Consider the following 55,535-nt stretch of genomic DNA (forward strand, 5'->3'; position numbering starts at 1 on the left):
TAAAGGGTGGAGTCTTCTCAGAAAACTAGATAAAACCCGGTCAGCACACCAAAAAACAAAAATCCCCGACCTCGAAAACTCGAAGCCGGGGAAAGAGCGGAGGATGGGGGATTTGAACCCCCGAGGGCGTGAACCCAACACGCGTTCCAGGCGTGCGCCATAGGCCGCTAGGCGAATCCTCCAACAAAACACCCAAAAGGGCGAACGGATAAAACTATACAGGGAACCCAACACTAAGGCAATTCTGCCCCAACGAAAGTGCCCAATGCCACTAGGCACCCCAAGGCCCCGACACCAAGTTCACAACCACCACAAAATCAGGTAGACTGGTACGTGCCTCTTACGTGGCGTTATCTTGGAAAACTCCCCCAGGACCGGAAGGTAGCAAGGGTATTCGAGCTATGACGGGTGCGTAAGAGGTTTTTTATATCCAAAAACATTCGCAGCAGAAACACACCGTCATAGTGCGCTCACGCGCCCGCTTCGCGGCTTCAACCTCAGATTTATTTCCTCGCGCGCTCGGAATCTGAGGCTTCAGCGGTTGCGTAAGAGGTTTTATCGTTAAACTTCGGATGCATTACACAGTGCATCAGGCTGACAGGATTTCCCAGCTTTACAGGGACCCTGTCAGCTACGCTCGTTCCTCGTTTGCTGACATCCCTAGGCGCTTAGAAATCCTGTAGCCAGGATGCACCTGCATCTCGTTTCCCTTGGGGCGGGAGGGGCAAGTGTTTCTGGGTTTCTAGTGTTTTTTGGCAAAATGATGTTTTCCGTTTCAGCGTCGAAGGTGGATTCTAGGTTCTTCTAGACTTCGGGAGCGTTTTCTTCAAGAGACTCATCTGAGATAACCTGCCCACCATTTCTCACAGGCGAGAATTTAGGTATAAACCATCCCACGCCGGTAACGAAACCAAGCCCCAAGTGTGCATCCGTGAACTAAAATAGTGTAGAACCCCGCATCGTCAACCAGAAGGTCACCCGTGAGCACAGCACTCTACCGCCGTTACCGCCCCGAGACCTTCGCCGAAGTCATCGGGCAAGAACACGTCACCGAACCGCTCATTACCGCACTCACCAACAACCGCGTCAATCACGCCTACCTCTTCTCAGGCCCGCGCGGATGCGGCAAAACCACCTCCGCACGAATCCTGGCACGCTGCCTCAACTGTGCCCAAGGACCAACCCCCACCCCCTGCGGCGTATGCGACTCCTGCCGCGAACTCTCCCGCGACGGCGGCGGCTCCCTTGACGTCATCGAAATGGATGCGGCATCCCACGGCGGCGTAGACCATGCCCGCGACCTGCGTGAACGTGCAACCCTCGCACCCGTGCGCGACCGCTACAAAATCTTCATCATCGACGAAGCACATATGGTCACCCGCGAAGGATTCAACGCCCTGCTCAAAATCGTCGAAGAACCGCCCGAGCACATCAAATTCATCTTCGCCACCACAGAGCCAAATAAGGTTCTCGGAACCATCCGCTCACGCACCCACCACTACCCGTTCCGGCTGGTACCGCCAGAAGTTCTTCTGCCCTACCTCGAAAAACTCTGCAGCGAAGAGAACGTGCCCGTCGAATCCGGGGTGCTTCAACTCGTCATCCGTGCCGGCGGCGGCTCCGTGCGCGACTCGCTCTCCATTCTTGACCAGCTTATCGCCGGTGCCAACACCGAATCCGGCATCAGCTACGACCGCGCGGTCGCCCTGCTCGGGTACACGCACGCCCAACTTCTCGACAACGTGATTGATGCGTTTTCCGCCCAGGATGCGCCCTCCCTCTTCGAGGCGGTCTCGCGGGTGGTGGCGACCGGGCAAGACCCCCGCCGTTTCGTCGAAGACCTGCTCGAACGCCTACGTGATTTGATTGTGGTGCAGGCGGTACCGCAGAATGCCGCGCAGATTCTGCAAGGCGTTCCCGCCGATCAGATAGAACGCCTCAAAGCGCAGGCGCAAGCCTTCGCCACGGCCCAGCTGACCGGCGCGGCGAGCACCGTTAATGAAGTGCTTAATTCTATGACCGGTGCCACCAACCCGCAGCTGCAGCTTGAACTGCTATGTGCGCGGCTGCTAGTTCCTGCGGGCAGCCCGGGCGGTGCTGGCGGCGATCTCACCGCCCTGGCCTCTCGGCTGGATGCGCTCGAACGTCGTCTTGCCGCCGGTGGTGCGGGTGCGCCTCAACGCGGGGGACGCTCGGGAAATCCCGCAGTGAGTCAGAGTACGCCTTCCGCCGCGCAGAATAACGTATCGCCCAGCGCTAGCGGTTCCACCGAACGTCAAGCTCCCACGCAGCACGCCGCTCCCCCATTAGCTGCAAGCGTCGGAGCATCAAAGAAGGCGGCTGGTGCCGAGGCTACGAACGCATCGGCGCAGCATCGCGGCCCCGTTTTAGGGCAGAACACGAATCAGCAGGTGCCTAAGTCTGAAACGGAAGGCGAGCAAAAAGGGACGCCCCAGAATCAACAGTCTCAGGGTTCCGCGCCTCAGGACTCCGCGCCATTGGCCCCTGCCGCAGGGAGTACAGGATCTTCCGAAGGTGCGCCTTCGGAGCCCACACCATCCCGTTCGGTTCCCTCAGAACCATCGGCCGCGCAGGAACCTCCCGTCAAGCGCGTTACCGTCGCGGATGCAGAAGACCCGCTTGCCTCGGTGCGTGCCAACTGGCGTGCCGTGATTGCTCGGGTGAGTGCGCCGGGCGCATCCGAAAAACTATTACAGGTTGAACCCGTGCGTCTGATTAGCGGCGAACTGTATGTGCGGGCAGATATGCCTACGCTCAAGGCGGTCGCTTCTTTTGTGCCGGAGTTGAGCGCGCGCGTAAGCGATTTTCTGCGCAAGCAGGTGCGTGTGCGTGCCGAGGTCGCGCGTCCCCAACCCCAGCCAGATACACGCCCTGCCCAGGCACCCGCCGCGAACCAGGAGTCTTCTGCTCCCGCGCCTATTGCTGACGGCCCGCGTGGCGGCGTGGATGCGTGGAACCGTCACGGGCAGCCCGTCCCGTCTGGGCAAGAAGCGACATCGCAGGGTACAACCAACGTGGATGCGCCCATCACGGCCTGGGAGGTCGCGCCTATCCCGCAAGATTCTGAAGATTCCCCCGCCGAGCTACGCCCAAACGATGCGGCTGAGGGCCAGCCCGCCGCAGCATCACAGCCCGGTTCTTCCCCGCAAGATACAGCGCCTCAAGATTCCCCGTCTCAGCCCAGCGCATCCTCGGAGGCGCAAGCGAACTTGCCTCCCGAAACCGAGCCTGTACCCCCTGAAATACCCGAAGATAGCGGGAATACGAGGGTTCCCGAGGGCGGTTTTGGCGAGCGCGATTCCTTCGCGGCTTCGGGCAGCGGGATTCCGCAGCAGGATTCTCCGAGTCCGCACGAACAGGGTGAGGATAGCGGTAATAAAGATCCTCAGGATGCCGGCAACCATGATGAACCGGTGGACGATTCCGCGCCGGATCCGGGCGAGACGCAGGGTGAGAGCTCTTCCCCCTCAGTTTCCCTTGAGTCTGTAGGTACCGCCGAAAACGCCGAGTTCAGCAATATTCCGGCGCCAAGCGCATCCGCACCGCTGGCTGCGGGGAATAAGCCGGCTCGGGAGGCTGCCGCATCCGCCCCGGTCTCGCCTTTACCACCCCTGGCTCAGCGACCGGATTCAGCGGCAACAAAACCCGAAGAGCCGCCCGCCGAACCCGAGCAGGAGACTGCCCCGGCACGCGGACAACGCGCGCAGCAGGAGCAGAGCGATGAAGAAGATGTCGTTTCTGATGACGACGAAAGAATTGAGAACAGCGTTCATATCGGTTTACGCGCCATCGAAAAGATTATTGGCGGCAAAGTAATCGACGAACGTCCGCTCCATCAGATTTAGCGCGGCACAACGCGCTCACAGCACACACAGACGAGGAGAAGCATGTACGAGGGCGCAGTCCAAAATCTCATCGATGAACTTGGTCGCCTGCCGGGGGTGGGTCCCAAGTCGGCGCAGCGCATCGCCTTCTATATTCTCAACTCTGATGCCTCAGACATGGCACGCCTGACCAACGCGATTTCGAAGGTCAAATCGAGTGTGAGCTTTTGCGAAATATGCGGCAACGTTTCGGAGACGAAGCAGTGCGTTATCTGCCGTGATGATCGGCGTGACCCGGGCCTGATTTGCGTGGTTGAGGAATCCAAGGATGTGGTGGCGATTGAGCGCACCCGTTCCTTCACTGGGCGTTACCATGTGCTGGGCGGGGCTATTAACCCGTTGGCGGGGCTTGGCCCCGAGCAGCTGCGTATTCGTGAGCTGGTTTCGCGCCTGGCAGATGAGCGTATTCAAGAGATTATTCTAGCGATGGACCCTAACCTTGAGGGCGAAGCGACCGCAACCTACCTTTCGCGAATGCTGGTTCCGCTGGGCATTCGCCTCTCACGGCTGGCATCCGGTCTGCCCGTTGGCGGCGACCTGGAATATGCAGACGAGATTACGCTCGGGCGCGCGCTTGAGGGGCGCCGCGTGATCAGCGAAGGCGCAAGTATCGCCCAGGCGAATGCCGCCGAAGATTTTGAGCAGGTGGTTGACGAAGAGCAGGCGGAACGTGAGCGCGCTGATGCTGAGCCTAAGGCGCCGCGTAAACGCTGGAGCGGGAGCATGTTCGACGACCTTGATGATTCCCAGGGTGAGCCCGAGGACGCTTCCTCTAACGATCCGCACGACACAGAGAACGATAATTCTCGTGCGGATAATTCCCCCTCACCTGGCACGCAGACTACCGTTGATGAGGCGCTTATCGAGCAGGCACTCGATGATTCTGCCCAGGCAGACGCCCCAGGTTCCGAAGACTCGTCAGATTCCCCGAAAGAAGCCCAGCCCGAGTCCTATAAATCGGCGGCTCAGGCTGAGCAGATTCCGGTGGATATTACGCGCGCTGATGCCTACCGCACCCACGCGCACCGGTCGGAGGATTATGAGGCGCGCATCCGCAAAATCCAGGAGGGGCCCTTACGCACGCCCACCCCGGAGGTTCCGCCTCTGCCCGGTGCCAAATACGTTAACCCGTGGAGCTAATAAGCCCTGCCGTTCTATAAAAGTGGGATGTGCACCGCTCGGTTCCGCTGAGTCATCCGTAACAGTTCTTCATATTTCACGTTCTAATACACATACGTGCACAATTCCCACCGCGCGCCGCACCCGCCTACTATGTAAAGAGCCGGTAAACTAGCCGGTGGCATACTCAATACTGACCTGGAGAATTCAATGAGCCTGATCGTCCAAAAGTTCGGCGGTTCTTCCGTCGCGGATGCCGAGGGTATCAAACGCGTCGCCCAGCGCATCGTGGACACCCAAAAAGCGGGCAATGATGTGGTCGTGGTTGTCTCCGCGATGGGCGACACCACCGATGAACTACTCGACCTTGCCGCTGAAGTAACCGCTACCGTTACCCCCTCGCGCGAGCTCGACATGCTCCTGACTGCGGGCGAGCGCATCTCGACGGCTATTCTGTCGATGGCGGTCAACGATCTAGGCGCGAAGGCGCAGTCTTTCACGGGTTCCCAGGCGGGCATGATTACCGACGGCGTACATGGTTCAGCGCGGCTTGTGGAAGTCAATCCAGACCGTATTCGCCGGTCTGTTGAGGCCGGAAACATCGCGATTGTAGCGGGGTTCCAGGGTGTTAACCGCCAGAGCGGTGACATTACGACTCTCGGTCGCGGCGGTTCAGATACTACGGCGGTCGCTCTTGCGGCGGCGCTTCATGCGGATGTGTGCGAGATTTATTCGGATGTGGACGGCGTGTTCACAGCCGATCCGCGCATCGTATCAACCGCGCATAAACTCAATACTGTCACAAGTGAAGAAATGCTTGAGATGGCGGCAAATGGCGCAAAGATTCTGCATCTGCGCAGCGTGGAGTACGCCCGCCGTTTCAATCTGAAACTGCATGTGCGTTCGTCATTCTCGAATCTTGAAGGCACTCTTGTTATCCCGGAAAATTCCGCGGAACTAACCCCCACCCATGTGAAGGAGATTCCCTTGGAACAGCCCCTGATTTCTGGCGTTGCGCACGACCGTGGACAGGCAAAAATTACCGTGGTGGGCGTGCCCGATATCCCCGGATCTGCCGCTAAGGTTTTCGGTCTGCTCAATGAGGCCAAGATTAACATCGATATGATCGTGCAGAACGTCTCGACCGACCGCCCGAACGTGACCGATATTTCCTTTACGCTCAACCAGGCGCAGGGTCCGCAGGCGTTGCAGGTACTTGAGAAGACCCAGGCCGAGATTGGTTTTGAAGAGGTTATTTATAACGAGGCGGTGGGTAAGCTTTCGCTTGTGGGCGCGGGCATGAAGACCAACCCGGGTGTCTCGTTTACCTTCTTTGAGGCGCTGAGCAATGCGGGCGTGAACGTCGAGATGATTTCGACCTCCGAGATTCGCATCTCGGTTATCACCGAGCTCTCAAAGCTTGATGAGGCGGTTCGCGCGGTACACACCGCCTTCGAGCTCGATGCCGAAGGCGAGGCCACCGTATACGGCGGAACAGGCCGCTAAACTTCTTATCTTCCAAGAAGGGTTAGGGGTGTCGGAAGGACATTTTTGTCTTTCCGACGCCCCTACTTCTTAAACTCATCTACCTTCTTTATGTGAAATATCGATTTATGCGCTTCACTTATTTCAGATATTTGATACGCTGGTATTTGTAACGCTAGCGCACCATTGCAGCTGGTTCCCGTCGAAACTCTTATTCTTCATGGTCACCGACTGTCTGCGCACGAAAGGAAAGCTTATGTCTGTAACTATTCCCAATCTGCGTGATGAAACTATTTCTCAGGCTCGTGCCGAGGCACAGCACCTCCTTGCCCAAGCGAAGGAAACCACGATTTCACTCAACGTTTCCGGAGCGGAAAGTGGACAAATCGGGGATGCGCTCAATCAGGTCATCTCTCAGGTTTTGCATGCTTTGGCTCAAGGACAGCACATCGACATTCAGACCATCCCGCACGATCTGACGACCACAATGGCCGCACAGCGCATCGGCATTTCTCGCCCTACGCTCATGAAGGCAATCCGCTCGGGAGAGCTGCCAGCTCACAAGGTTGGATCCCATTTCCGCGTTCGTACCGAAGATGCCGATAGGTTCCGCAAGAAACTACTGGAAAAAAAGGTTGCCGAAAGCAAACAAGCGCTCCAAGACCTCTGGGCGTTCGAAGAAGAAAATAACCTTGTAGATGTACTCGGGGGCCCTGCGTGGTAACACGTGATTATTCCGTCCTGCTCGATACCAATATCCTGATGAGCAAGACCCTGCGGGACTGGATCTTAATGCTCGCAAAAGAGTCCAAATATCAACTCTTCACGCCATATATCTCATGGGGAATTCTTGATGAGTTTGGGTACAGAGTGCGCCGCAATGAGCCAACGCTTGATGACGGAGTAATATCCACATGGCGAAAGCAGATTCTCAAAGTAACCGGTCAGCCACTCGAAGGTTTTCCTGTAGGCTCTGTCGAGGGGTACCCCGACCAAGATGATCTTCATGTACATGCCGCAGCCCAGTACTGCGGTATGCATATTCTCGTCACTGACGACGTAAAGCTCCTTGCCTATGCGAGCACCACAGAATCAGAGCTAACACAAAACTATGAGACCTTCAGCGCCGACGATTTTCTCATGCACCTCACAGAACTCTCGTCCCTTTCCCTCTTCGCTCAGGTGTACGTTAAACATGTAAAGTACGCCCTTAGTCGCGGCTATAAAGATATCGATGTATGTAAGGCGCTAGACCGCACAAAAGATAGACGAGGGAATATTCAGAGACCTCTCGCTCCTACGTTTGCCCGATTCCTACGAACAAATATTATTAACCGCCCAGATGTCGCCTCTGCTATCGACCGAATTCTTACGGAAAGCGCCGATGTTCCGTTCCCTCCGTCCCCATGATCTTGCGCTCCCTTATGTCCCACGCAGCAGATAGTTTAGTCTAGAAGGATGACTCCCAAAGTGCTACAGGTACTTGACGGCTCGCTCTGGCGTGCTTATGCGAAGGAGCATGAGCGCCGGGCGGGTCGTTTTGCTGACCCGTTTGTGCGGCGGCGCGAGCGCGGTCAGGCGCATCCGGTCGAGGATTTTCTGTTTACGTACTACACGCTCAAACCCGGTCAGTTCAAGCGCTGGCATCCTGGAGCTGGCGTCATTCTGCTGGATGCCGCCGAACGCGCCAACTGGAAATTCTACCGCGCTGCAACCGAGGACGAGCTCCTTTCAGCTGGGCTCTCCCCCGACGATGCACGCACCCATGCCGAACGTGGCGACGCGGTTCTCGTGGATATACCCCAATTCGTGGACAAACGCGGCACCGCCCTCACGTTCACCCGCGAAATTCTGTCAAATACAGCCGATAAAAAAGCGTTTTTTGGGTGCTTTGGTATGCACGAATGGGCTATGGCGTATAAATCAGTTCAGAACAATATTCGTCACGACTACCTGGATTTGCGCTTGGGTGCTGAAGGTACCGACCGGGTGGTTGAGTCGCACCGCATCCGCTGCTCGCATTTCGATGCGTTCCGGTTTTTCATGCCTCAGGCGGCACCCATGAACGAGCTACAGCCCACCCGTGAATCGCAGCGCACACTAGAACAGCCCGCTTGCCTGCACGCCAATATGGACGTCTACAAGTGGGCATATAAGCTGATTCCACTCATCGATTCGGCGCTCGTGATGGACTGTTTTGAGCTTGCCTGGGATGCGCGCGAACTCGATATGCGCGCCGCACCGTACGACCTTCTCGATTGGGGCTATGAGCCTATTAAGGTAGAGACTCCCGAAGGTAAAGCCGAGTATGTGCGGCATCAGCGCGAGCTTTCGGAGCGTTCGGTAACGCTGCGCCGTCGCGTCTTGAGTCAGATTGAGGGCGCTCTCGATCGCGCCGCTGTGGCTTAAACTAATTTCTCCCCCGCCGGAAAACGAGGGAGAAATACTTGTGGTTGAGTTTATCTATCGCGATAGCCTGTCTTTTTCATCCCGAGGAGCATCTTCGAGCTTTTCTGAAGTGCCACACTCCTCAAGCCCGTATGTATTCGGTGAATATTTTCAGCGATCGTTATTTACTTAGTGGTGATTGTCCTGCACGGCTTGTGCGGTGACTCAGCGCGGTGCATCACCGCCCACCCCGGAAATGATGGCTCATTCCGCTCGGTGGAACGGAGTGAATTAACATAGCCGCGCGCTATGCCTTTTCAAGCCACGGTGGTTACGCGGTTGATGCAGCTCAGGGTTTGCCCGTTTTGTTTTCTGCCAGTGGTGATGACAGGAGTGCGATGAGGCGCCGCTTGAAAACTGGCGCGACATCATACACGTTCTTAGAGAATTTGTAATCATATATTCTCTGTGAACATAATCACTTTAAACAAAATGTGAGCAAAATGAATCGTTGATGTCACTTTTATGGAGCAAAAGTTTACAACGGAAATATACTATACAGCATGCGAGATTGGTTTTTATAATTTACATGTAAATAGTTTATGTGAAATCAACAACTTTAAGATTAGTTTACCACTCAAGCATACTTTAAACATTGACACGACGCTTGAAAACTAGCTGAGGCGCGCATCCTGATATGCATAATCTCCAAAATTATTCTTTAATCCGCAGTTTTGAAACATCACCTGCTAAAGACTTCAAAATTCCGATGTTCGCTCACAGAGAACGATTTTTGAGAAGAATTATTACGCTTTCCTACAAGGAGTTTTGATTCCACACTTTCTTCTTGGTAAGGCATAGCTCACCATGGGTATCTTCATATTTATGCGCGCTTAGTTTCACGTTCCCGTACCCGCCGCTCTTTCACTGATACTGCGGTCAAAATTCGCTCGCCGATCGGGCGTCAAGAAGCGTGCTTGCGGTAACATTAAGACGGCTCAATCAGAACTCATGCACCCAAGGAGTGCCCGCACATGGCCCGTATTGTTGTTGATGTTATGCTCAAGCCCGAAATTCTTGACCCGCAGGGTAAAGCTATCGCTCACGAGCTGCCCCGTATCGGCCTGAATTCCTTCACCGACGTTCGCCAAGGCAAACGTTTTGAGTTGACCGTCGAAGGCGAAGCTACCGAAGAACATCTTGCGCAGGCACGCCAAGCGGCAGAAGAGCTACTCTCAAATCCCGTCATCGAAGACGTTGTGAACGTCTCGGTTCTGGAGGACTAAGAGCATGGCAGAATCACTCGCAGCACACGAAGTTCCCCTTGTTGGCGACTTCAGCGTCTCGGCACCCAACCCCGACTTTGCTGATGCGCGCATCGGCGTTATTACTTTCCCCGGCACCCTCGATGACCGCGATGCGGCGCGTGCCGTACGGTTAGCGGGCGGAACCGTCGTCGAACTTTGGCATGACGACGAAGATCTCAAAAACGTTGATGCCGTCATCATTCCCGGCGGGTTCTCCTACGGCGACTACCTGCGTGCAGGCGCTATCGCCGCAAAAGCACCCGTCATGCATTCGGTCATCGCAGCGGCAAATGCAGCGGGAACATCGGGCTCTGCTCCCCTGCCGGTGCTGGGTATCTGCAATGGTTTTCAGATTCTCACCGAGTCGCATCTGCTCCCCGGATCCATGATTAAGAACGATCACCGCAAGTTCATTTGCCGTGACCAAACCCTGCGCATCGAAAATAACGCTACCTCGTGGACCGGATCTTACGAACCTGGGCAAGAGATTGTTGTTCCGCTTAAAAACCAGGACGGTCAATACGTGGCGGACGCCAAAACTTTAGAGGCGCTCGAAGCCGAGAATCGCGTGGTGTTCCGATACGTGGGTTTCAACCCGAACGGTTCACGCCACGATATTGCCGGTATCAGCAACGAACGCGGAAACGTCGTCGGTCTGATGCCCCACCCAGAACACGCGGTTGAGCCCGGTTTTGGTCCCTCATCCTCCGGGTTCGGTGATGTTTCACTACGAGGCGGTGCCGACGGCTTGGGCGTCTTCACCTCCGCTCTTTCCAACCTGATCAACGCCCGCTAGACGCACGACGACAAGGATAGACACAAGCGATGAGCGAGAAGCAGTTTAACCTCGATACCGTCGAGCATGCGGCGGAAACCCCCGATACTGAACTCCCCTGGGCAGAGCTGGGGTTAAAGGAAAACGAGTTCGAAGACATCAAGAAGATTCTGGGCCGCCGCCCGACCGCGGCCGAGCTGGCCATGTACTCGGTCATGTGGTCCGAGCATTGCTCCTACAAATCCTCGAAAGTGCACCTGAAGCAATTCGGTGCCAAGGTTACCGATGAGATGAAAAAAGACCTGATGGTCGGCATCGGCGAGAACGCTGGCGTAACCGATATCGGCGACGGGTGGGCGGTAACCTTCAAGATCGAGTCACACAACCACCCCTCCTATGTTGAGCCTTATCAGGGTGCGGCAACCGGAGTGGGCGGTATTGTGCGTGACATTATTTCGATGGGTGCACGCCCGATCGCGGTTATGGATCCGCTGCGTTTCGGCGCTATCGACCACCCGGATACCGCCCGCGTGGTCGGCGGTGTGGTTGCGGGCATCGGCGGCTACGGCAACTCTCTGGGGCTGCCCAATATTGGCGGCGAGACCGAATTTGACGCCTGCTACCAGGCAAACCCCCTTGTCAATGCCCTGGCAGTCGGTATTATGCGCCACGAAGATATTCGCCTGGCAAACGCATCCGGTGTGGGCAATCAGGTAGTGCTCTTCGGGGCACGCACCGGCGGCGACGGTATTGGCGGCGCATCCGTACTGGCTTCAGAGTCCTTTGACGACACCAAGCCCTCCAAGCGACCCGCAGTGCAGGTAGGCGACCCCTTCGCCGAGAAGGTTCTGATCGAATGCTGCCTGGAACTCTTCAAGGGTTCCGTGGTCGAAGGCATTCAGGATCTCGGCGCTGCCGGTATCTCCTGTGCAACCAGTGAGCTCGCCTCCAACGGCGAGGGCGGCATGCATGTAGACCTTACCAAAGTACTCTTGCGAGACCCCACCTTAACCCCCGGCGAAATTCTGATGTCGGAATCGCAGGAACGCATGATGGCGGTCGTTTCGCCCGAGAACGTCGAGCGTTTTGAGGCGATTATGAAGAAGTGGGGCGTGGAGTACTCCTTCTTGGGCGAGGTGACCGATACCGGTCGCCTAACCATTGAATGGGACGGCCAGGTGATCGTTGATGTAGACCCGCGTACCGTGGCGCACGACGGCCCCACCTATGAGCGCCCCTATGCGCGCCCGACTGGTCAGGATGCACTCCAGGCAGACCATTTCACCGGCTCCACTGCCGACGATGCGCGTCCGCGCGGCGAACAGCTGGGCGAGGCTATCAAGGCTTTCATGGCATCTCCGAATATGTGCTCCAAGTCCTGGATCACCAATCAATACGACCGCTACGTGCAGGGCAACACAGCCCTCTCTATGCCGGACGATTCGGGCGTGGTGCGTGTGGACGAGAACACCAACCTGGGGGTCGCGCTGGCGACTGACGCATCACCACGTTTTACCTACCTTGACCCGTATGAGGGCGCGCGGGCATCCCTGGCGGAGGCCTACCGCAACGTGGCAACCGTGGGTGCCCGCCCGGTCGCGGTTTCGGACTGCTTGAATTTCGGTTCCCCCGAAGATCCGGACGTCATGTGGCAGTTTGCGGAAGCCGTGCGCGGTCTTGCCGACGGCTGCATGGAGCTGGGTGTTCCGGTCACCGGCGGCAATGTTTCGCTGTACAACCAGACCGGCGGTAAGGCCATTAATCCGACCCCCGTGGTCGCGATGATGGGCGTAATGGACGACGTTACCCGGCGCACCCCCTCGGGTTGGGCGCCGGAACACGATGGTCAGGCTATCTACCTGCTGGGTACTACGCGTGACGAGCTAGACGGTTCAGAATGGGCGCGTTTCAAGGGGCACTTGGGTGGTCTGCCCCCGAAGGTTGATCTGGCGGTTGAACGTCAGCTTGGCGATATGCTCGTAAATATGTCGCGTGACGGCATGATCGATGCGGCACACGACGTTGCCGCCGGTGGCCTTGCCGCAGCACTCGCGGAAGCCTGCCTGCGTTTCAACACCGGGGCGCGCATCGGGCTGGGCGAAGTTGCCGAACGCGACGGGCTCGACCTGTTCACCCTGCTGTTCTCGGAATCCTTAGGTCGCGTGGTGGTTTCCGTCCCGCGTTCTGAGGAGGTGCGTTTCAAGGATATGTGCACCGCCCGGCAGTTCCCGTTCGCGCGCATCGGCGTAGTGGATGCGCTCTCGAACGCGCTGGACTTCCAAAACGAGGTTTCCATCAACCTTGATGAGCTGCGTGCCGCTCACGAAGGCACTATGACAGCTCACTTTGGTGAGGTGGCGCAAGGCTAGATCCCCCTATCGGCATAGCCTGCCCTATACAAAGGCTCTTGATGTGAATAAAGCGGAGTTTCCAACGCTTTTCTTCACATCAAGAGCCTTTTTCTGCCTCAAGGCACTCCCCACCTGCGCTTTCACACGCTAGACTGGAGGATGGGTTACATAAACCGTTCACACCGATAACACATTCGCCCCGCCGAACCGCATCCAAAAAAATGCACAGACACAACAGAAAGATCACCATGACCGCAGCACCATCCGTGCAGGTCTTTACGCCAGACATACCTAAAGCGGGCAGAATAACGCTCGCGGCATTTGCTCTCTTTGTTATCGGTTGGCTTATCTATATCGAGTTCACGAACGGACTAGACTTCAATGTCTACCGTTTCGGTGCCATGACTATCTTCGATAACGACGGCATGCACAAAGATCTCTACGCCCGTAATCTCCTGGAGTACGGCGACTTTAGGTTGCCCTTCACCTACCCGCCCTTTGCCGCGCTCGTGTTCTTACCGTTCGCTTTTCTGCCCGCATGGGTGGGTATCGCCATCATGTATGCGATCAGCATCGGTGTTGCATGGTGGCTGGCAACCCTTATCTATAACTACGCCACCGACCGCGGCTACAGCATCCCTTTCCAGGAGAGACTCGGCACATACGGCATCATCGCTGCTCTCACGTTCATCATTATTATGACCGGGCCATGGCGGCGCGGGCTCTCGCTGATACAAATCAACCCCATCATCCTTACGCTGGTGCTTGCCGATTTTATACGACCGGCAACCCGCATTCCCCGGGGTGCGCTTATCGGCATCGCGGGCGGTATTAAGCTCACCCCGCTTGCCTTCGGCCTTATTCTGCTCATGCGCAAAGACTGGCGCGGCATCCTTACCCTAGGCGCTTCTTTCGGCACGACCATTCTTCTTGGGTTTATCTTCCTTCCGCAGCAGGCAGTTACGTTCTGGACGAGCGCCGTTTCGGATTCCGGCCGTGTTGGAGGTATTAACTTCGCCGATAATATTTCGATTCAAGGCTGGCTGATGCACCTGGGTCTGCGCGAGCCCACTCTGAGGCCTGTATATTACGCTCTTGCGCTTGCTACGATCGGTCTCTGTGCGGTGCTTCTGCGCCAGCTTATTCGCCGTAATCTTGTGCTATCTCAGGTGGCGGTCGGCGGGTTTTTGATGGTGAGCATCTCCCCCATCAGCTGGTCGCATCATAACGTCATGTTCCCGCTGATTATCATGGCGCTTATTCTTGACGCTTTCCTCCTGTTTTTTGCGCACCTGCCTGCCTGGTTATCCGGTACCGCACGTGTTTTGACGTGGGTGGCGTTTATCGGTCTATATATTTCGCCTATGTGGCTGGGAGCTGCTATCGGTGGAGGTTTCAACAGTCTCAATCATCTTGCGCAGTATGCCTTGTTGTTTTCGACCGTGCCGATCCTGTGTCTCTATGCGGTCATGGCTCTTTGGGCAGGTTCGGCGCTCACCCCGGCCGTGCGCATAGCGCAGAATCGCGATCGCGCGGTCACGGCGGGTCCCAAACCCGAGCCTCAGGCCGCGTAGCAGCAGGTAGTGTCATGTGCAGTTGAGTTAAAACGCGCATACGGCGGTAACAAAGGATGCGGTGGTTTTCTCTCTGGGGAGCCATCGCATCCTTATATGTCCGCGTCACAGGATGAATGCCTAAGCGCATGTCTAAATCTGCCCTATAAGTGTCATATAACGGTTATTTACGTATATTTTTCAGTGATAATAAACACTCTGAGGTACCGTCTATACATGTGTAACAATCTGTCACAAATGGTCCCGATATACCTCAAACGCGAACTTTGAACATCTATCGAGACGCTTACAGACAGCCATCCTGCTCGCCTAATTGGGCAAAGAGCGCTGCATTAATACGGAACCCTTCCACAGCCTCGTCAATCAGGGCTTCACGCTGCTCTTCGCTCAAAGGAGCGCGATCAAGAAGCTCCCGATATTCATCCTTGAAGACCTTCGGCTTGGGAAGCTGCGGGAACGAATACATGGTCAGAGCATCCCGTGCAATGCCGTAATGGCGCGCCACCAGAGCCGCCACCGCCTGCCCACCCGAGAGATCTCCCAGATAGCGCAGATAATGATGCGCCAAGAACCGCTCGGGAGCCTGGGCAGTCGCCTTGATACGCGCCACGTATTCGATAGTTGCTGGCAGCGGGGCGTCAATCTCGGTCTGCCCTAGAGCACGAATATCATGGTGAATCGCGGCGGCACGATCCAGCCCTTCCAGAGTGAAAGGATCGGTCAGCGAGTTACCGGATTCACGCAGATTCCGAGAGATTTCCTCCAGCGCCTCATAGATATAGGTGTACTGGTTGATGAGGCGTAAATACGCGGAAGTATCGAGTTTCCCGCCCATCAAATCTTCCATAAAGGTAGAGTGCTCGGCATTATCATGCACGCGCTTGGTGCTAGCTTTTAGCCGGGCCGAAAACCGCTGTTCGACAGCATCGGGTGAGGTGGTTTCGGGGGTAATAATGGCGGTCACGGAACGCCTCCTGATTGAGTTGAGAGTCATGAATATTTTTGATGACACTGTGTCACCAAATCAATAAATGACATAGTGTCACTAAATTTTTGGTTTTGCAACACCGATGCTAAAAAATTTTATTAAGGGTAACCTCATCATGAAGCAAAGTACTACAATTAAGCTACACAAGTCTTAGCTAATAGGTCTAGACTAAGACTGCTCATTACTAAAACCACGAATAGAGGAACACATGTCTATGTCGCATAACGCGAAGCGCTCATGGGCGTTTCTAGCGTCTGCCGCCGTTGGCCTCAGTGGCATCGCCGCCACCCCCGCCCTAGCGAACCAACCCGCACCGACCGCGCAGATCGTCTCTGAGCAGGCGCCAGCTGCCGCATCACAAAGCCTGCAGGATGCATCCGTAGATTGGGGCGTCAAATCCTCATTCCGCAGATACATCACCGGTCCTGTCGCCGGTGGTTCGCAGGAGCTAACCGGTGCTACCTCCAATGCGGATGGTTCTTATCACTTCACCGCCGCTGAAGGTACCGTCGAGGCAGACGGTTCGTACCACGTCAAATTCACCGGCTCCAGCGTGAAGTACACCGGGCACCACGGCGTGCTCGAAGTAACTATCAGCGACTTGGAACTTGTCATCAAAGACGGGCAAGGCAGCCTATACGCAAATATCAGCGAACGCCCCTATAACGGCAACACCACCCCGAACCCGCCCGTACAGCACGATCACACGCTGATTGGTACTTTCGATGCTTCCTCCCTGAAAAACGAAGGCGGGCAGCTGACCTTGGCAGCATCTGATGCCACCAAGGTGAAACTCAGCGCAGAAGCAACCTCGGTGTTTGCCGGGTTCTACCAGGCAGGTCAAGAGCTGGATGCGCTGGCATTCTCCGCAAAGCTCGTTACCAAGCAGGCACCGGCACCGGAGAAACCTGCTGATCCGACCCCAGAGCCGACTCAGCCTGCACCAGAACCGAGTAAGCCTGCCGATCCAGCTCCTGAGCCATCTCAGCCTGCGCCAGAGCAAAGTAAACCTGCTGAAATGCCAGAGCCGCAGCCTTCACGGAGTTCCGAGGCTCCAGCACCGCAGCCCTCTCAGACTTCTGAGGCACCTGCCTCAAACCCTTCAAAGCCCAGCGAAGCACCCAGCTCTCAACCGGCACCACAGCCCTCACAGAGTTCCGAAGCTCCGGCACCACAGCCCTCTCAGACTTCTGAGGCACCTGCCTCAAACCCTTCAAAGCCCAGCGAAGCACCCAGCTCTCAACCGGCACCACAGCCCTCACAAAGCTCGGAAGCCGCTAAGCCCGCACCGGCTCAGCCTCCGGCTACCGATGCAGCGCCGAGAACCGACGTGCCGAAAGGTCAAGGGCACATTATTGAATCCGGCAACCTGACCTGGAATATTCGTGATTCCTTCCTGCACTACCTCAACACCATTGCGCGCGGTAACATCACCGTCGAGGGTCTGTCGAAGAATGCGGCGGGCGGGCTGGACTTTACCAGCGCATCCGGCTCGTACGATGAGGCAACGAAGACCGGTCAGATCAACTTCGCGGGCAAGGTGCATATTAGCGGGCATCACGGTCAGCTCAACAGCAGCTTCGAGAACACTCGCCTAGTCATCAAAGAGGGCAAGGGCTACCTGGTTGTCGACGCCGAAGCGCTCAACATGCAGGGCGAAAACCGCACCTTCAAAGATCTTGTACTCGCCGAGGTCGATTTGAACGGTGCAACCTTAGAGAATAACGTGCTCTCGGCTAAGAATGCAGCCGTTACCGTTACAGTCGAGGGGTCCGAGGCAATCTTCGCCGGGCAGTACAATGACGCCGACAAGCGCGCTATGGCTCCGCTCTCCTTCAGCGCAAAACTCGGTTCCCAGCTGGTGGAAAATAAGGTTACCGACACCACGGTTAAGGGTTCTAACACCGGCAGCGGTTCGGCGAACCTAGGTAATAATGCGAATGCGGGTACTGGCGGCCCGAACTTTGGCGGTTCCGTGAACAATGGCGGCGGCAGTGCCTCCCCTTCCCGTAACGGCTCTGCCCCGGCTGCACACCCGAATGGCGGTAAGAGTGGTTCCTTCAGCAGCGTCTCGAAGAACCCCGCCCAGCCCGTCTGCACCCCGGTGACCGTGACCAAGCAGGTTCCCGTTAAGGCTGCAAAGAATGCACCGGCCGCATCCGCAGATGGTAAGGTTGCCAGCGCAGACCTCGGGTGGGGTGTGCGCGATTCCTTCCGCAACTACATTCGCGGCGGCATCGCTAACGGCAGCTGGGATCTGAACGGTACCACCTATTCCAATAATGCCTTCCAGTGGGCGAAGGGCACGGGTTCCTTCAAGGATGGTAAAGGCTCGATTTCCTTCACCGGTTCGGTGCATTTCACCGGACACCATGGAATTCTGGACACCACCATCTCAAACCCGCGTCTGGAGATCAACGGTAAGACCGCAGTTCTCTACGCAACGGTGGTCGGCAACGATATGGACGGCAAATCACAGAATTACGGTGAAGTTGCTCTGCTCAACGTTGATGTGAGCGGTTTGCAGGTCTCTGGCGATAAAATTTCCATCAGCGGTGCGGGCACTACCATTACCGCTGAGGGTGCTAAAGCGTTTGCAGGTTTCTACGAGGCGGGTAAGGATATGGCTCCGCTGAGCTTCTCAGCGTCGCTTTCGGGTACACAACCCGCGGGCAACACCGCCAAAACCCAGACCACCCAAACTGTGACCGAAACCGTATATCAGGGTCAGGGATGCGAATCTCTCAACGCACGCGGCTCTCATGGTCGTCTGGCGCATACCGGTGCCAGCGGTGTAGAGGCTGGGGTTGCTAGTGGTCTGGCCTCTCTGGTCGCCGGTATTGGTGCCGTACTGTACACGCGCCGTCGCAAGTCCTCCAGGATGTCTGAGCGCTCCGAATAAACCTAAGATCAGCCTATAAATACCGGCATATGCGGCGATTCTTAGGCTCGGGTTTATTCCTCGGTGCAGCATCCGCACCTCATAGCTCACCGGATGCGCCAGGGTGCGGGTAGTATCGACTACCCGCACCCTCACCCTAAGCACACGCTCTCATCACGAATACATACACTCACAGTTTTAGCCGATAGGAACTCTTCATATGGCTTTTCGTCTCTCACACCCCGGCGCAACAACACGCCCCAGACACCGGCAAGGCAGAGCGAGCGCATCGCAGAAGGTTACCGCCGCGCTATTAGCGGCATCCATATTTTTTATCTCCGGATGCGGCATCGGCACCCAAAATCCGGGCAGCACGAGCGCATCCTCGCATTCCGTGGTTGATGAACAGACCACCAAGTCTGAGCTTGAGAACCTTGCGCAGGATCTCAAGAGCAATGTTTCTTCCGATCCGAAATCGCTGACGGGTCCCAGCAGCGCGAAGAACACCCCCGAAGTTCAGCCGATGGTTGAGACTCCCACCCCGCAGCTTCCCGTGACCTTCAAGGATTTCAAGGGCGATGAGGTGACTGTTAAGTCGGCGAACCGCATCCTGGCTCTTGATCTGTACGGCACTCTCGCGCAAGAGGTCATCTCGCTGGGTTTGGGTGATCGTCTGGTCGGTCGTGTAACGTCTTCAACCGAGTCTTCGCTAGCGAAGCTGCCGCTCGTCACTCAGAACGGCCACGACCTGAACGCGGATGCGATTCTCGCGACGAACCCCGATCTTGTGCTCTGGGATAAGAGCAATGGTCCCGAAGAAGTTGTTGAACAACTGCGCGATGCGGGCGTGACTGTGGTGGTGTTCGACCATGAGAGGCGCATGGATAAGATTATTCCCCAGCTCAAGGCTGTGGCACAGGCTTTAGGCGTGCAGGAGGCGGGCGATAAGGTTGCCGAGCGCGTGCAGAAAGACCTTGATTATGCCCTGAATACCATCAAAGAAGTTGCCCCTGAAGGCGATAAGAAATTGTCGATGGCGTTCCTGTACGTGCGTGGTAATGCCGGGGTATTCTTCATTCTCGGCAAGGGTTCCGGTGCGGATGATCTGATTGCCGCGCTTGAGGGCAGAGATGTGGCTTCCGAGCAGGGAACGCGCAACATTGTTCCTGCGAATAGCGAGGCGCTGGTCAAGGTGAACCCGGATGTCATTTTGACTATGACTCACGGCGTGGAATCTACCGGCGGCTTGGATGGATTCTTGGCACGTCCGGGGGTTGCCGAAACGAACGCGGGAAAGAGCAGGCGCGTGGTTGATATGAACGACGGGCAGATTCTATCCTACGGTCCGAACACCCCCGCCGTTCTGCTTTCCCTAGCCCGCGCTATCTACGCACCCCAGCGTTAAGAGGCTCTACCTGTGAATTCGTCCAACCGCACTGATGCGGCGACTCCCGGCAGCGCGGATTATCGCAGCAAACGCCGCATCCGTATTCTCGCAACTTTTGGCTTTCTGAGTATTGCCCTGATCGTCATAACCGTGGTGTCGGCGGGGTTGGGTCAGTACAATATTCCGACCGATCATGTGGTGGCTTCGCTGGGGCGCCGCTTGGGTATGATTCCCAAGGATCCGACCGCCTATCTTGAAGACAGCACCCTGTGGAATATTCGTTTTCCGCGTGTGCTTTTGGGGCTGCTCGTGGGCGCTGCCCTGGGATGCTCGGGCGCGGTCATGCAGGCGGTTTTCGGTAACCCGCTGGCCGAGCCCGGGGTTATCGGTGTGTCTTCGGGCGCCGCGGTGGGAGCATGTGTAGCGGTCGTTTTCAATCTCGAATTCTTCGATATTTACACGGTTCCAGCTTTCGCCTTCGGCGGTGCCCTCGCGGCAACAGCACTGGTTTATTTTCTCTCGCGTTCCTCAGGTCGAGCGAAAGTTCTCTCCATGATTTTGACGGGTATTGCGGTAACTGCGGTGGCAAACGCCGCAATCGCGTTCTGCCTGTACCTGGCCGATAATGTCAGCCGCGACCGCATCGTCTTCTGGCAGATGGGATCGCTCAACGGGTCTACGTGGAAGGCTCTTGCCAGCGTGTGGTTCGTGATCGTAGCGGGGCTAATCATGTGCTTGATGATTTCACGCAAACTTGATCTGTTGGCGCTGGGCGAGCGCGCGGCACAGCATTCCGGGGTGAATGTTGAGCGTCTGCGCGGTGTTGCGATTGCTGCTACGGCGCTTTTGACGGGTGCGGCGGTGGCTCATGCGGGCATTATCGCCTTTGTGGGGCTTATTATTCCGCATCTGCTTCGGCTTATTGTGGGGCCGTCTAACCGTTTGCTGCTGCCTGCTTCGGCGCTGGGCGGGGCGCTGTTAATTGCGCTTTCCGATTTGGGGGCGCGCACTCTCATTCCGGTCTCTGACCTGCCGATCGGTATTTTTACGGCGCTCGTGGGTGGCCCTACGTTCTTCTTCCTGCTGCGCCGTTCGATGGGGAAGGGAGGTCTTTAATGCTTATTGTTGATGAGGTGTCGCTGTCAGTGGGCGGGCGGCGCATCTTAGAGGATGTCTCTTTTGAGGTTCGGGCGGGCGAGGTTGTGTCGCTCATCGGTCCCAATGGTGCCGGTAAGTCCACGATTTTGGGGGTTATTGCAGGCGATATTAAGCCTGATTCCGGTTCGGTGCTGCTCAAGGATAAGCCGGTGGGTGAGTATTCATATCTTGAGCTTGCGCGCCTGCGTGCCCTGCTGCTGCAGAAAACTCAGGTGGCGTTTTCGTACCTGGCACACGAGGTAGTGGCGATGGGGCGCACCCCGTGGCGCGGTACCGAGCGTGCGCATGAGGACGACGCCGTGATCGAGCAGATGATGGCGTGCACGCATACAGAGATGATGGCAAATCGCGATGTGACAACCCTTTCGGGCGGCGAAAGCGGGCGCGTGCATTTGGCTCGTATTTTTGCGCAGCAGACTCCCCTAATACTCTTGGATGAGCCTACGGCGGCGCTGGATATTAAACATCAGGAACAGACTCTGCAGATGAGCCGGGAGCTTGCCGCTGAGGGCACGGCGGTGTTGGCGGTTCTGCATGATTTAGATGTGGCGGCGGCGTATTCGGATAGGATCGTGCTGCTGGATAGGGGTCGTGTGGCTGCCAACGGTACCCCTGCCCAGGTGTGTACCGAGGAGCGGCTGAGCCGTGTGTATCAGCATCCGATTGAGGTTTTGGAGCATCCGGTGACGAAGCGACCTCTGGTTCTGCCGCGGCGATAGAGCGGCACTGTGCTTTGAGTCGTCCTTTTTCTGGGCTGCTACCCCGAATATTTCATGCCGGTATCCGACGGATTCTCAGTATATTCCCAGTTCGGCATATAAGCCCTGTGCCATGGTTACTTGTTAGAATAAAGTAATGCCCGGCGCAGGGTTATTTCTCGTGATAAGAAGTCTGAACTCGCCCGGGTGCAGTCCAAACCGTATGTATTACTCTTCCCCTACCCCACGAAGGAGAGTACCCCATCCATGAGTTCTGACCAGCACAAGACAATGCTGTCTGAAGCCTCCGGTTATGTTCCCGAATATTCTGCTCAGGCACACAGCGGTTCTCAAGAGCTTGCTGTTCACGGGCTCAGCAGCGATGAGGTTGCTAAGCTCACCGCCGCCGGTAAGGTCAATGCTCAGAATAATAAGTCTTCCCGCACCTTGTGGAGCATTATGCGGGCACACCTATTTACGGTATTTAACCTGGTGCTTGGGCTGTGCGGTCTGGTTGTGATTCTGTACCAGCGTTGGGCTGATCTGCTCTTTCTGTTCGCCGTGGTGGCGAATGTGATTATCGGTTTTGTGCAGGAGTACAAGGCTAAACTTGAGCTCGACCGTATCTCTCTGCTTGACCGATCCCCGATCACGGCAGTACGCGATGGCGCTATGATCGAGGTTCCTATGGAGTCCCTGGTTGAGGGCGATGTGGTAGTACTCAAACGCGGCGACCAGGTTCCTGCGGATGCGGTGGTCCTCACCTCCGATTCGCTAGAGCTGGATGAATCCCTGCTGACCGGCGAGAATGACCCCATTCCGAAACGTCCGGGCGATATGGTGCTTTCGGCATCGAGCGTGCTCGGCGGCACCGGGCGCGTACTGCTCTCGGCGGTGGGCTCCGAGTCCCGTGCAAGTAAAATTTCCGATGAGGCCCGTCAGTTCTCGCGCATCCAGTCTGAGCTTCGCGATGCGCTCGACCGCGTGGTGCGGTGGATTACCTTCGGCCTTGCCATCATTATCCCGATCGTGCTGTGGGGCCAGGTGCGCGCGGCGGGCGGCCTTGAGATCGTCAATCGTGACGGTCTCTGGGAGAACGTTGCTATTGCGGTAGTTTCGTCAGTAGCATCTATGATTCCGCAGGGTTTGGCGCTCATGACAACCTTGGCGTTCGCGGCGGCGGCTGTGGCTCTGGGACGTAAACACAATATTTTGGTGCAGGAACAGCCCGCCGTTGAGGTGCTCGCCCGCGTGGATACGGTGTGCTTCGACAAGACGGGCACCCTGACCGAGGGCGGCGTGATTTTCGATTCGGTACGTCCGCTGACTACTCCGGCCGAGGCAAAAGCACCCGATGAAAATCAGGCGTGGCGCGCATCCCTGCCGCAGGGCTGGGACCAGGCATTGGCGTGGTTCGGTCATGATGAAAACGCGAATCCGACCGCAGCAGCACTCACCGGTGGGTTCGAGCAGGCGCCCACCGAGCAGGTCAGCGGCATTGTGCCGTTCTCATCGGCGTTACGCTTTAGTGCTATCGAGTTTAAGTCTTCGGGAGCCTGGCTTCTCGGCGCTCCCGAGGCTCTGCTGAACCAGGGCACCGAGGAACGTGAGCGGGCCCGTGAACTCGCATCATTAGGTCTGCGCACGATGGTACTCGCGCATGCATCCGCTGTGGTACGCAACGATGACGGAGACCCGGTGCAGCACATCCCCGCCGACCATACCCCCGTGCTCTTCGTGATTTTCCGCGAAAATGTACGTTCCGATGCCCCCGAAATCGTGGACTATTTCAATCGCCAGGGCGTAACCCTCAAGGTGTTCTCAGGCGATAACCCGTACACGGTGCAGGCAGCTGCGAAGACCGCCGGCATGGATATTTCTGCGGGCGCGATTGATGCCTCTACCCTGCCGGAAGACGGCCCCGAACTCGCCGAAGCCGCCACAACCCACAATATTTTCGGTCGCGTTTCGCCCGAGCAGAAGAAGAACATGGTGATCTCGCTCAAAGAGCAAGGGCACGTCGTGGCAATGACCGGCGACGGTATTAACGATGCGCTCGCCCTCAAACACGCCAATCTCGGCATTGCAATGGGTAACGCTGCACCCGCGACGAAAGCCGTCTCGCGCCTGGTGCTTCTGGACGGCAAGTTCTCTTCGCTTCCCGCTGCCTTGGAACAGGGCCGCCAGGTGATTGCGAACATCGAAATGGTGGCAAACCTGTTCCTAACAAAGACCGGCTTTGCGATCCTGCTGGGTGTGGTCTTTGGTCTGATGGGCCTGATTTTCCCGTTCTTACCGCGCCAGTACTCGACCGCGGATTTCCTGATTGTTGGGGCGTCCTCTTTCGCGCTGGCACTGCTGCCGAACTCGCGCCGGTACGTGCCCGGATTCTTGCGCCGCGTGCTAAATTACACGATTCCGAACTCTATTATCGTGGTGGCGATGCTGGTTCTGGTAAACCTGGCGGCGCTGTTTATCTTCCGTCCGGAAGGGGATATACGACAGGTTCAAACGGCATCGTTTATCACCCTGGTGATTATGGGGCTGTGGAATCTGGCAGCGGTAGCACGCCCGCTCAATACCGCACGAATGCTTCTCTTCGGAGCGCTTTTGAGTGTCTTCTTCGCAGCCCTTCTGGTACCGCTTCTCGTCAAGTATCACCAGTTTGAGATGCCATCGACGGAACTTCTTATGCTCTCTATCGGCGCCGGAGTACTGGGTGCCGTGCTGATTGAGGTGAACGCGCATCGTAGTCGCCGCTGGCAGAAACGCAGCTACCCCGAGCTTGAGGTGGCTTCACTGAGCTTCTTCCCTTCCGCGACGAAATAGCTCAAGACCGCATCTTCCCCTCAGCAGTCGTCTAAGAACCGGTGCCGTAACATCTAATGAACGGCACCGGTTCGGCGTTTAAACTCTTTCGGATGCTCTGCCTCGCCGTAACGTAAAAACCGCCGTATACCTGAACGGCACAATTTACACTTTCTGAACTTTCAAAACCTCATCTTGCGCTCGCGCAGGTTTACGCCTAAAGTTACATGCAGATATTGTGATTCTAAGAATCACAAAACCATAGAACACAGGGTTGTTACTGGTAAGGCAGGCAAGACCTGAGTTGCTGAATCCCTTGAGGGAATAGATTCCCTAGGGTTCGTCGTTATACCCACGATGCTTTAATGCATCACGGTACGGTGGCAGGCAGCTCGGGTCTTTTTTGTTTCTCTCGGGGCGTTTTGCTCTGAGGATGCCGCCGGCAACATCCCTAACACACTATTCACCGTGCAAGGATAACAACGTGAAAAACCACGAACTTGGCGAGAAGATTCTGACGGGACTTGGCGGTTCCGAGAATATCGCCCACTTTACGCACTGCGCAACCCGTTTGCGCGTAACTCCCGCCGACAGGAGCAAGGTCAATACGGAACAGATTAAGAGCATCCCCGGGGTGCTCTCGGTCATTGAGCAGTCCGGTCAGACTCAGGTCGTGCTCGGCGATCGTGTTGAGGGGGTCTACAACGAGATGCAGACCCTGCCTGGCATGGCGAACCTTGGCGAAGATAATGCTGGTTCCAAGAAGGCTTCCGGGGGCAAGAAGGCTGGCTGGCTCACCAATATCTTCGATGTGCTCTCCGATTCCTTCCGTCCCCTGCTGTGGGCGCTGTTGGGCACCTCCATGATTCTGACCCTGATCGTGTTCTTGCAGCAGTTCGGTTTCTTCGGTCAATACACCGACCTGACCGGCCAGAGCGTGAACATCGATATTGTGAACGGTCCGCGACTTTCCGATGAAGCCGCCGGTAAGGCGCTCGAAGCCGAATGGATGAAGCAGTTCGCTTTCTGGTACATCCTTAAGGCTGCCGCTCTGTCGGTGCTGAACTTCATGCCCATTATGCTTGGCGCAACCGCCGCAAAGCGTTTGGGCGCGAATATGTGGGTTGGTGCGGCTATTCCGGCGGCGCTGATGACCAGCACCTTCCAGAGTCTCACCAAACTTGCTGACCCGGCTACTAAGATGCTTGACGTATCCATTATGGGTCTACACCTGCCGCTGTACGCCTACGATTACACCGGCCAGGTGTTCCCGCCCCTGCTGGCGGTTGCCCTCTTGGCACCTCTGGAGCGCCTGCTGAAGAAGATCATTCCGAACATGCTGCAGATGGTCTTCGTCCCCATGCTGTCCGTTATTATTCTGGTACCTGTAACCGCCTTCGTGGTGGGTCCCATCGGTATTGGCGTGGCTATGGGTATCTCTGACTTCCTGAAGAATGTTAACGATGTAGCTCCGGGAGCTGTGGGTGCGCTAATCGCAGGTCTGTACCTGTTCATGGTTCCGTTGGGCCTGCACTGGCCGCTGAACGCCGTGATGATTAACAACCTGCAGACCCTGGGCACCGACTTCATCCAGTCCCCCATGGGTGCTTACAATTTCGCCGTCTTCGGCGCGGTCACCGGTGTTGCTATTAGGGCTTCACGGAATAAGGAGCTTCGCCAGACTGCGGTGGGTGCTTCCATGTCCGGCCTGCTCGGTGGTATTTCCGAGCCTTCCCTCTACGGTGTGGTTCTACGCTACAAGCGGGTTATTCCCCTCATCCTGATACCGGCTGTGGCCGGTGGTGCCACCATCTCACTGCTAGGGGTCAAGTCGCACGCTTTCGCCTTCACCTCGCTCCTGTCGATTCCCGCAATGCAGCCTTCCGCCCTGTATGCTCTGGGCTTGGCAATTGCGTTCGGTGGTGCAATGACGGGTGTTCTGCTCTTCGGGTATGAGTCCAGGAACGCTGCAAAGGCTGCCGAGGCTCCTGCAGATTCCGCACGGGATGCGGCGGCAAGCGCATCTGCGAAGAAAGACTCCGCCGAGCAGGCCGGGTCAGCATCCGCAGCTGCAACCGCTGCAGCGCCCGCACTAGAGGCAGGTACCGTTCTTGAGGTGGCTTCTCCCTTAGAGGGTAAGGCCGTAGCGCTTTCCGAGGTTCCAGACCCGATTTTCGCTGCCGGTAAGCTCGGCGAGGGTGTTGCTGTTGAGCCGACCGGCACCACCGTGGTTGCACCTGCGGCGGGTAAAGTCGCAGCTACTTACCCCTCCGGTCACGCGGTGGGCCTCAAGCTGGATAACGGCGTGGAACTTTTGGTGCACGTCGGTTTGGATACCGTGAACCTCGACGGTGAAGGCTTTACCGTCAAGGTAAAGAAGGGAGATCAGGTTGCCGCTGGCGATACGCTGATCGAGTTCGATCCTGCGGTCATTAAGAAGGCCGGTTACCCGCTCATCACTCCGGTGATTGTGACCAATACCCGCAAGTTCGCCTCGGTTGAGGGCGTTGTGGGTAATGCAAATAACGCATCCACCGTTTTGAAGGTGACTACTAAGTAGGTTTTCCGGTGAGGCAAAAGCCCCGTGTGCAGTTGAGCTGCACGTGGGGCTTTTGTGATATTCCGTTGTTTAGTCATGGCGGCGGAGCCTCTTAAGCCCCCGGTTCATACTACGATTTTTTCTCCCACCCCACGTTAATCCACACATTGGGGTCGTAGTAGGGTGCTGCGAAGAGCGCGGGACCATAGTTGGCGAGTTTTTTGCGCACCGCAAGATAGTTGGGCCCGTTGTACAGCGGAATATAGGTGGCAACATCCTGCTGATGCTTCTGTTCAATGGCGTTGGCGCGTTCCAGCTGCTGGTGTGTATCCTCGGTTCCCAGCATCTGCGCCGCCATGCTGCGGATTTCTTCGGTGCTCCAGCCTTCCGTGACGGAAGCGTACAGGTAGTTAACCGCCTCCACGGGGGTTGGGGTGATGCTGTACCCGGTGAAAACCGCATCGTAGTCGCCAGCGGCGAGCGCAGTGCTGTATTCGTTGGCTGGGCGGGTTTCAACCTTGGCGTCAATCCCCATGCGCTTGAGTTGTTCCATCATGAAGTTGCTCATGGAAGCCACCGTTGGCTCGGTCGTGAAGTTGGTGATGGTCAGGGCGGCTTTTTCTTCGCCTTTGGTGTAAATACCTGCGCGAGTGTATCCGGCTTTCTCAAGGATTTTGACGGCGTTTTCGATGCTTGGTCTGCTGGGATAGTTGTTGCGGTACCCGTTTTGGAGCGGCAGGAAGCAGAGCGAGCCGGGCAGGGTTTCTTTCCAGCCAAGCTGTCCGAAACGTATATGCTGAATCTGTTTGCGGTCGATTCCGGCAACCACGGCCTGGCGTATGGGCAGTGGAACTTTGCGGGGGTTGAGCTGTAAAACGCCCGCGTAGAGCGCCATTCCGCGGCGAATTTCGATGTCTGCAACACTCGTGATGTCGTTGTAGGCGCTCACGGTGTTCACGTTAACAACATCAAGTTCTCCGGTTTTGAAGGATGCGCGTTCTTCGGCGCTGTCTTCTATCTCGTACCAGGTGATGGTATCGAGAAGGGGCTGTGTGCCCCACCATGCTGGATTTCGCTCGACTCTCAGGTATCTTTCGGCGGTATTCCACTCTTGAACTTTGTAGGGTCCCGCCCAGTATTTATCAAGGGGTTTATCAAAGCCGTTGTTGAAGAGCTCCGGGTCTTTTAGCGCCGGGTGCAGGAAGATGCAGAGGCTTCCATCGGCTGGGTACCACGGGGTTTTCATGGTAATGCTGATGGTGTGTTTGTCACCTGCTTCTTCGATCGAGGCTATCTGTTTCCAGGCTCCCCCGTCGTGTATTCGGTAGTCGTTGCCGCCGTCGTCTTTGCCGCGCAGGATTTCCCAGGTGGTGCGCAGTGCCTCAATGTCGATAGGGGTTCCATCGTTAAACGTGGCTTTTGGGTTGATCTTGATGCTGATGGTTTGTGTACCGTTCGCGGTTTCGGCTTTGAACTCGGTAACGTAGTCGGGGTTGGTAGTGAGGTTTCCGGCGTAGTCGCTTATCCATCCCCCGGTGGCGGCCGCCGAGTTCACGGCCGCGTGAATAGTGAGCATTGAGATTCCGTACCCGGATTCAGAGGTAATGTTAAAGTTTGGTCCGATAGCTGGATATGACAGGTTGAGGCTGCCGCCTTCGCGCAACTCGGCTCTATCGCGCGGGTTGGTTGCTGTTGCTTCTTGAGAGTCTGTTCCCCAGCCCGAGCCGGGCAGTTCTGAAGCGTTGGTTCCGGATTGGCAGGCGGTGAGCACGCCGATTCCTGAGAGCGCAAGAGTACCAGTGAGCAGGGTTCTGCGAGAGACAGATACGTTCTTCATCGAAGCTCCTGAGGTTCTGGGGAGAATCTGTGCCGGGTGAGCTAGTTCGCCGTGAATGGGTAAAACATACCGGATGCACAACAGTAAAACATCCCTGCTTAATTATATCCCGGCTATCCTGCCTTTTGAGCTTATTTCACGCGGTTTCATGAGCTTTCGCAACACCCTTCATCTTTTGATCTTCGCCACGCTGATCTTGCCGGTGGCTGTCGGCGGCGGAGGTATATACCGCCTTCACTGGTTGGAATTACATAGGACCAGCACAGAACCTCAAGGGCTTCATCTCAGCGACTACTAGTATCTTTCAGAAAACAGCCCAGCAAAAGCAAGTGCCCCCAACCGCATATCGGTCAGGGGCACTTCGGCTCAACAGTGCTGCAAGATTGACTACTCCTGCCAGCCTACATTGACCCATAGATTAGCATCTGTATAACTTGTCTGGAACAAGCGAGGACCGTAGTTTGCCAGCTTACTCTTCACAGCCGAGTAGCTCGGACCATTAGCGAAGGGCAAGTAAATAGCAACCTTTTCCATGTGGAGCTTCTCTACCTGATTGGCAAGCTTAATCTGCTCATCTTTAGATTCAGTTGCCGAAATCTTAGCAATCAGCTTATCGATTTCGTCGTCACCCACACCGTTGTTAATATCCTTGGTGTAGAAGTACTGGGGGCTATCTGCCATAATCGCGCCTACAGCCCAACCGGAAAGCGTACAATCGTAACTCTTCGTACCCACGACAGAGTTAAAATTCGACTCTGGCTGATTATCGTTGGTTACTTTAATACCGGCTTGTTTAAGCTGTTGCTCTATTCGCTGGAATTTTGCTTGGGTGACGGTATCACTACCGAAAGTAGTAATCGAGAATCCTGCAGTCTTACCGTCCTTCTGGTAAAAGTCACCGCTCTTGGTGTACCCTGCTTCTTCCAGAATCTTCTTGGCAGCATCTGCTCCCGAATCCTTCGGAACGTTATCCTCGTATCCCTTCTGGAAGGGCATAGCGAGCATAGACCCGGGCATTGGTTCTTCCCAGCCAACCTGCTTAAAGGTAACATCTGCTAGTTGAGAACGATCAACCGCTGCAAAAGCAGCACGGCGAACCGCCAGATCTGTAACGCGAGTAGCATTAAACTGCAAGTTCTGCACGCCAGTATTCTGACCTGAACGAATTTCAGTACCGTTCTGCCCCTTAACCGCGCTATAGGTTGCAGCATCGGTAAATCCTGCGGCATCCAGTTCACCGTTCTTAAACGCAGCCCGAAGAGAATCGATACCCATCTGACGCCAGATAATCTTCTCCAGCAATGGCTTCTTCTCGCCCCACCACTTATCGTTCGGAGCCAAAGTAATAACCTTCTCAGAAGAGTTCCAGTTACTTACCTTAAAAGGACCAGCCCAGTATTGATCCATAGGCTTATCAACAAAACCATCGTTGAACAGCTTCTTATCAACAAGAGCAGGATGTGTAGCAAACGTACCCAGGTCATCCGATAGATAGTATGGAGTTGAGAGAGTAATCTTCACATGGAACTTGTCACCATCGACAGCTTCAATACTTTCCATCTGCTCCCATGAAGGGTTGGGGATAATGTTGTAGCCTGAGTCTCCGCCACCCTTATAGATCTCCCAGTATGCTTTGACTGCTTCAACGTCAATAGGAGTACCGTCATTAAAGACCGCCTTGGGGTTAATCTTGAATTCTACGGTCTGAACCCCATCTTTAGTCTCCATCTTGTGTTCCAAACAGAAATCTTTGTTGATAGAGCGTTCGCCTGCAGGGTCCGTATTATAAAAACCAACAACGGCTGGTATGTTACAAGGGCCTCCAAAAGCTGCTAGGTTCTCTGTGGTATAGCCGCTCTGAGTCATGGTGTTGAAGTCCGGGCCCAAAGCACTTACGGAAAGTTTCAGTTCGCCACCCTTCTTCAGTGAAGAGTAGTCTTGCTTGTTAATCTGCAGATTCTTGACAACTTCTTCCGCGCTAGAAGCTGCTTTGCCGCTTAGCTTGTCATCTTTTGAACCGCCACACGCAGCCAGTAAGCCAACACTTCCCAGGGCGACAGTGCCCGTCAGCAGGGTGCGGCGGTTGAAGGTTCTCTGAACGTTCATGATGAGGATTCTCCTTTACTGCCTCGAGTCTATACGATGTGACACATCACCTATGATTCAAGGCACATACAACAATGTTGCTTTTATAGTACAGAACCCCCTACCCCACCGCAAATAGTTTTCGTGCCTTACCAACCTACGGAATTTTCTACCGTGTAAAACCTGTAGATTCTCCCCCGTCATATATTCGCTTTTTTAGAATAAAACTAATTTTTATCCGCAAATGCGATAAAGCGCGAGCGGATAATATTTTGTCGAGCAGATAACGGGTTGTTATCTGCTCGACAAAATATTATCTGCTCGCCGGGTTAGGGTGAGTGCAAATGTGCATAACACCCACCCCATCTGTCAGAAAGCAAGTAAAACTACTTCACCCAACCAACCTTAGTCCAGTCGATGGTCTTGAACAGGAACGCACCATAGTTAGCGAGACCCTTCTTCGTGAAGACGTAGTGAGGACCGTTAGCAGCGCATCCTAAGAAGGCAAGTTCGGCGGTATGCTTCTTCTCGATCTCGTCGCATTTGAGGTTCCGCTCCTTATCGTCCTCAATCAGAAGCATTTCATCAATCATGGCGTCGATCTCAGGGCTGCCGATACCGTCGCTATTGGACGAGTGGAAGAACTGTTGGGTGGCGACCGTAGCATCGGGGTTATTCGCCTCGTATCCCGCGAACGTAATGTCGTACTCCCAGTTGCCCAAGACCCGACCGAAATCGCCTTCAGGATGCTGATCGACCTCAATATTGAGCCCGGCTTCTTTCATATTCCGCGTAAAGGTCTGAGCCATACCCTTATCAACAGGATCGTCGCCAAAGATCACGATCTTATAGTGAATCTGCTGCCCATCTTTCGCGTAGAACTCGCCGTCTTTGGTGTATCCGGCGTCCTCAAGCACCTTCTTGATGGCGTCTTTGGGGCTGCCCTCTACCTTGGGGAATGCGTCCTGATAGTACTCCGAGAAAGGCATGTGGAGCATCGATCCGGGTATCTCTTCTTCATAGGGCAAGCCCTGGTACCGAATCTTGGCAAGGGCCTCCCGATCAAGCCCATAGAAAATAGCCTTCCGCACGGCGGCATCCTTGACCCGCCGGGGGTTCACATCGATACCGGAAACATGCAGGCGCACTCCCTTGTGGAGTTCCGTGCCCGCCACCGCCTTAAACTCGGAGTAGGCAGAGGCAGTTCCGGCAGCCGCAGCATCGATTTCGTCATTCTTGAAGGCCGCTTTCTTCGCTGGTTCATCCATCTGCCGGAAGATAATCTTCTCCAGCACGGGCTTATCACCCCACCATTTATCGTTCGGCACCACCGTAATGGTCTTCTCGGAAGAGTTAAAGCCGCCGTCTTTGATCGTGAAGGGTCCACAGCCCCACTCGGGATGCAGATTATCCACAAAGCCCTCATTATAGACCTTAGGATCTTCCAGCGCCGGATGCAGAATAAAGGTGAACAGGGCGTTCAAGGGGTAGAAAGGCTTCGAGAATGTCACCTTTACGTGGAAGTTATCTTCTTCGGCTTCCACGCTTTCAACATATCCATAAATATCCGAGGCCACAATATTGTATTCCCCGTCAGCCTTTTGCTGAGTTTTCCAGGTGGTCTGCAGGGCTTTCACATCAACAGGCGTTCCGTCGTTGAACTTGGCCTGGGGATTCAGCACGATCTTGACGATAACCTTCTCACCCTCTTTGCCGGGGGTAAAAGACTGGGCATATTCTTTCCTGAGGGTCGTAGTACCGTCAAAGTCTAGGGTCCACAAGCCTGCATCATGAATGGTGCTCATAATGGTCTGAGTATCGGTCATATTGCCCGAAGTTGTGTGAGTATTGAAATCTGGTCCCATCGACCCGACCGGCAGCCGCAGGGTTCCGCCCTGTTTCAGCTCAGAAACCTCGTGAGCATTGATGTCGTAGAGGTCTTTAAGGTTTGCACCCTGCCCGGGAGCGGTAGTTTTTCCGTCCTTCGCACCGCCGCCACATGCGGAAAGCACACCGACGGTTCCAGCTGCCGCAGCTACGCCCAGCAGAGACCGGCGAGTCAGTGCATGAGGAATGAACGCTGCTGGGGTTTTGCTGATGCTCATGATGTGTTTCCTTACGTGTATGCGCCCTGCGATGGGCTTGGTGTTTCAAAGGCTTTGAGATAACTTATGCAGTATTATGCATAAATTATCCATACCTAGAACCATACACCGAACTTCATGCGAAAGTTAAGAAAAACAGCAATAATGTGTTGTAGATTACATATTTTTATGCATATTTACGCAGAATTTGAGCATGTATTTCCGTATCTTTCAGGGAATAATGAGCATAACTTACGATAATATAGAATATTTACTGAATATCATGTGTGGCTATGAGGGCACAGACAAGGCGCATCCCCACTCCCCCGCGAGGGAATGCAGGATGCGCCTTATGTATATTTGTGAAACGTTCCCCTAATTTCTAAGGGCTATAGCTCAACCGACTAGTTTGTGAATCCAATACGCGACCACGCCGAAGGGTTGTACTGCGGATCGTCGAAGAGGAACGCACCATAGTTCGCTAGGTTCTTCTGGCAGCATACGATCTGCGGACCGTTGTAGAAGACGCTGCTCGTAGCAAATTCCTCCATATGCTTCTTCTCGATCTCGTTGCACTTGAGGTTACGTTCTTTAGCATCCTCAATGGAGAAGAGCTCTTCAATCATGGCGTCAATCTCTTCGGAACCAGCCCCATCGTTGTCTTCGCGGGAGTAGAACTGCTTGGTGCCCTCAGTGCCATCGTCGCTGTTTACGCTGTACCCAATGAAGCTCAGTTCGTGCTCCTTGGCAGACATCACCTTGCCCAAGTTACTAACAGGCTGCTGATCAACATCACTCTCAATGCCCAGATCACGAAGCTGCTGAGAGAGGAAACGCGCCAGAGATTTTATGGTGTTATCCTCGCTAAAGTTGTTCACCACTACTTTCGCGCGTTTTCCATCCTTTTCATAGAAATCGCTGTTTTTAGCGTATCCGGCCTCTTCAAGAATCTTAGCGGCCGCAGCCTTCCGATCGGCTGCCTGCGGCATACTATCGGCATAGTACTCCGAGAACGGCATATGGATCCTCGATCCGGGCAGGGCCTCGTTGAACGGCAAACCCTTAAAGCGAGTATCGGAAAGCGCCTTACGATCCAAGCCCACCATAATGGCGCGGCGAAGCGGAGTATCGACTTTGACGGGGTTCATCACCACACCGCCTGCAAAGAGGCGTTGGCCCTGGCGGAACTCGGCATTCTTAACATTTTCGAGTTCCTTGTATACGCTCACAACGTTAGCGTTTACGGCGTCAAGCTCGCCATTGGCAAAGGCAGAACGCTGCGCAGGGGTATCGAGCAGGCGGAACGTGATGGATTCGAGAACCGGTTTTTCGCCCCACCATTTGTCATTTCGTGTGACGGTCAGCGTTTTCTCGGTTGAGTTCCAGCCGCCTTCGGCAACCTTAAACGGCCCTGCCGCATAATCAGAATTAGGCTTATCCACTAGACCATTGGCAAAGAAATCGGTATCCGTCATTTTCGGATGCACCACATAGCTGAAGAGGCTGGCAATCGGGTATGAAGGCTTCGACATCGTGACCTTCACGCGGGTTGCGCTGCCGTCTTCTTCGATTGACTCAATATTTGGGTACAAACCAGTGCTCTGAATCTGATAAGTCTTGTTGTCTGAGAGAACTTTATGAGTCGCTCTTAGCGCTTCAATATCGAGCGGGGTACCATCGTTGAATTTTGCCTTTTCATTCAACGTGATATGCAAAACCTGTTTGCCGTTCTCCATTGCAGAGGTGAACTCGGTGCAGAAGTCGGGGTTAGGCGAAGTTTTACCTTCATAATCTTGCTGCCACAGACCACTCGTGAGCAAAGAATTATACGAAGAAATAGCACGAGCATTATCGCCAACGGCGCCCTGAGTATGCAGAGGATTGAAATTTGGTCCCAAACTGGTAACCGCCAGACGCAGCTTTCCGCCGGATTTGAGGGCAGAAACATCCTGCTTATTAATTTTCACGAGGTCTGCGATATTCGCACCTGCCGTTGCTGCAGCCTGAGTAGAACCGGAACCACCGTTTTTACCGGAACAAGCCGCAAGCATACCAGCGGTGCCCAGCGCAGCACCACCTGCGAACAGGGTGCGGCGGTTCAGAGTGGAGTGAGCTTTCACGAGCGTATTCTTTCTATCACCGACAAACGCACAGTCTAGCGCTACCGCCCGTGGTAGCGGCGTTTGATACACCTTAATTGTATTCATGGAATTACAGAGCGAGAATTTATTTCCTGCAATCTCAAATACTGGTAATTCATATCACTATTTCGCTTTATCACAGAGTATAAATTTTTATCTCTTTAAAACGTTGCGGGGGTGACTCTCCTATGAGAATCACCCCCCGCAACACACATGCGGTTCTACGAAACCGACTCTAACGCTACATCGGGAAGGTCTGCACCATCCGGGTAGTAGCAAGCATAACCGTGGTCTTCGCCGTCAAGCGTGATAACCTCGGGCTTTTCCTCCAGGCACCGCTTCTGCTTATCCTCAGGAAGCAGCTTGAAGATGGGGCACCTGCTGGAGAAACCGCATCCTACCGGTGCATTAACCGGAGTGGGCAGGTCGCCATCCAGCATGATGCGCTGGCGCTTAGCCTCAACCTCTGGGTCTGGCACGGGAATAGCCGAAAGCAAAGCCTTGGTGTACGGGTGAATCGGGTTATCAAAGACCTGATCCACGTGACCAATCTCGACGATGCGCCCCAGGTACATAACCGCAACCCGGTCAGAAGCGTGGCGAATCACGGCGAGGTCGTGCGCCACCATCAGGTAACTCAGACCCAGGCTCGCCCGGAGTTCCTCAAGCAGGTTAATCACACCCGCCTGAACGGAGACATCCAATGCCGAGACAGGTTCGTCCAGCACCACAAGTTTCGGGTTCACGGCAAGCGCGCGGGCAATACCAATACGCTGGCGCTGACCGCCCGAGAACTGGTTCGGGAAGCGGTTCACGTGATCGGGCTGCAGACCCACGATCTTCATCAGCTCAACCACACGCTTTTTAATATCCGGACGCTTCATGCCCTGGTTTTCCAGGGGCTCAGCAAGAATCTCATACACGGTAAAGCGCGGGTCGAGGGCACCCGTGGGGTCTTGGAAAACCATCTGCTGGTTCTTGCGCAGTTCAAGAATCTCACTGACAGATTTATGATCCTGCGTAGAGACACCGTTAATCAGAACCTCGCCATCGGTCTTCTTGCTGAACTCCATAATTTCCAGCAGCGTGGTGGTTTTACCACACCCGGATTCACCCACGATCGAGAAGCACTCACCCTCACGAATATCGAAAGATACGCCATCCACGGCCTTCACGGTACCCACGCGGCGCTTCATGAGGGAACCCTTCATGAGCGGGAAATGCTTCTTCACGTTGCGCACTTCAAGCACCGGCGCGCGATCTTCGCGCGGAATGCTTTCAAACTTCGAAACGGGAGTTTCAGGAACGGTATAGAGTTCTTCGGCCGTCTTACTGATGAGATCCTGCGAGATAGTGCATGAGGAGTAGTGCCCCTCACCAGCGCCCTTGAGCGGAGCGAGCTCGGGCTCACCGGCATCGTCCTTGCAGCACTTACCGCCGTTTTTGGCGACGGGGCAACGCTCACGGAACGAGCAGTGATCCACCGGGTACAGCAGATTCGGTGGAGTGCCCTCAATGGGCACCAAAGAGGTCTTCTGCGAGCGATCCACGCGGGGAACCGCGCCCAACAAACCGATGGTGTAGGGGTGGCTGGGGTACTTGTAAAGGTCTTCAGCCTTAGCAATTTCTACCGGTTTACCCGCGTACATCACCAGAATGTCATCGGCCATACCGGCGACAACACCCAAGTCGTGGGTAATCATGATAGTTGCCGCACCGGTTTCATCCTGCGCCTTATCCATAACCTCAAGCACCTGCGCCTGAATGGTGACGTCAAGCGCGGTAGTAGGCTCATCCGCAATAAGCACGCGCGGATCGTTGGCAATTGCCATTGCGATCATGATGCGCTGGCGCATACCGCCGGAGAACTCATGCGGGAAAGAGCGCAGACGGTCGGCTGGGGAAGGAATACCCACTAAGCGCATGAGTTCGATAGAGCGATCTTTAATCGCCTGCTTGCTCATACCCTTATTGTGGATTTTGAGGACTTCGGCAATCTGATCCCCGATAGTGTACACCGGAGTCAGCGAAGACAGCGGATCCTGGAAGATCATGGAGATGTGCTTGCCGCGGTACTGGCACATTTCCTTATCGCTCAGACCCAGCAGTTCGGTGCCGTTGTATGTGATAGACCCGGTAATATCGGCGGTCGTGGGGTGAAGCCCCATAATCGCCATAGATGCCACGGATTTACCCGAACCGGATTCGCCAACGATACCTAGGGTTTTACCGGCGTAAAGGTCAAAATCAACACCGCGCACCGCATGTACAACACCGTTTTCGGTATTGAAGCTAACATGCAGGTCTTTAACACTCAGAACGGGAGAAGTGCTCATGAGTTTTATGCCTCCTCATTCTGGGTGGATGCCTGAGCATCGGGATTGGGGTCGGTTGATGGTGCTGCAGCGCCGGCTTCCTGAGCCTCCGCTTCCTCGATCTTAGATGCCGATTTCTGGCTCTTAGGTTTCTTTGACTTCTTGATCTTACCGACCGACATGGAAGTCGGGTCGAAGGCATCGCGCAGGCCATCATTCATGAGCGAGAGCGGCCCCACCAGCAGGAAGAAGAAGATAACGGGGAACCAGAACATATGCGGCAGGGTATTAAGCTGCTGTGCAGCATCGGAGATCAACGACCCCAGCGAGTAGTTCGGGTAGGTAATACCGATGCCGATAAAGGAGTACGCAACCTCAGAGAGCACAGCAATCATGATGCCGGTCGTGAAATTCAGAACGAGCATCGAGCCGATATTCGGAACGAGGTGCCGCAGCACGATCTTGAAGGGATGTACGCCCATGTAGCGTGCTGCCTTCACGTAATCGCGCCCAATCAGGGATTGCGCCATCGCACGAATCACACGGGCAGGCCCCATCCAGCCGAATACAATCAGCACAGAGGAGAGCACAATCCACGTGGGAACGGTCTTCTGAATCTGCTTACCGATCTGACCGTTGATGAAAATCGCCAAAATCAACAGCGAGGGAACCATAATCATGGTTTCCAAGAGGAAGAGCATAACCCTGTCGATCCAGCCACCAAAGTACGCCATTACGCAACCGTAGATCGCGGAGATAATGACGGTGGCGATACCCACGACCAGGCCGATTTCCATTGAGGTCCATACGGCTTCGCTCATCATGGCGAAGAGATCGTTACCGCCCACGGTGGTGCCAAACCAATGCTCTGCGGAGGGGCCTTCACCGCCGAGGGTCATAAAGTCAGATTCGGTTGCGGAGTACTTAGAAACATATTTGCCGAAGTACCCGAAAAGCCCCACACAGATAAAGACGATAAGCCCGAACACCGCAGCCTTGTTGCGCAAAAAGCGGCGGAGGATAATCACGTTCTTGTTGAGAACTTTAAAATCACCATTCTGCACGACAGGTACCGTGCTTGTTTCAGTTACCTGGCTCATGAGATCCTCACTCGGGGGTCGACGATCGTGGTCGCGATATCGGCGATAATGGCACCGATGGCGAACAGCACGGAACCGTAGGCGAGAGTAGCGGTCGCAGCGTTCACATCCTGCTGGCCGATCGCGTCAATAGACCATTTACCAATGCCGGGCCATGCAAACACGGACTCCGCGAAGAAGGCACCTGCAAAAATGGTGGGAATGGTGTATGCAATCGACTGTGCCACCGGGATAAAGGACACACGCAGGGCGTGGCGGGTAATCGCCTGGTTACGGGTGAGTCCTTTCGCGCGAGCGGTACGCACGAAGTCTGCGTTCACGTTATCGAGCAGGTATTGCCGCTGAGCAATCTGATAGCTGGCCCATCCGAAAATCGTCATACAGAAGGTCGGCACCACATAGTGCGCCGCCATGTCTATGGTGGTATCCCAGAAGCCTGTTACACCGGGCGTCGAAATACCGGTCACATAGAAAATCTTTTCGCCGCCGTTTTCAACCACAATGTTGTTAATGGCGGTCGCTCCCTGCTGCACCACGAAGTATGCCACGGGGGCAGGAATAATATAGACGAGATAGGAATACCCGGTAATAACCCGGTCGGAAAACTTGTACTGACGCGCTGCCGAGTAAACACCCAGCGCCACACCGATAATAATGGTCAAAATAGTCGCTGCGAGCATCAATCTGGTAGAAACCCACAGGCGCTGACCGAATTCCTGATTGATATATCCGCTGTTTGGGCTGCGTCCCCAATCAAATTTGGTGACAACATTCGTCAGCCATTGAATGTATCTGTCCCACGCACTCATTTCGGGGTCGAGTCCGAGGGAGGCGAGAGTGCGATTCACCTGTTCAGGCGAGGGGCGCGGCACCTTTTCCTGCTCCAAAAGGGCAGGTTTTAGCGTGGTAACAGCCGCAAAATAACCCATAGTCGTGGTTAAGAAAACCATCACGAGGTAAGTGAGCGACCTCCGGAGGATATACCTAAACATGGGGCGGTTCCCCTCCTAGATATTCTGGTTTCGTAGGCATGTGTGTTACAGCTTCCGTCATCGGATAATCCAGTGACTACAGTCACTAGAAGCGTAGTTCCTTTATCTTATATTTACATTCGGGTATCCACCAAACCCACATCGCCTTAAAATCAGCCGACAAGCACCATTTTGCGGGGTACTGCGAGGAGTTGGGAGGCGGCATCCCCGGTATCGCTATCAAAATAAGGTTCGGCAAAAAGTTACGAAAGATTTACACACACCGAAGATTTGTGGCGTCATATTTTTTCAGAACGCCTCAAACCCTCTCCAGACCCCAAAAAATCCACGAAAAACCATGTAAACAGGAGCAAAACCAACATCTAAAATAAGTAGGCCCTAACTTATATTTTCGGGATTTAGGGCAAAAAAATTTTATGAATTTCATACCAAAAAGCACCCCGTATCCTGTGATTTATGAATGACATCACAGAATACGGGGTGAGAATGTATCTCTTTTACACGTGACTTTCTACGTTCGTGAAAATTCTAGAACCGGTTACGGTACTCGCTCGCAGCAGCACCGGTGCGGAAGGCACGAATATTGTGGGCAATCAGTTCCTCCGGATTTACGGGGCGACCACCGGCGGCATGCGGGGTAATCACGATATTCTTCGCATCCCACAGGGGAGAATCGGAGGGGAGCGGTTCGGTCGCCGTCACGTCCAGCGCAGCGCCCGCAATCGAGCCGGAGTTTAGGGCGGCGATGAGCGCATCCTCATCAACAGTGGTACCGCGCCCCACGTTAATCAGGTAGGCGCGCTTAGGCAGCAGCTGCAGCTTATGGGCATCGAGCGCTTTGAAGGTCGAATCGCTGGTGGGAAGCACCATCACGAGAATATCCGTAGTTGGCAGGTATTCATCGATTTGTTCGGTCGCAATCACCGGGAATCCGGAGCGCTCCCCCGCGCTCTGTGCAACGCCGGTTACGTTCGCACCGAAAGCCTTGAAGAGCCGCGCGGTCTCTTGGCCAATCGAGCCGAATCCCCACACAAGCACATTGGCATCAAGCAGGGTTGTGACCTGGTCTTTCGGATGAAGTTCCTGCGCGCCACCTAGCTCCTCAGCCCAACGATGCTCGGCCGTCGCCTGCGCCAACGTCGGCAAGAAGCGCACGAAGTTCAGGGTCAGCGCGAGCGCATGTTCCGCAACGGTCTTCGAGTGCAGACCCACACCTGCACAGATGGCGGCATCTGGGGTGAAGCCTGCCGCGCGCACCGCATCCGGTCCCGCAAGAAGCGCCTGGATAAGCCCCACATTTTTCATGCGGCGGGCGGAATCCGCGAGCTGATCGGCGGTATTCGCCCAAGCAATCAGAACTTCGGCATCGGTATCTTCCTCGGCGATAGGTTCCGTGGGGTTGTAGTGCCGCACGATATCGCCGGGTTCAAGCCCTAGTTTCTCTTCGTCGAGCGTAATTGAGGTAGGGATCAGAATCTTCATGGGTCCTCCTGTAGATGGTGCATGCGGGTTGGCATTCAGCGACGAAGGCAACCTGCATCCCGTGTGAGGGGGTTAACAGTTACTCCCCTTCAGCATAGCGTGAGAGGGGAATGACTGTATAGGGTTACCTAAGAAGCCGTTAGGGCTTGGTGCCGCGCGAAGGTTCGCCGGTATCCTCTCGGCCCTCGGCACGAGGCTCGGTTTCAGCCGTTTCATCGGATGCACTACCGGCAAGTTCCGGGTCAATCACGGTATGCGCTTCACCCTGCATTTTCTTCAGGCATTCGGCATCTTTCGCCGCCATTTCGGGCGTGATTACCTCAATGGCACCGGTTGCCGAACGCGCCACATCGGTAGTAGTGTGCGTTTCGATGGTGGTGGCGAGCGCATCCTCACGGATGAAGAGAAGCAGAAGCGCGGAGATTAGCCCGAGTGGTGCCAGGTAGAGGAAAAGCGGAATCAGGGCATCATTGTAGGCGTTCACGATAATGCCGTGAATCGGCTCGGGAATCCTGCTGACGAGCTCGGGAGTCAGGGAGGAGGTTCCGTGTTCCCCCGCCGAGGCTGCCGCTTGCGCGGGCATGCGTTCACTGAGCAGGCTGCTCAGGCGTGAGGTAAACAGACCACCCACGAGCGATGCACCCACGGTTGAGCCGACTTGGCGGAAGAAGTTGTTTGCCGCGGTGGCGGTTCCTACGACGGTGACGGGGAAGGCGTTTTGCACGATGAGGGTGAGGAACTGCATCGACATGCCTAGGCCCGCACCCATGACCGCCATGTAGCTGCAGAAGATCCAGGTGGGGGTGCTCGGGGTGATGGTGGAGATTAGGTAGAGCCCAAGCGCCACGAGTGCGGTACCGGTGACCACATATGCCTTGTATTTGCCGCGTGCGGAGACCAGCCGTCCGGTAATAATGGAGACCACGAGCAGGGCACCCATGAGGGGAATCATGAGCAGACCCGCCACGGTTGCGCTCACGCCCAGGGACATTTGCAGGTAGGTGGGGATGTACTCGACGGCACCGAACATGGCAACACCGAGGGCGAGAGAGGCGCCCAGGGTGAGCAGGAAGTTGCGGTTAGTGAAGAGATACATGGGCATGATCGGCTCTGCGGCGCGGTTTTCAACCGGAATGAAGATCAGGGCCGCGACGGCGGATGCGATGAGAAGCCCAATAATCTGCGGAGAGTTCCAGGCGTACTGATTGCCGCCCCAGATGGTGGCGAGCACGAGCGCGCTGGTTCCAGCCATGAGAATAATACTGCCCAGATAGTCGATCTGCCGCTTTTCGCGGTCTTTGAGCGCGGTGTGTGGGAGCAGGAAAATGACGGCAAAGATTGAGAGTACGGCAAGCGGCAGGTTGAGCCAGAATGCCCAACGCCAGCCGGGACCCTCGGTGATCCACCCGCCGATGAGCGGCCCGGCAACCGAGGAGAAGGCGAAGACGCCGCCGATAATACCCATGTATTTACCGCGTTCGCGGGCGGGGATTACATCTGCGACCACTGATTGGGAGAGAATCATGAGGCCGCCACCGCCGACTCCCTGGAGCGCGCGGGCGACGATCAGCCAGGTTATATCGGGAGCGAGCGCGCCGATGATAGATCCCGTCATGAAGGAGAGGATGGCAAAAATCAGGAAGGGTTTACGCCCGAACTGGTCGGAGAGTTTGCCGTACACCGGCATGGTGATGGTGGAGAGCAGGATGAAGGTGGCAATTACCCAGCTCATATGCTCCACGCCGTGCAGTTCGCCCACAATGGTCGGCAGTGAGGGTGCGAGGATGGTTTGGTTCAGTGCCGACATGAGCATCACGATGACCAAGCCGGAGAACATGAGCGCTATTTGATGTTTTTTAGCTTCAGCCGTGGTGGCTTCAGCGGGTTTGTCTGAGTGCGACGTCATTCCTAGTTTTCCTTCAGCAGGGCTTGAAAAGTTTTGACGGTGTTGTGGATGCGCCGCTCGACCTCGTCTTCGTCGGCAATATCCTTGGCGAAGTGCAGCTGCCGCAGCACCGCGGATGCGAGCTGGACCGTGGCACGGGTGCGTTCTTCGGCTGTTTCTGTCAGCGGCATATTTTCGGGGCGGGTTATCAAAGGGCCGCGCCTTCCTGCAGCGTTAAAGGCATCCCAATCGACGGTATTGAGATAGTCAATGAGCACCTGTTCGCAGTTGATATGGTGTACCTTCAGCCGGTGCCTAAATTCGGGGAATTCGTCGATGCGCTCCCGGAATTTTGCGTGATTGGCAAAGTTGAAGCTGTGCCGCACGATGTACAGCAGCAGATGGGTGATACGCACGATGAGGTTGTCGTTTTCGTGCGCCCGGTCGCTGGCGAGCAGGTCGTCGGTGATGGCGGGGGCACGCAGGCCGAGCACCGCATCCTCTTTAGTTCCGAAGTAGTTGAAGAAGGTGCGGGGCGAGATTCCGGCTTCCGCCGCGATGTCTTCGACGGTGCTGCCGCGCATGCCGTGCTGGCGGGCTAAGCGCAGGGCGGTTTCGTGAATGTTCACCCAGGTGCGTTCACGGCGGCGTTCACGCAGGCTTGTCTCGGTGCGACTCGGCTCAGATTTTTGCATAACTGCAATTATTGCATTTCTGCATTTTTTGCACAACTGCACTATGCAGGCGACGCAGCGTGTCCTGCCTCTCCCCCACAGAAGACAAGATGCTAGGCATAATAATAAGGTGAACTTTTTTTCACCCGGATACCTCGACTTCCTACCCGATTGGCTCAGGATTATTCTGTTCTTCGCAGACCTGAGCATCCGTGTGCTGTCCCTATTCTGGTTGCCCTACAACCGCAAGCCCGTGGTCGCACTCGGCTGGCTCATGGCTATCTTCTTCATCCCGTTCATCGGGTTCCTAGCCTTCCTGATTTTCGGATCCTCTCACCTTCCGCAATACCGGCGAGCCCGGCAGCACGCCATGAACGATCTGATCCGCGAGACCACCGGCGGCACCCCGCAGCTCACCGACTCCGACGGGCTCAACGAAGCAACCCTGGTTGCCAGCCAACTCAACTACAAGCTCGGTTCGCTCCCCCTCGTCGGCGGGAACTCCTTCACCCTGCACAACGACAACCACGAAGCCATGCGCATCATGGCGCAGGAAGTCAACAAAGCCCAGCGGTACGTTCACTTCGAGTTCTACATCACCGCCTACGACGAAGCCTCCAAAGTACTCTGGGATGCCCTCTTCGCCGCCCAAAAACGTGGCGTGCGGGTGCGCGTGCTCATCGACCATATCGGCTCGCGCAAATACCCCTCATACCGGCAGCTGACAAAAATGCTCAACGAATCGGGTATCGAATGGCGCCTGATGCTGCCCATCAAACCCTGGCGACTACAATGGCAGCGCCCCGACCTGCGCAACCACCGCAAAGTCCTCGTGATAGACGGCGCAGTGGCATTCTCAGGCTCGCAAAACGCCATCCACCGCTCCTACGACCTCAAAGAAAACGTGCGTAAAGGTCTGGAGTGGAAAGACCTCACCTTCTCATGCACCGGTCCCATCGTCGAAGAGCTCAACGCGGTATTCGTCTCCGACTGGTACTCCGAAACAAACCAGCTGATCCTCGAAGAAATTGAGGCGAAAATCCCCTACGTTCCAGGATCGATGCGCGCCCAAGTAGTTCCCTCCGGCCCCGGGTTCGAGACGGAAAACAACCTGCGCCTAATCAACTACATGATCTACAACGCAGAAAAACGCATCACCATCTGCTCACCCTACTTTGTACCCGACGAAACCCTGCTGCAGGCACTCACCAACGCAGCATTCTCGGGCATCGAAACCACCGTGATCGTCTGCGAAAAAGGCGACCAGTTCCTCCCTAATATGGCGCAGCGCTCCTACTACGAGACGCTGCTGCAGTCCGGGGTGCGCATTCTGCAATACCCCAGCCCCACGGTGCTACACTCCAAGTTCATGTACGTGGACGACGAAATGGCGTTTATCGGCTCCTCGAATATGGACCCCCGCTCATTCTCGCTCAACCTCGAAGTATCAACCTTTATCGCAGACCCCGCTATGGTGGATGCGCTCGCCGACGTTGCGAAAACCTACGAAAGTATCTGCACGGAACTGCGTTACGGCCCGTGGTCCTCACGCCCGCAGCGCATTAAAGTCACCGAAAATATCTGCCGACTCTGGTCATCGCTCCTGTAAAACTCGGGCTGGAAAAGCCCGTAACATGAGGGAGTTCGGCATGACCGCACTCTCGAAGCGGTACCTGCGGCTGTGGTGATGACCGTGTGCAAGTGCACCTTCTGCCGCCTCTGAAAGACCAGCTGACATGGGGTTTTATACCGATTCGCCATATCCGCGATGTTTTCTTCCGCGAATGCAGAAAACGCACGATCGCCCGCACCCGTCGCGGACGCATCGCGCGTCGTCCATTTCTACCCAAAAATATAGTATATAGCCTATCGCCACATGCGATTTCCCGCGTGTATCGCCGAGGGTTTAATCTGCAGCCACTCCGGACTGGGCAGCCGCACGGCCTTCTTGCACCCCGACAGAGCCGTGATAATCGACTCGCACCGGCGGTTGAACTCAACCGTATGCCGCTTATCCACGATCTGCCCCGGAAAATGGCGGTGCATCTTCGACACCGAATCGCTGCTCTCCTGCAGACCGTGCCCGGTATGGCCCGGCACATGCTTCACAATCACCCGATGCGCCCGAATAGCCGCAGTCAGCTGTTCCATCTCGGCGATAACCCGGGCATCCTGCACGCCCTCACGCACCCAATAATCGAAAGCCCAACGGCTGTGCGCCAGCCGAAGAAGAAAAGTCAGCGCGCCCAAGGAATCAGTGTTAATAATCAGGCGGCGACCGCCGTGATAAAACACGTGAAACGCCGCGAGCATCGCCGAAAGCTCACCGGTCATAATATTCACGGCATCATAGTGGGTGTGGAAGTAAAAGCCGTCCTCGCTCACCCCGGCAATGCCCATGCGCCCACCGCGCAAATACTTCTTATTGTGGGTGGCGCGAAAGGAACAATCGGTAAACACGTTATAGTCCACGAGCTGATTTTCGGGAACCTCTGCCAACGTATCAGCGATCATCTGCTCGGTCAGCTGCTCGGCACGATCCTGAAAATAGCGCATGGTCTCGGCGGCATCCGTACCGGCAAGGCGCACATGCACCTCACCCAGCGAATGGTTATCGTAAGGGTCAAGCACCTTCTCAAATGCCCGGTACTCCATCGCCTTCTTAAGCTGCTCACAATTACGAAAAAGAAGCTTCAAATCGTGCCGGTCGGCAGCAACCGTCACCAGGTGGTGCGTGTAATCCGAAGGAATAACATCCCAGGCATTAAGCACAATGCGCCCCAAAGTCTTCGGGTGCACCACATCGCACGGGTCAAGAAGCGAATGCATACACGATTCAACCACCGGTTCCTGGTTGATGACAATGCGCTCACCGTTTTCACGCGAAATATAGACGAGAGCCGTGAGGGTGCTGTAACAGTACCCCTTGGTTTTACGGGTGTATTCGGCAACTGCAATCACAGCCACGCCCCGAGTTGTATAGCCCGCTGGGTACGAGGTGCTGTAGTCGGGCGCCTCCCAGGTTAGGGTGCACCGTTTAATATGAGCCGGTGAGAATCCCACGTGTGTACACCCCCTTGCCGCATAGTCTCCTTCTTTCGTGTAGTGAGGAATTGTTCCACTATCTTTTATATGCCCGCCGGTGTCTGTGCGCAAACGTTGAACAGGTTATTTTACAGTCAGCGAAGAACCTTAAAAAGGGAAGCTAAAACCGTTTCTTGGCGGGGATTATGCGCGGTGAATGAGAGGTTCTGCCCCGCTCTGGCGCGCATCTGTGCGACGGTGTAGGGTTGGAGTTATCCGGTATATCTAACCTTGAGAAGGAGCACACCATGATCGGTGTTTATGCAGGTGTTTCGGTCAAGCCCGAGCACGTTGAAGAATTCCTGGCATCCGTCCCCGCCCTCGTCGATGCATCGCGCAAGGATGCGGGCAATATCAGCTACGATTTCGGCCCCGCCGCCGGTGAGACCCCTGCGGGTGAGCCGCGCGCCTTCGCGTTCATTGAGCGTTGGGAGTCACAGCAGGCGCTCGAAGCGCATATGGCGACTGAGCATTTCGGCACCGCTGTGAAAACCTGGGAGCCGCTGCTCGCCGCAGAGCTGGATGTGCGCATCTTCGAGATGTAACTCTACTCCCCCTGTTCTCCTCTGCTAAAAAGAGCCTTTATTTGAATAAAGAGGGTTTTTCGCCGCTTTATTCAAATAAAGGCTCTTTTTATGCTCGGTCAGTAGGCGATTAGATTCCCTCCGGGAGGATGCGCACCCCGCCCTTATCGGCAGAGGCGGCCAGCATCCCGTAAACCTTCAGCGCATTCGAGACTTGACGTTCGCGCGGCTTGGTGGGCTTCCACGGGAGGGCGCCCTTCGCCTTGCGCCGCGCCTCCAAAACCTCGTCCGGCACATTCGCCCGCAGGATGCGGTTGTGCACGTCGATCTCGATCTCGTCGCCGGTTTCCAACAGGCCGATAGCACCACCGGCGGCAGCCTCCGGCGAAACGTGGCCAATCGAAATGCCCGAAGTACCGCCCGAGAAACGCCCGTCGGTAATGAGTGCGCAGCTTTTGCCCAAGCCCAGGCCTTTCAGGTACGAGGTGGGGTACAGCATCTCCTGCATGCCGGGACCGCCCTTCGGACCCTCATACTGAATCACCACAATATCGCCGGGTTTCACGTGCTTCGACAGAATCTCAAACACGGCTTCATCCTGCGACTCAACCACAAATGCCTTACCCACGAAGTGGAAGAGTTCTTCATCAATACCGGCGGATTTGATGATCGCGCCGTTCTGGGCGATATTGCCGCGCAAAACCGCCAGACCGCCGTCTTTCGTGTAGGCATGCTCCACAGCGCGAATGCACCCGTTTTCGGCGTCCGTCTCATGCGATTCGTACTTGTTCGCGGTCGAGAACGCCTGCGTGGTGCGCACCCCGCCGGGTGCGGCAAGAAACAGTTCGTGAGCCTGCTCGCTCGCGGTACCGGAACGGATATCCCATTCGGCAAGCCATTCGTCCAGCGAATCCGCATGAACAGAATGAACGTTCTTGTGCAGCAGCCCGGCACGGTTCAGCTCACCCAGCAGCGCGGGGATACCGCCCGCACGGTGCACATGCTCAATGTGATACTTCGTAGAGTTCGGCGCAACCTTCGCCAGACAGGGCACATGGCGCGAAATACGGTCGATATCGTCCAGCGTGAAGTCAGCGCCGGCCTCATGCGCAATAGCCAGGGAGTGCAGCACGGTATTGGTCGAACCGCCCATAGCCACATCCAACGCCATAGCGTTCTCGAAGGCTTCCTTGGTGGCGATCGAACGGGGCAGAACTGACTCGTCATCCTGCTCGTAGTAGCGCTTCGCCAGACCAACAATGCGCTTACCCGCCTGCAAAAACAGCTCTTTACGCGCGATCTGGGTCGCAAGCGTGGTACCGTTGCCGGGCAACGCCAGACCAATCGCCTCGTTCAGGCAGTTCATGGAGTTTGCGGTAAACATACCCGCGCATGAACCACACGTGGGGCAGGCGTTCTTCTCAATCTGGGCGAGCGCGGTATCGCTCACGGAATCGTCCACCGCCATGACCATCGCATCCACCAGATCCAGGCGGTGCTCCACAACGCCTTCAACGCCCTCGCCGGATTCCATAGGGCCGCCCGAAACGAAAATTGTGGGGATATTCAGGCGCATCGCCGCCAAGAGCATGCCGGGGGTGATCTTGTCGCAGTTCGAGATACACACGAGCGCATCCGCGCGGTGAGCGTTCACCATGTATTCGACCGAGTCGGCAATGAGGTCGCGTGAGGGCAGGGAATAGAGCATGCCGTCGTGGCCCATCGCAATGCCGTCATCAACCGCAATGGTGTTGAATTCTTTCGCCACGCCGCCAGCCTCACGAATAGCGCCAGCCACCAAGTCGCCCATATTTTTCAGGTGCACGTGACCGGGCACGAACTGGGTGTAAGAGTTGGCAATCGCAATAATCGGTTTGCCGAAATCATCATCACCCATGCCGGTTGCGCGCCATAGAGCGCGGGCACCCGCCATATTACGACCGTGAGTTGAGGTGCGTGAGCGTAATTCGGGCATGTCTTTACCTTCCGTTGTGATGCATCTATAGATTCTACGCGCAGGCGTGCGCCCAATCATCGAAGGGTTACTTTGGTTTCATATATTGGCATACCGTGATGCTTGGTCATGAGCTGTGCCTGCGGCGCGCCAAAGGGTGAGTGTGGATGCGGCGCTCACCTTATGCCGCGGGGCGGGCAAGGATGCCGGATCTGCGGCAGATTTGCCCCCTTGAGAATATATCCCCGTGCAGCGTGGAATGAGTCTATTATGCCCCCTATGCTGGTGGGGTAAGAACTCCCGCCGCGTGATTTGCGCCAGCTAGCGAACAAACGCTACGCAAGCGCACGAAGACTCGTACGGCCGCCCCCCCTTATCTTCTCCATTGGATGTATCTTCTATGTCTCACTCCCCCGCCTCCTTCCGCAACACCGTGATCTACCAAATCTACCCGAAGTCATTCTATTCTGCGCACGGGCGGCCAACCGGCGATATTCGCGGCATTATCGAGAAGGTGCCCTATGTGGCATCGCTGGGAGTGGGCATGGTGTGGTTCAACCCGTTCTTCGCCTCGCCCCAGCACGATAACGGCTACGACATTTCCGACTACTACGCCATTAACCCCGAGCTGGGCACGATGGAGGACGTCGAAGAGATGATCGCCGCTTTCGGGGAGCACGGCATCGGGGTCATGTTCGATATGGTGCTCAACCATGTTTCGACCGAGCATGAGTGGTTTAGGCGGGCGCAGGCGGGCGAGCGCGAGTACTGGGATTATTTCTATCTTCGCCCGGGGCGGGTTCAGTCTGACGGCACGGTGGTTCCGCCCACGAACTGGGAGTCGAAATTTGGCGGTTCGGCCTGGGCGCCTTTCACCGATACGGCGGGTGAGGTTTATCGGGACGAATCGGGGGCGCCGCTGTACTATCTGCACCTTTACGACGTCACACAGGCTGATCTGAACTGGTACAACCCTGCCGTGCGTGAGGAGCTCTATAAGGTCGTCAATTTCTGGTATGACAAGGGTGTTCGCGGGTTCCGCTTCGACGTCATTAACGTGATCGGCAAGTCCGAAGAGCTTGAGGATGCGCCCGCCGGGGTTATCGATAAGACCCTGTATACCGACACGCCCATCGTGCATACGCGTCTGCGGGAGCTGAACCGCGCATCGTTCGGGCGGTATGGGGATACCGTAACCGTGGGTGAAATGTCCTCGACGAGCATTGAGAACTGCGTGGGCTATTCCAACCCTGAGAACCGCGAGCTCGACATGGTGTTTAGTTTTCACCATCTGAAGGTGGATTATGAGGACGGCGAGAAGTGGTCGAAGGTGCCGTTCCGCTTTGCTGAGCTGAAGGGTCTGCTCAACGATTGGGCGCTGGGCATGCAGGCAGGCGGCGGGTGGAATGCGCTGTTTTGGAATAATCATGATCAGCCCCGCGCGCTCAACCGTTTTGGCGACGTTCAGCGGTACCGGGCGGAATCTGCGACCATGCTGGCGACCGTGATTCACCTGCTGCGCGGCACCCCCTATATTTATCAGGGCGAAGAGATCGGCATGATTGACCCGGTGTATTCTTCGATTGACGACTACGTGGACGTTGAGGCCCATAACGCTTTTAAGACCCTGCGTGCGCGGGGTCTCTCGGAGGGTGAGGCGCTTGAGGTTGTGCGCGCCAAGGCACGAGATAATTCGCGTGTTCCCATGCAGTGGGAGTCTGGTTCCGGTGGGGATTACGGCACTGTTGGTTTTGGTACCGCTGCCCCCTGGCTGGCGCCCGCGCCCAGTGTGTATGCGGCAACCGGCGCGGGTATTTCGGTGGCGGATGAGGAACGTGACGGGGTGATTTTGCCGTACTATCGCGAGCTGATTCGCCTGCGCGGTCAGTACCCTGTGATTTCTGAAGGCAGTTACGCGCCCTATGCGCTCAGCCATGAGCGGGTCTTCGGGTACTTGCGCGAACACATCACTAAGGGCACGCGCACACGGCTGTTGGTGCTCAACAATTTCTTTGGGGACGAGACGGCGGTGCGTGTTCCCGCCGAGTTCATGCCGGGCGAGGTTCTGGACGCGCTCACCGACGGTGAAGGCTCGCGAGTTCCAGCGGACGCACGGTCTGCACGGGTGCTTTTGTGTAATTACAAGAATCCGCTCGGTCAGATTAGCGGTATTTCCGGCCCAGATCCCCACGAGGTTGAGGTTACGCTGCGTCCCTACGAGTCACTGGCTCTGATCGTGGAAAAGCCCATAGCTTCTTCTTAGCTCGTCAGATTAATTGCTCGGTTACCCGCGCGGCTACACGGGCATTTATCTGTATGGCTACAAGCGCGAGCAGGTGGTTTTTGGTCCGAGCAGGTGTGATTTTCCTACCTGTTCGGCAAAAAACGACCTGCTCGCGGTTTACAAGGCGGTTAAAGTGGGAGCATGAGTTTTGATTACATGCCTTCCGAGACCTTCCAACGTGCCGACCTTGACTTGCTTCTGAGCGTGCGGGTTGACGTGGCTCAGGTGCCGGGTGGCGCATCCCAACGGCAGATTTTGGATGCAGTACGCGTCTTCCTGGGCTCCCTCACTCATGACGATTGCGCCGATGGGCACGCGATTGACCCGGTTCTGGGGTTTGCGCGCCCCTACTATGCGGGCGGGTTTACGGTGGGCGTGGTGCCCGCATCCGAGCGGGGCAAGGTGGCGCTCGCCGGGATCCATGAGGGAGCACGGGCTGTTGGGTTAGGCAGGTTCAGCGTGCCATCGAACGGTAAGGCTGGTTGGGGCATCGTGACGTCGGTGGTGGTCTCTAGCGCGGGCGAGGATGTACTGGATTCCCTAGAGGCTGGCATCGAATACCTGACGGATGCGCTCGGTGACCTGCGGGTAGGCCTCTCCCTCACGGAACTCCCGGTCGCTTAGACTCCTCTCCCCTCTCCAGTTTCTCCGACCGTCAAACCGTCAAAAGAGCCTTGATGATGAATAAAGCGGGATTTCCAACTCTTTATCCATCATCAAGGCTCTTTTTATGCGCCCGGAAGAATTAGTGCGTAGGCGCAGGGTCGTCCTGCGCATTGGAAAAGACGGTACCGCCGCGGGACATGCACACTTCTTGCGCCCGGCCCGAGTCAATGTAGTCGAAAAGTAGTTTCTGGTCGTCCTCAGAGTGGGCTTTAGCCCAACGGTTATTCAGGATGCGGAAGGTTAGCTGGGCTTGGAGATAGGCCAGGTTGGCGCACACGCTTGATGCCTGCACAGAGTTTATATCTCGCCCATTATTGACTATTTTGCCGCTCCCCTGCAGGACAATTCCGGTTTCATAACCGTCATCATAAACCTTGTATCCCGTAATGTTCCTATATTCGATTTTCTTTTTATGCCCCTTGAAAGTACAAGTTTCAACGAAGCTTCGGGTTATCATTATATATGTATTGAAATAAATTAAAGTTACGCCAATAACTATTATTGCAACAACAAACATAATAGCAATAGAGACATATATGTTCGTGGAACTATATAAGGATGCAAAAAACATGATACCCATAGCAACTAGGCTTAGTAAAAACTGCACGAGACCAAGAGGTTTTATGCGTTGTTCCTTAAAGTTGTCTGGATCATTCTTCTGACTACTCTTCGACAGATATGCTTTAAGACCGTTTGACATTTTAGAAGGCTGAAAATCTTCCATGATAAATTTTCCTTTCTTCATTCATTTTTATTGCAAGGATTGACAGTAAGATAATCTGGTACGTCTGTAAAATTACTCCTTACTTTCCCGGTATGGACTATTGTCATTCTCTGGGAAAACAAAACCACTTTGTTCCAAACAAATCTCACGCGCCCGACCGGATGACACATACTCCTGAATCAAGTTCTGATCCTCGTCAGACTCAGCTTCCGCCCACCGCTCATTCACAATACGAAACGCAAGCTGCCCCAATACATACCCAAAATTAGCCCAATTACTATGAAGTTCTACAGACTCAGCAGAATACTTATGACCCTCTACTAGGGGACCACCCAAATATAAACCATCCTCAAAGTTATTATTATGATCGTACCTCTCATGATACCCATACTTACGAATACGACGATACTCAACCTTCTCAATAAACCTAAAAAGATCTCGCCGCAATACATACGAACGGGTAATCTCCACATACGCATTCCTATACCACACATAAAACAACAGACCAAGCAGAATAAGAACAACCTCACCGACCGCGAATATCATAATGCCGGTAAAAGTAGTACCACCACCGTTAATAGTGCTCCCAGTAAAAAATATTGCTAAAGCAACACTAAAAATCCAAATACCCCAGGCCATAATAATCATCAGAGGCATACGCTGAATATTAGAATTTACCTTCTTGCCCCGGTTATACTTCGACAAAAAGGTACGACCTAAAGCGGAAAGAATAGGACTCAAAAACGCATTATCCATAACAACCCGCCTGAACCATGAAGATCCTACTCATTAGATGAGTCTTCCTCAGACGAATCTTTGTATGGACTATTATCGTTCTCTGGGAAAACAAAACCGCTTTGCTCCAAACAAATCTCACGCGCCCGACCGGATGACACATACTCCTGAATCAAGTTCTGATCCTCGTCAGACTCAGCTTCCGCCCACCGCTCATTCACAATACGAAACGCAAGCTGCCCCAACACATACGACATATTCACCCAGTTACTATGAAGCTCTACAGACTCAGCAGAATACTTATGCCCCTCTACTAGGGGACCACCCAAATATAAACCATCCTCAAAATTATTATTATGATCGTACCTCTCGTGATATCCATATTTGCGAATACGACGATATTCAACCTTTTCAACAAACCGGAGAAAAGTACGCCGCAACACATACGTACGCGTAATCTCCACATACGCATTCCGATACCACACATAAAACAATAGACAACTAAAAATGATAACCAATTCTGCTGCAATAAAAGCTATAATTCCACCAGAATTAAGCCACCCCCTAGAGAAATCGACAATAAATATTATCAACGCCACAATACTCGCGATGAAAAATCCCCAAGCGGCAACCAGCAAAAATCCCATCCGGTGTATATTCTTTTTACCTGTAGACTTCCCTCGATTACGTTTCGACAGAAAACTCCGCCCAAAAGCAGAAAGTAGGGGACCCAAAAATGCGTTATCCATAGTAAACCGCCAAAGGTGAATTAGTTGCGCTCATCAGACGAACTCTCAGAAGATTTCTTACCGTTTTCAGAGAAATTAGCCCCGCCAGAAGACATAACCATCTCCCACGCCTGGCCCGAACGCATATAATCCCTCAGTATATTCTGATCGTCATCCGAGTCAGCCTCAGCCCAACGCTCCTGCTCTATACGAAACACCATCTGGGCCTGAATATACAGCAAACTAGCTTGCACACTCGTTACAAGTACCGACCCTGTACCTGTCGAGCTGTCGCTAAATAAAACTATCCCAGCTTCCTCACGATTACCATATGCGCGAAACATATTCACATCTTTAAAATAAACCTTCTGAACACGCCTTAATAAATCACGACGCAACACATAAGTACGCGTAATCTTCACATAAGCATTCCGATACCATACATAAAACATGAAACCGAAAAATATAAAAAGGAATTCTGCTACCCCAAAAGCTATAAATGTTTCTAATGAATTTCCGCCACTATTCACCGTATTACCAATAAATAGAATAAGCGCACCAATACCTGCAATCCATGACCCATAAGCTGCAATTATCAGCAGTCCAATGCGGTGAACATTAGATTTACTAGTTTTATTCTGATTACGCTTCGACAGAAAACTTCTGCCTAGTGCAGAGATTATAGGACCTAGAAATGCGTTATCCATAACAGCCCGCCTGAACCATGAAGAGCCTATCCATTAATTAGATGAGTCTTCCTCAGACGAATCTTTATAAGGGCTATTATCATTCTCAGGGAAAACAAAACCGCTTTGCTCCAAACAAATCTCACGCGCCCGACCGGATGACACATACTCCTGAATCAAGTTCTGATCCTC

The 55,535-nt window shown here is 55.0% G+C and carries 37 protein-coding genes, 1 tRNA gene and 1 other RNA gene; 21 read left to right on the top strand and 18 right to left on the bottom strand.

Annotated features, from left to right (window positions below):
* Nucleotides 1–97: 97 nt before the first annotated feature.
* A tRNA-Ser gene (locus HMPREF3164_RS10100) sits at nt 98–182 on the bottom strand.
* 150 nt (nt 183–332) lie between these two features.
* On the opposite strand from HMPREF3164_RS10100, the gene ffs reads away from it, so the two are divergent.
* The 11 genes from ffs (at nt 333) to HMPREF3164_RS10155 (ending at nt 14,904) form a co-directional block, all read left to right on the top strand.
* An RNA gene (gene ffs / locus HMPREF3164_RS10105) (signal recognition particle sRNA small type) lies at nt 333–427 on the top strand.
* A gap of 553 nt (nt 428–980) precedes the next feature.
* Nucleotides 981–3,866: a DNA polymerase III subunit gamma and tau gene (locus HMPREF3164_RS10110; protein ID WP_070450842.1), complete on the top strand. Its 2,886-nt coding sequence runs from the start codon at nt 981–983 to the stop codon at nt 3,864–3,866.
* Between the two features lie 42 nt (nt 3,867–3,908).
* Nucleotides 3,909–5,045, top strand: a complete 1,137-nt coding sequence (gene recR / locus HMPREF3164_RS10115) for a recombination mediator RecR (RefSeq protein ID WP_070450845.1) — start codon at nt 3,909–3,911, stop codon at nt 5,043–5,045.
* Between the two features lie 189 nt (nt 5,046–5,234).
* Nucleotides 5,235–6,530, top strand: a complete 1,296-nt coding sequence (locus HMPREF3164_RS10120; RefSeq protein ID WP_070450847.1) for an aspartate kinase — start codon at nt 5,235–5,237, stop codon at nt 6,528–6,530.
* Nucleotides 6,531–6,765: 235 nt separating this feature from the next.
* On the top strand, nt 6,766–7,233 hold the full coding sequence (locus HMPREF3164_RS10125) for a helix-turn-helix domain-containing protein (RefSeq protein ID WP_037232110.1): 468 nt from the start codon (nt 6,766–6,768) through the stop codon (nt 7,231–7,233).
* Nucleotides 7,227–7,919, top strand: a complete 693-nt coding sequence (locus tag HMPREF3164_RS10130; protein WP_238382406.1) for a PIN domain-containing protein — start codon at nt 7,227–7,229, stop codon at nt 7,917–7,919. The genes HMPREF3164_RS10125 and HMPREF3164_RS10130 overlap by 7 nt, the downstream gene beginning before the upstream one ends.
* Before the next feature lie 48 nt (nt 7,920–7,967).
* Nucleotides 7,968–8,918, top strand: coding sequence for a 3-methyladenine DNA glycosylase (locus HMPREF3164_RS10135; RefSeq protein WP_070450849.1), 951 nt, complete (start codon nt 7,968–7,970; stop codon nt 8,916–8,918).
* Nucleotides 8,919–9,931: 1,013 nt separating this feature from the next.
* Nucleotides 9,932–10,183, top strand: a complete 252-nt coding sequence (purS, locus tag HMPREF3164_RS10140; RefSeq protein WP_004006543.1) for a phosphoribosylformylglycinamidine synthase subunit PurS — start codon at nt 9,932–9,934, stop codon at nt 10,181–10,183.
* 4 nt (nt 10,184–10,187) lie between these two features.
* Nucleotides 10,188–11,000 (top strand): phosphoribosylformylglycinamidine synthase subunit PurQ, encoded by an 813-nt coding sequence (gene purQ, locus HMPREF3164_RS10145; protein ID WP_070450851.1) that lies wholly within the window; start codon nt 10,188–10,190, stop codon nt 10,998–11,000.
* 29 nt (nt 11,001–11,029) lie between these two features.
* Nucleotides 11,030–13,348, top strand: coding sequence for a phosphoribosylformylglycinamidine synthase subunit PurL (purL, locus tag HMPREF3164_RS10150; protein ID WP_048754732.1), 2,319 nt, complete (start codon nt 11,030–11,032; stop codon nt 13,346–13,348).
* 230 nt (nt 13,349–13,578) lie between these two features.
* Nucleotides 13,579–14,904: a glycosyltransferase 87 family protein gene (locus HMPREF3164_RS10155; protein WP_048754733.1), complete on the top strand. Its 1,326-nt coding sequence runs from the start codon at nt 13,579–13,581 to the stop codon at nt 14,902–14,904.
* A 286-nt stretch (nt 14,905–15,190) separates the two neighbouring features.
* On the opposite strand, the gene HMPREF3164_RS10160 is transcribed toward HMPREF3164_RS10155, so the two are convergent.
* Complete coding sequence (locus tag HMPREF3164_RS10160; RefSeq protein ID WP_048754734.1) at nt 15,191–15,898, bottom strand: biliverdin-producing heme oxygenase; 708 nt, start codon at nt 15,896–15,898, stop codon at nt 15,191–15,193.
* A 202-nt stretch (nt 15,899–16,100) separates the two neighbouring features.
* Here HMPREF3164_RS10160 and HMPREF3164_RS10165 point away from each other — a divergent pair, with 202 nt between their 5' ends.
* The 6 genes from HMPREF3164_RS10165 to HMPREF3164_RS10190 all read left to right on the top strand — a co-directional run bounded on the left by HMPREF3164_RS10165 (nt 16,101) and on the right by HMPREF3164_RS10190 (nt 27,384).
* On the top strand, nt 16,101–18,794 hold the full coding sequence (locus HMPREF3164_RS10165; protein ID WP_070450853.1) for an HtaA domain-containing protein: 2,694 nt from the start codon (nt 16,101–16,103) through the stop codon (nt 18,792–18,794).
* 199 nt (nt 18,795–18,993) lie between these two features.
* Entirely contained in the window at nt 18,994–20,178 is a 1,185-nt protein-coding gene (locus HMPREF3164_RS10170; RefSeq protein ID WP_048754549.1) for a heme/hemin ABC transporter substrate-binding protein, read from the top strand.
* Between the two features lie 12 nt (nt 20,179–20,190).
* Nucleotides 20,191–21,276, top strand: a complete 1,086-nt coding sequence (locus HMPREF3164_RS10175) for a FecCD family ABC transporter permease (RefSeq protein WP_048754548.1) — start codon at nt 20,191–20,193, stop codon at nt 21,274–21,276.
* Nucleotides 21,276–22,037: a heme ABC transporter ATP-binding protein gene (locus tag HMPREF3164_RS10180; protein ID WP_048754547.1), complete on the top strand. Its 762-nt coding sequence runs from the start codon at nt 21,276–21,278 to the stop codon at nt 22,035–22,037. The genes HMPREF3164_RS10175 and HMPREF3164_RS10180 overlap by 1 nt, the downstream gene beginning before the upstream one ends.
* A 246-nt stretch (nt 22,038–22,283) precedes the next feature.
* On the top strand, nt 22,284–24,845 hold the full coding sequence (locus HMPREF3164_RS10185) for an HAD-IC family P-type ATPase (RefSeq protein WP_172884750.1): 2,562 nt from the start codon (nt 22,284–22,286) through the stop codon (nt 24,843–24,845).
* Nucleotides 24,846–25,308: 463 nt separating this feature from the next.
* A complete protein-coding gene (locus tag HMPREF3164_RS10190; RefSeq protein ID WP_048754546.1) occupies nt 25,309–27,384 on the top strand; it encodes a glucose PTS transporter subunit IIA in 2,076 nt (691 codons plus the stop codon).
* 109 nt (nt 27,385–27,493) lie between these two features.
* Here HMPREF3164_RS10190 and HMPREF3164_RS10195 read toward each other — a convergent pair whose 3' ends face one another.
* The 10 genes from HMPREF3164_RS10195 to HMPREF3164_RS10245 form a co-directional block, all read right to left on the bottom strand.
* Complete coding sequence (locus HMPREF3164_RS10195) at nt 27,494–29,200, bottom strand: ABC transporter family substrate-binding protein (protein ID WP_048754545.1); 1,707 nt, start codon at nt 29,198–29,200, stop codon at nt 27,494–27,496.
* Between the two features lie 387 nt (nt 29,201–29,587).
* Nucleotides 29,588–31,306 carry an ABC transporter family substrate-binding protein gene (locus HMPREF3164_RS10205; RefSeq protein WP_048753393.1) on the bottom strand — a complete coding sequence of 573 codons (1,719 nt, stop codon included), beginning with the start codon at nt 31,304–31,306 and terminating at the stop codon, nt 29,588–29,590.
* 365 nt (nt 31,307–31,671) lie between these two features.
* The gene (locus tag HMPREF3164_RS10210) at nt 31,672–33,390 is read right to left on the bottom strand and encodes an ABC transporter family substrate-binding protein (protein WP_048754544.1); all 1,719 of its coding nucleotides are present in this window, start codon (nt 33,388–33,390) and stop codon (nt 31,672–31,674) included.
* 383 nt (nt 33,391–33,773) lie between these two features.
* Nucleotides 33,774–35,489: an ABC transporter family substrate-binding protein gene (locus tag HMPREF3164_RS10215; RefSeq protein ID WP_065425154.1), complete on the bottom strand. Its 1,716-nt coding sequence runs from the start codon at nt 35,487–35,489 to the stop codon at nt 33,774–33,776.
* 242 nt (nt 35,490–35,731) lie between these two features.
* Nucleotides 35,732–37,846: an ABC transporter ATP-binding protein gene (locus HMPREF3164_RS10220; RefSeq protein ID WP_048754542.1), complete on the bottom strand. Its 2,115-nt coding sequence runs from the start codon at nt 37,844–37,846 to the stop codon at nt 35,732–35,734.
* A 5-nt stretch (nt 37,847–37,851) separates the two neighbouring features.
* The gene (locus HMPREF3164_RS10225) at nt 37,852–38,925 is read right to left on the bottom strand and encodes an ABC transporter permease (RefSeq protein WP_004006524.1); all 1,074 of its coding nucleotides are present in this window, start codon (nt 38,923–38,925) and stop codon (nt 37,852–37,854) included.
* Entirely contained in the window at nt 38,922–39,917 is a 996-nt protein-coding gene (locus HMPREF3164_RS10230) for an ABC transporter permease (RefSeq protein ID WP_013398417.1), read from the bottom strand. Before HMPREF3164_RS10230 ends, HMPREF3164_RS10225 begins: the two co-directional genes overlap by 4 nt.
* Before the next feature lie 528 nt (nt 39,918–40,445).
* A complete protein-coding gene (locus tag HMPREF3164_RS10235; RefSeq protein WP_070450855.1) occupies nt 40,446–41,399 on the bottom strand; it encodes a phosphoglycerate dehydrogenase in 954 nt (317 codons plus the stop codon).
* A 139-nt stretch (nt 41,400–41,538) separates the two neighbouring features.
* Complete coding sequence (locus HMPREF3164_RS10240) at nt 41,539–43,305, bottom strand: MDR family MFS transporter (protein ID WP_070450857.1); 1,767 nt, start codon at nt 43,303–43,305, stop codon at nt 41,539–41,541.
* Between the two features lie 2 nt (nt 43,306–43,307).
* Nucleotides 43,308–43,979: a TetR/AcrR family transcriptional regulator gene (locus HMPREF3164_RS10245; protein WP_246822683.1), complete on the bottom strand. Its 672-nt coding sequence runs from the start codon at nt 43,977–43,979 to the stop codon at nt 43,308–43,310.
* Between the two features lie 109 nt (nt 43,980–44,088).
* On the opposite strand from HMPREF3164_RS10245, the gene cls reads away from it, so the two are divergent.
* Nucleotides 44,089–45,567, top strand: a complete 1,479-nt coding sequence (gene cls, locus HMPREF3164_RS10250) for a cardiolipin synthase (RefSeq protein WP_070450861.1) — start codon at nt 44,089–44,091, stop codon at nt 45,565–45,567.
* A 257-nt stretch (nt 45,568–45,824) separates the two neighbouring features.
* Here cls and HMPREF3164_RS10255 read toward each other — a convergent pair whose 3' ends face one another.
* Nucleotides 45,825–47,021 carry an RNase H family protein gene (locus HMPREF3164_RS10255; protein WP_048753412.1) on the bottom strand — a complete coding sequence of 399 codons (1,197 nt, stop codon included), beginning with the start codon at nt 47,019–47,021 and terminating at the stop codon, nt 45,825–45,827.
* A gap of 269 nt (nt 47,022–47,290) precedes the next feature.
* On the opposite strand from HMPREF3164_RS10255, the gene HMPREF3164_RS10260 reads away from it, so the two are divergent.
* Nucleotides 47,291–47,587 (top strand): putative quinol monooxygenase, encoded by a 297-nt coding sequence (locus HMPREF3164_RS10260; protein ID WP_070450863.1) that lies wholly within the window; start codon nt 47,291–47,293, stop codon nt 47,585–47,587.
* Between the two features lie 109 nt (nt 47,588–47,696).
* On the opposite strand, the gene ilvD is transcribed toward HMPREF3164_RS10260, so the two are convergent.
* Nucleotides 47,697–49,541: a dihydroxy-acid dehydratase gene (gene ilvD / locus HMPREF3164_RS10265; RefSeq protein ID WP_070450865.1), complete on the bottom strand. Its 1,845-nt coding sequence runs from the start codon at nt 49,539–49,541 to the stop codon at nt 47,697–47,699.
* 379 nt (nt 49,542–49,920) lie between these two features.
* Here ilvD and HMPREF3164_RS10270 point away from each other — a divergent pair, with 379 nt between their 5' ends.
* Both HMPREF3164_RS10270 and HMPREF3164_RS10275 read left to right on the top strand, forming a co-directional pair.
* Nucleotides 49,921–51,783: an alpha,alpha-phosphotrehalase gene (locus HMPREF3164_RS10270; RefSeq protein WP_070450868.1), complete on the top strand. Its 1,863-nt coding sequence runs from the start codon at nt 49,921–49,923 to the stop codon at nt 51,781–51,783.
* Between the two features lie 162 nt (nt 51,784–51,945).
* Entirely contained in the window at nt 51,946–52,428 is a 483-nt protein-coding gene (locus HMPREF3164_RS10275; RefSeq protein WP_070450871.1) for a hypothetical protein, read from the top strand.
* Between the two features lie 121 nt (nt 52,429–52,549).
* Here HMPREF3164_RS10275 and HMPREF3164_RS10280 read toward each other — a convergent pair whose 3' ends face one another.
* The 4 genes from HMPREF3164_RS10280 to HMPREF3164_RS10295 all read right to left on the bottom strand — a co-directional run bounded on the left by HMPREF3164_RS10280 (nt 52,550) and on the right by HMPREF3164_RS10295 (nt 55,364).
* A complete protein-coding gene (locus HMPREF3164_RS10280; RefSeq protein WP_070450874.1) occupies nt 52,550–53,194 on the bottom strand; it encodes a hypothetical protein in 645 nt (214 codons plus the stop codon).
* 72 nt (nt 53,195–53,266) lie between these two features.
* Nucleotides 53,267–53,950, bottom strand: coding sequence for a hypothetical protein (locus HMPREF3164_RS10285; protein ID WP_070450877.1), 684 nt, complete (start codon nt 53,948–53,950; stop codon nt 53,267–53,269).
* Between the two features lie 26 nt (nt 53,951–53,976).
* Complete coding sequence (locus HMPREF3164_RS10290) at nt 53,977–54,393, bottom strand: hypothetical protein (protein ID WP_141744132.1); 417 nt, start codon at nt 54,391–54,393, stop codon at nt 53,977–53,979.
* A 305-nt stretch (nt 54,394–54,698) separates the two neighbouring features.
* Nucleotides 54,699–55,364 (bottom strand): hypothetical protein, encoded by a 666-nt coding sequence (locus tag HMPREF3164_RS10295; RefSeq protein ID WP_070450881.1) that lies wholly within the window; start codon nt 55,362–55,364, stop codon nt 54,699–54,701.
* Between the last annotated feature and the right edge of the window lie 171 nt (nt 55,365–55,535).

Source organism: Rothia sp. HMSC08A08, assembly GCF_001808385.1.
GTDB lineage: Bacteria > Actinomycetota > Actinomycetes > Actinomycetales > Micrococcaceae > Rothia > Rothia dentocariosa.

What these genes read in the sequence shown, in the direction of transcription:
- recR (WP_070450845.1), top strand. Translation starts at nt 3,909, where the DNA reads ATGTACGAGGGCGCAGTCCAAAATCTCATCGATGAACTTGGTCGCCTG.
- HMPREF3164_RS10120 (WP_070450847.1), top strand. Translation starts at nt 5,235, where the DNA reads ATGAGCCTGATCGTCCAAAAGTTCGGCGGTTCTTCCGTCGCGGATGCC.
- HMPREF3164_RS10125 (WP_037232110.1), top strand. Translation starts at nt 6,766, where the DNA reads ATGTCTGTAACTATTCCCAATCTGCGTGATGAAACTATTTCTCAGGCT.
- HMPREF3164_RS10135 (WP_070450849.1), top strand. Translation starts at nt 7,968, where the DNA reads ATGACTCCCAAAGTGCTACAGGTACTTGACGGCTCGCTCTGGCGTGCT.
- purS (WP_004006543.1), top strand. Translation starts at nt 9,932, where the DNA reads ATGGCCCGTATTGTTGTTGATGTTATGCTCAAGCCCGAAATTCTTGAC.
- purQ (WP_070450851.1), top strand. Translation starts at nt 10,188, where the DNA reads ATGGCAGAATCACTCGCAGCACACGAAGTTCCCCTTGTTGGCGACTTC.
- purL (WP_048754732.1), top strand. Translation starts at nt 11,030, where the DNA reads ATGAGCGAGAAGCAGTTTAACCTCGATACCGTCGAGCATGCGGCGGAA.
- HMPREF3164_RS10155 (WP_048754733.1), top strand. Translation starts at nt 13,579, where the DNA reads ATGACCGCAGCACCATCCGTGCAGGTCTTTACGCCAGACATACCTAAA.
- HMPREF3164_RS10160 (WP_048754734.1), bottom strand. Translation starts at nt 15,898, where the DNA reads ATGACTCTCAACTCAATCAGGAGGCGTTCCGTGACCGCCATTATTACC.
- HMPREF3164_RS10165 (WP_070450853.1), top strand. Translation starts at nt 16,101, where the DNA reads ATGTCTATGTCGCATAACGCGAAGCGCTCATGGGCGTTTCTAGCGTCT.
- HMPREF3164_RS10170 (WP_048754549.1), top strand. Translation starts at nt 18,994, where the DNA reads ATGGCTTTTCGTCTCTCACACCCCGGCGCAACAACACGCCCCAGACAC.
- HMPREF3164_RS10180 (WP_048754547.1), top strand. Translation starts at nt 21,276, where the DNA reads ATGCTTATTGTTGATGAGGTGTCGCTGTCAGTGGGCGGGCGGCGCATC.
- HMPREF3164_RS10185 (WP_172884750.1), top strand. Translation starts at nt 22,284, where the DNA reads ATGAGTTCTGACCAGCACAAGACAATGCTGTCTGAAGCCTCCGGTTAT.
- HMPREF3164_RS10195 (WP_048754545.1), bottom strand. Translation starts at nt 29,200, where the DNA reads ATGAAGAACGTATCTGTCTCTCGCAGAACCCTGCTCACTGGTACTCTT.
- HMPREF3164_RS10205 (WP_048753393.1), bottom strand. Translation starts at nt 31,306, where the DNA reads ATGAACGTTCAGAGAACCTTCAACCGCCGCACCCTGCTGACGGGCACT.
- HMPREF3164_RS10210 (WP_048754544.1), bottom strand. Translation starts at nt 33,390, where the DNA reads ATGAGCATCAGCAAAACCCCAGCAGCGTTCATTCCTCATGCACTGACT.
- HMPREF3164_RS10220 (WP_048754542.1), bottom strand. Translation starts at nt 37,846, where the DNA reads ATGAGCACTTCTCCCGTTCTGAGTGTTAAAGACCTGCATGTTAGCTTC.
- HMPREF3164_RS10225 (WP_004006524.1), bottom strand. Translation starts at nt 38,925, where the DNA reads ATGAGCCAGGTAACTGAAACAAGCACGGTACCTGTCGTGCAGAATGGT.
- HMPREF3164_RS10230 (WP_013398417.1), bottom strand. Translation starts at nt 39,917, where the DNA reads ATGTTTAGGTATATCCTCCGGAGGTCGCTCACTTACCTCGTGATGGTT.
- HMPREF3164_RS10235 (WP_070450855.1), bottom strand. Translation starts at nt 41,399, where the DNA reads ATGAAGATTCTGATCCCTACCTCAATTACGCTCGACGAAGAGAAACTA.
- HMPREF3164_RS10240 (WP_070450857.1), bottom strand. Translation starts at nt 43,305, where the DNA reads ATGACGTCGCACTCAGACAAACCCGCTGAAGCCACCACGGCTGAAGCT.
- HMPREF3164_RS10245 (WP_246822683.1), bottom strand. Translation starts at nt 43,979, where the DNA reads ATGCAAAAATCTGAGCCGAGTCGCACCGAGACAAGCCTGCGTGAACGC.
- HMPREF3164_RS10260 (WP_070450863.1), top strand. Translation starts at nt 47,291, where the DNA reads ATGATCGGTGTTTATGCAGGTGTTTCGGTCAAGCCCGAGCACGTTGAA.
- ilvD (WP_070450865.1), bottom strand. Translation starts at nt 49,541, where the DNA reads ATGCCCGAATTACGCTCACGCACCTCAACTCACGGTCGTAATATGGCG.
- HMPREF3164_RS10270 (WP_070450868.1), top strand. Translation starts at nt 49,921, where the DNA reads ATGTCTCACTCCCCCGCCTCCTTCCGCAACACCGTGATCTACCAAATC.
- HMPREF3164_RS10275 (WP_070450871.1), top strand. Translation starts at nt 51,946, where the DNA reads ATGAGTTTTGATTACATGCCTTCCGAGACCTTCCAACGTGCCGACCTT.
- HMPREF3164_RS10280 (WP_070450874.1), bottom strand. Translation starts at nt 53,194, where the DNA reads ATGGAAGATTTTCAGCCTTCTAAAATGTCAAACGGTCTTAAAGCATAT.
- HMPREF3164_RS10285 (WP_070450877.1), bottom strand. Translation starts at nt 53,950, where the DNA reads ATGGATAATGCGTTTTTGAGTCCTATTCTTTCCGCTTTAGGTCGTACC.
- HMPREF3164_RS10295 (WP_070450881.1), bottom strand. Translation starts at nt 55,364, where the DNA reads ATGGATAACGCATTTCTAGGTCCTATAATCTCTGCACTAGGCAGAAGT.